Raw genomic sequence first — 56,813 nt, 5'->3', positions numbered from 1 at the left:
CAGCAGCCCGCGCTCGGGGTGCTCCCAGCGCAGCAGGGACTCGCAGGTGCGGATCGTGCCGTCGGCAGCCACCACCGGCTGGTAGTGCAGCGTCAGCGCGTCGTCGTCGATCGCGTCGCGGAGCTCGATCTCCAGCTGCTGGTGAACCGTGGTGTCGTCGCGGGTCAGCCTCGCGTAGCCGCGCAGGTCGCCCTCCGGCGACCACAGCGCGGTGGTCACCACGTTCGCCCAGAACCAGCGGCCGTCCTCGCGCACGCGCCAGCCCTCGTCGACGTGGGAGCCCTGCTCGCGCGCCTGTTCGAGCAGCTTCTCGGGATGGCCGTCGGCGATCTGCTCGGGCGTGTAGAACTCCGCCACGCCGCCGATCCGCTCGGCCGCGGCGGCGCCCAGGATCCGCTCGGCGCCGTGGTTCCAGCTGGTGACGGTTCCCGACGCGTCCAGCGTGCACACGGCGTAGTCGTCCAGCGACTGTCCGAATGGGCCGACGAATGCGCTCACGTCGGCCACGCGGTGACCTTCGGTCATGTGCGTGCATCTCCACTCGGCAAGGGGGCTGGGGTGTGCGCCCCTCGTGGGTCTCGGCGGCGGGGTTCCCGCCCCTGAGCGTTCGGTGGTGCGATGCCCCGCCGCGCCGCTGCGTCACGGCCCTGTGCCCGGGCTCTCAGATCAGTGTTCGAAGCGCGTCTCGAACACTCGGTCCTCACCGCTCGGGCGCCGAGTTGAACCGCGGTGCTTCCTTGCCGAGGAAGGCGCGCACGCCTTCTGCCGCGTCGGGCGAGGCGAACGCCTGCTCGGACAGCGGCAAGGTCGACCGGATCGCCTCCCGGTCGCCGTCCCGGCCGTTGTGCACCGCCTGCTTGACCAGCGCGAGCGCCGTGGCGGGGAGCTCGGTCAGTCGCGAGGCCAGCTCGCGGGCGGTGGTGAGCGCCTCGCCGCGGGGGACGACGCGATTGACCAGGCCCCAGGACAGCGCCGTCTCCACCGGCAGCGGGTCGCCGAAGAACATCATCTCGACGGCGCGCGCCTCACCCAGCCGGCGCGTGACGCGAACGGGTCCGCCGGAAGCGGGGATCACGCCGAGCTTGATCTCGGGCAGCGCGACGTCGGTCCCGGCCTCGGCGATGATCAGGTCGCAGCACACCGCCAGTTCCAACCCGCCGCCGTAGGCCAGCCCGTTGAGCGCGGCGATGGTGGGCTTCGGGAACTCGTCGACGAGGCCGAACGTCTCGTTCTCGAACGACAGCTTCCGGTCCACCACGTCACCCTCGGCGATCAGCGATGGGAACTCCTTGATGTCCGAGCCCGCGCAGAAGGCCCTGTCGCCCGCACCGGTCAGCACCAGCACGCGCGTCCCCGGGTCGTCGGCGAGCCGGCGCAGCACGGCGTTGAGCTGCCGGGTGAGTTCGAGCGCGGTGACGTTCATCGGCGGATCGTTCAACGTCACCACGGCGACGTGGTCCTCGACGGAGCAGGTCACGAGGTCGGTGCTCATCGGAGCGGAATCCTTCCCACGGGAGGTGGCGGAGCGGGCCCGCCCACTCTAGGGAAGCGAACGCCTCGGCTCGCATCATCGCGGTGCCGCGGAGCGGTGTGCGGGTCCCCGGTGGTCGTCGCAGTTCGGGGACATGCATCCTGGTGTTCGAGAAGAGCAGGCGCGGCAGTGGCGCCTGGTTACCGCAGGAGGACCGAGTGAGCACCGACGACGAGCGCCCGGAGATCGACCTCTCGCGCGACCCCAACCCAGGCGTTCCCGACCACGCCGCTCCCGAAGGGTCGGGACTCGACCCGCTCATCGACCTCTCCCGCGACCCGAACCCGGGCAAGGCGGACCACGCCAAGCCCGACGACGAGTGACCGTTCGCTGAGGACGTGGTTCCGGGAGGGCCGGGAGCCTCCCGGAACCACGATGACGGCCGCGCCGCGATCGTGGTCGAGAGCCCGCCAGTGACGTGAAGGGTTTTACGACGTCGTTGCGCCCCGAAGCGATGTCCGTGACACGGCCGCGTGAATATCGCACCGCACGAGCACGGACGGGTGATCTCCGGTGGCTGTGCGCGACAGGTGTCGTTAGAACGTTCGGCAGCCGATCATTTCACTCTTCAGGAGACCTAGGAGTGTTTCGTGCCGAAGTCAAGACACCGGGCGCCCACCGCCTCCTTGCGCCAATGGGTCGTCTGGGCAGTGGCAGCCTTGCTGGTCGCCGCCGCGTTCGCGTTCATATCACCGCTCGGCGGCGGAGCTCTGCCGTTCGTGTGGACCTTCCTGCTCGTCCTGCTGTGCTTCGCGACCGGTTCGCTGGCCAACGCGATGTTCCTGTCCCGGCCTCTCCGGCAGGGAGCGCACATGGTCTTCCCCGCGGTCCGCGAGCCCGAGGCGATCGAACAGGCTCCGGCCGAGCCCATGAAATCCCTGCCCGCCTCGGTCGGCCCCCGCGCCCCGAGGTCCGAGGACGGCGAGGCTCCCGCTTTCGCGGCCTTCAGCGAGACCGACGGCACTCTTGAGGTCACGGTGCTGATCTCCGGCAACGACGGGTCCGAGCAGACGGGCGGCGACCTCGCCGGTGCCGGTCTCGCCGACCTCAGCGAGGAGTACGTCGTCGAAGGCATCCCGGTCCAGAAGACCGGCGAGGACATCGTCGAGCCGGAAACCCCTGCCGAGGAGGAAGGTTCGGACCCGTACCCGGGCGCGGTGAAGGCGAAGCCGAACGGCAAGTCCCCGCGCAGCGGCTACCGGATCAAGGGCAACACCCGGTCCAAGCGCTACCACACGATGCAGTCCCCCTACTACGAGCGCACCAAGGCAAGCGTCTGGTTCCGCTCCGCAGCGGACGCCGAACGAGCCGGCTTCTCGGCCTGGAACGCGAGAACGAAGAACTCCCTCTGAAACACCGAGCGAACAACGGGAACTGAACCCCCGGTGGACGGCTTGCACCCGCATCGGGCGCAGATCAGTCCCGTGGAGGACTCTCAGTGCTGGATCAGGCCGCCGACCGGGACGGGAGCGACATGACCGGTTGCCGGAACGGTCTGCGCGAGGGCGAGTCCGACGTCGACCAGCGATGATCGGCGCAGGTGGGCGACGTCGGGGATCGGTGTCCAGACCGACTCGGCGGTCTCGCCGTTCGGCTCGGGCCGGAGTTCGCCGCCGGTGATGCGGACCCGGTAGAAGACGCCGACGTTCTGGTGCGGGATCGGGCCGGGCGAGCGGCGTTCGGCCACGGGGATGAGCCTCGAGTCCACGCCCAGCAGGCGCTCGACCACCGCGTCGCAGCCGGTTTCCTCGGCGACCTCCCGGATCACCGCGTCGAACGGATCCTCCCCGTGCTCGACCCGACCGCCCGGAAGAGTCCAGCCGGCCTCGTGATCCGGTGACGCGCAGCGGGTGAGCAGCACCCGTGGACCCTCGATGCACACCGCGTACGCCGCCAGCCGAAGACTCATCCCGGCACCGTATTCTCACGCCGCCAGGAGGCCGACTCCCAGGGTGACCACGCCTGCGCCGAGGGAGAGCGCGCCCAGCCAGACCAACCAGATCAGCCTGTTCGGTTGCGTCACCTCGCCGCGTCCCATCGACGAGAAGAAGAACCCGGCGGAGATGAGCGCGGCCGACGCGGGAACTCCGATCCGGGCAACCCACCCCCACACGCCCTGCAAACCGGCCAGATCGGTGAGCACCAGCGTCACCAGGCTCAACGTGACGAGTGCGCCGGCGTGGGCGTGACCGGCGCGCGCGAAACTCTTCTGGAACGCGGTCATCGGTACCTTGCCGCGCACCACCTGGGTCATGAACCACCCGCCGAACTCGATCCCCACGATTGTCAGCAGCACGGATCCGGCGATGTATCGCGACGCATCAGTGAGTTCCAGACCTTGCACAACCGCTCCTCAGTGTTGGTGACAGCGTTGTGCGGCTGGAGGCCGCCCTCGCGCCGTCGTCTGGATGCCAGAGTTGTGTAACAGCTTTATGTAACAACGTTTCGTTTGTCTGGTCAACAGGTGCAGCGTCTTCGGAACGCGGGTAGTTCGAATGGGGACACTGTTTCGGAACGGCGTTTTGGTAAGGTTCTGCCGATGGGACGGAAGAAGGTGCACGACGAGACGCTTCGCCTGCGGTTGCTCGATCGCGCAGGTGAGCTCTTGGCCGAAGGCGGGAGCGACGCCCTCGGCCTGCGTGATCTCGCCAGGTCCGCTGGCACCTCGACCAGTGCGGTGTATTCGCTGTTCGGTGGGAAGCCCGATCTGCTGCGCGCGCTGTACATCGAGGGGTTCCACCGCTTGAGCCGACGGCTCCGATCGGTCGATCCGGACCCCGACCCGGTCGAGGATCTGGTGCGGCTGGCTCACGCGTACCGCTCCAGCGCGCTAGCGGACCCGAACTACTACCGGGCCATCTTCGGTCGTTGCCACGATGACCAGGACGAGGAGCTCGCCAGCGCGGGCGCCGGCGCCTTCGAGCCGTTGCTGGAGGCTGTGCAACGCGGCATCAGGGCGGGCGAGCTCGTGGACGAAGATCCGACGGCGATCGCCTCGGCGTTGTGGGCGCTGGTGCACGGTCTCGTCACCCTGGAGCTGAGCGACCTGCTCCGGCACGAGGCGGAGGGCTTCGATTACGCCGCACGAGCGGCACTGCGCGGATGGCGGACGGAAACCGTCACGCGGTGAGCACTGGTTCGTGGCGGGTCCGCCGAGCGCCAATTCGGTGCGGCACCTGCGGGAGCAGCACCGGTGGCTACCGCGCAGGATCTGACGGCTTCCTGGACGGCCTGGTTGTCTTGGGCCTCTCCCATGGGCTGGGCGCTCTTTGATCGTGTTTCGCAGGTCGGTAGCGTGCGGTTGGTATCAATGGCGCAAGTGCGGCGGTTGGACGCAGGGATGCAGCTGGTCGGGGCCGCGCGCTGTCGGGCGCGGTGGGTGAGCGGGCGGTGCTGACGCACGTGCGCGCTGCTGCGGGGCCTCGCGTTCGAGGGCGGACGGTCACTCGCGGTCTGCGGGGGCCGCGGGCGCTCATGCTCGCGCTGTGCTCCGGGGCGCTCGGTGTCGGGTCCCATGCTGCGGCCGGTGGCGGTCTTCCCCACTTCAGCGTGTTGTTGCCGCTGGTCATCGGCGTTTCGGTCGTGGGTCTCCCGCTCGCGGAGAAGCGGGAGAGCGGCCGGGTGATGCTCGCCATGATCGGCGGATCGCAGGCGTTGATGCACGTGTTCCTCACGATCACCGGCCATCACGCGCACGCCGCACCGCAGGACGACGCGGGTGGCCCGGCCATGGTCGCCGGGCACGTGGTGGCGACGTTGGCCACCGGTCTGCTGCTGGCTCGGGCGGACCGCCTGCTGATCGCCGCGTGGAACGCGCTGAACGCGGTGCTATTCGTCCTGATGCCGCTGCGCAGCGCTCCGGCGCGCGCGGTTCGACTGTGGACGGCGTGCACCGAACCGGCCGCCCTGCAGGGCGTGGAGCTGCTGCGCGTATCGCCGAAGCGCGGGCCACCGCTGTCGCTGATGAACGGATGATCACCTGCCGACCGGTCCCATGACCGGAGCGGCCAGGCAGCCACGCCTGATCACAGGAGTGTTCACCGTCCTCACCTCGTCGCTGCCGGACATCGCCAGACGATCTGGTCATCCCGGCTGCGCGGACCTGCGAGAAAGACCATTTCGCCAACGGGGAACAGCCCGGCGCAGCAGCACGACACCAGGGCACCCCGCCGGCAGCTGACGTCGTGGGTCACCAACAGCGAACTTGGTCACGCCCCGCTCTGCGAAGCGGGCCGTGGCCGCACGTGCAACCAGGAGTCGAAACGATGTGGAATGCAGGAAGAATCGCGTTGACGGTGGGGCGCACCTCAGTTGCGCTGGCTTTGGCGGGTGCCTTCGCCGTCTCCGCCGCTGGACCGGCGGTCGCTGACGCGACGTTGCTCAGCACCGATCCGGCCGAGGGCACCCAGCTCGCAGAGCTTCCGGCGGCCGCGAGGTTGCAGTTCAACCAGCCGGTCCACGCGGAGGTCATCACCGTCACGGTCACCGGCCCCAACGGTGAGAACGTCGCAGCCGCACCGGCGGCCGTCGCCGATACGACGGTGACCCAGCCCCTGGCCCGGTCGACGGTCCCCGGGGCCTACACCGTGGCTTTCCGGGTGGTCTCCGAGGACGGGCACCCCGTCGCGGGCAAGAGCACCTTCACCCTGCTCCCCGCGCCAGGGGCGCCGCCGGCTCCGCAGCAGCAGGCCCAACCGCCGCAGGCGGCTCCGGAACCGACCACGAACTACGCGGTCGTGCTGGGCTTGATCGGCGTCGCCGTGCTCCTCGCCATCGGGGTCGGTGCGGTCATCATCCGCCGATTCCGGGACTGAGGTCGATGGTCGGGCGGCGAGAACCGCTCACCGCCCGACCATCCACAATGGACCTTCAGGTCCGGTGGCACGACAGGCGGTGCGTCCGGGCGGGTGTTGTCGGGGTTCAGTCGTGGTCTGCGGTGCCTGTGAGGTGGTGGTCGGCGGCTTCCACGGCTTCGGCGAGCAGGCGGCGCACGTGCCCGCCCCTTGCTGCGTAGACGGCTCGGCGTCCGTCTCGCCTGAGGGAGACGAGGCCGGCGAGGCGCAGCTTCGCCAGGTGCTGCGAGACGGCGGGGCGGGCGGCGCCGATCTTGCTCGCCAGGCTGGTCACGTCGTGTTCGGCTCCGCACAGCAGCCACAGCACCCGCACGCGGGTCGGGTCGGACAACATCCGGAACGCCGTCGCGGCGGCCTCGACGTGGTCCGGGTCGGGAAGTTCCCGCCACATCTCCGCAGCGGATCCCTCGCGTGCATACATGAGCACGCATGCTGCCGCATGTCGGACGGGCGGGGCAATTCGCGTGCCCCCGCACCTGCGATCGCCGCGGCGCTCCTCCTACCCCAGGGTGGCGGTTGTTCGGTGGTGGCGGAGGGCGTCGTGCTCGGCGTCGCCGTGCTGTCCGTGCGGGTGGGCGTGGATGAGCGCCCGGGACAGGCGGGGCAACGCGTGGAGCAGGCGGTGCTCGGCGTCGTGGGCGATGGTGTGGGCCTGGGACAGCGTGAGGTCGTGATCCACGTCGAGCTCGGCTTCGGCGGTGAGGGAGTGACCGACCCATCGCATGCGGACCCCGGTGACCGCCCGCACGCCGTCGGTGGCGGCGAGAGTCGACTCGGCCCGGTCGATGAGCTGCGGATCGATCGCGTCGAGGAGCCGGGCGAAGACCTCCTTGGCCGCGCCCCACAGGACGGACGTGATCGCCACCGTGATCGCCAGGCCGACCAGCGGATCGGCCCACTGCCAGCCCAGCCACGCGCCACCGGCGGACAGGAGGACGGCCAGGCTCGTGAACCCGTCGGTGCGCGCGTGCAGGCCGTCGGCGACCAGGGCGGCGGAGCCGATCCTGCGACCCACGGTGATCCGGTAGCGGGCCACGATCTCGTTGCCGGCGAATCCGATCAGACCGGCCGCCGCGACCCAGCCGATGTTGCTCATCTCCCGGGGCTCGATCAAGCGGTGGACCGCCTCCCAGCCCGCGTACGCCGCCGAAGCCGCCATGATCACCAGGATGATGAGGCCTGCGACGTCCTCGGCGCGCCCGAGCCCGTAGGTGAACCGACGAGTCGCCGCCCGGCGGCCCAGCACGAACGCGACCGCCAGCGGGACCGCGGTCAGCGCATCCGCGAAGTTGTGCAGGGTGTCGCCCAGCAGCGCGACCGATCCGGTGAAGCCGAGGACGACCACCTGGAAGACGGCGGTGATCATCAAACCCGCGAAGGAGATCCACAGCGCCCGCATGCCCTGCCTGCTGGCTTCGAGGGTGTTGTCGACGATCTCGGTGCTGTCGTGGCTGTGCGGCGTGATCGCGTGCTTGAGCTGCGCCCACAGCCGCGACCCGCGCGTTCCCCCGTGGCCGTGCCCGTGGTCGTGCCCGTGGTCGTGCGTGGGGGAGGGCTGACTCATCGCGACTCCTGCCTCGTGGTCGGTCGCTCCCACGATATGTGCTCACTTGCGCACGCGACAACGTTGCAGCTGCGCATCCGAGGCAACTGGGGGCCGGAGATGGCCGAATCGGGCTTGCAGCCCATGCGGGCGCGCGGCGCACGAAAGTATCAGTGCGGGGCTGTTTATCCGACTAGTTCGCCTCGTCGTGCCGACGTAGTTTGTGGACATCAGGCACCTCTGACGTGTGATTCTCCCTCGTCAGGTGCTGCCCAATCGGTGTCCACAAAGGAGTGACTCCCGCATGTTCGGCATGCCGCGGCGCCTGCTGTTCGGCTACCTCGCCCTCGCCGTGTTCATGACCGGTGATGGTTTCGAGCTCACGTTCTTGTCCCGCTTCCTCGTCGAGAGCGGTTTCTCGCCCACCCAGGCCGGGCTCGTCTTCACCGTGTACGGGCTGGTGGTCGCCTTCTCGGCGTGGACCACCGGCGTGCTGGCCGAGGTCGTCGGCGCCCGGCGCCTGATGGTGCTCGGCGGCGTCCTGTGGATGGTCCTGCACGTCCTGTTCCTGACGGTGGGACTGCGCAGCGTGGTCGGCACGATCCTGATCTACAGCCTGCGCGGGGTGGCCTACCCGCTGTTCATGTACTCGTTCGTGGTGCTCATCGCGCAGTCGGTCCACCCCAGCCGCCTGGCCTCGGCGATGGGCTGGTTCTGGGCCTCGTTCTCGCTGGGCCTCGGCGTCATGGGCGCCTACGTGCCCAGCCTGCTGGTCCCCGTGATCGGCGAGTACGCCACGCTGTGGGCCTCGCTGATCTTCGTCGCGGCCGGAACGGCCCTGTGCGCCTTCCTCGTTCCGGGTGCCCCGCCTGAGGCCGACCGCTCGCGGGAGCTCGCCCGCGAGGGCAGGGCTCGGGAGCTGCTGCGCGGGGTGACGATCCTGGTCGAGAACCGGCAGATCGCGCTGTCCGTGGTCATCCGGGTGCTGTGCAACCTGACGCTCTACGCGTTCCCGATGATGATGCCGCTCTACCTGACCACCGACGACGTCGGCGGCGATGCGTGGTTCTCCCTGCCCGAGTGGATGACCCTGTGGGCGATCACGAACGCCATCACCATCGGATCCAACATCATGTGGGGCCGGCTCGGGGACCGCTACGGCCGGATGCGCCAGATGCGCTGGTACGGCTTCGGCGGCATGGCGATCGCGACGCTGGCCTTCGCCTACTTCCCGGTGTGGTTCGGAGCGAGCTTCCCGCTGATGATCGTCCCCGCCGTGCTCTTCGCGCTGTCGGTCACCGCCTTCGTGCCGATGGGCGCGATCTTCCCGGCGCTCGCACCGGAGCACCGCGGGGCGGCGATCTCCGCCCACAACCTCGCCTCCGGGCTGACCACCTTCGCGGGTCCTGGCATCGCCACCGCGCTGCTGCCGGTGATCGGACCGATCGGCGTGTGCTGGGCCTTCGCGGGCCTGATGGTGCTGGGCACCATCACCACCTTCTTCATCCACCCACCCCAGCCGGGCATCACCACCGAGGCCGGTCGGGTGCTCCCGCGCCGCGAGCGCCTGACCAACGCCGCCTGAGAGGACCTGCGACGATGAATCCCACGACCGCTCCCAGCCCGCAGGAGAAGACGATGGACGCCGTCGTCCTCGAACGCCCGCACGAGATCCAGATCCGCCCGGTCCCCGGCCCGGGCCGGGTCGGCCCCGGCGAAGTGCGCATCGGTGTCCACACCGTCGGCATCTGCGGCAGCGACGTCCACTACTACACCCACGGGCGGATCGGGCCCTACGTCGTCGAGGCGCCCATGGTGCTCGGCCACGAAGCCTCCGGCACCGTCCTGGAGGTCGGCGAGGGCGTCGCCCACCTGGCCGTCGGCGACCGGGTGTGCATGGAACCGGGCATCCCCGACCCGCGTTCCCGCGCTTCGCGCCTGGGCATGTACAACGTCGACCCCGACGTGCGGTTCTGGGCCACCCCGCCGGTGCACGGCTGCCTGCGACCGGAGGTCGTCCATCCGGCCGACTTCACCTACAAGCTGCCCGACCGGCTGTCCCTGGAGGAAGGCGCGCTCATCGAGCCCTTCGCGGTGGCCGTCCACGCGGTGACCAAGGCGGGGATCTCACCCGGTGACGTGGTCGCCGTCGCGGGAGCCGGGACGATCGGGGTGCTCACCGCCATCGCGCGTGCACATCTCCGACGTCGCGCCGGAGAAGTTCGCCAAGATCGAGCCGTACCCGACCATCCACCCCGTGGACGCCACCCGGCAGGAGCTGGCCGACGTGGTGCGGGAGGCCACCGGCGGCTGGGGCGCGGACGTGGTGTTCGAGGCCAGCGGCAACCCGAGGGCCTTCGGCTCGCTGTGGGAGACTCCCGCACCGGGCGGGACGATCGTGCTGGTGGGCATCCCCGTGGATCCGGTGCCCCTGGACGTCGCCGCCGCGCAAGCCCGGGAACTGCGCATCGAGACGGTGTTCCGCTACGCCAACGCCTACGCGCGAGCCATCGAACTGGCGGCTTCCCCGTCGGTGGACCTGGGCGATCTGATCAGCGCCACCTACCCGGTGGAGGAGGCCGTGGCCGCCTTCGAGCGCGGCGCCGAGGCGCGACCGGGCGACACCAAGATCCAGATCCGAGTGGCGGGAGCCTGACGGTGGGTGCCGCCGCGCGGAGCAGCGCGGGCGAAACCGCTTCGCCCGTGCGGGAACTCGTGGTCCCGGACCCGTCGAGCTCCGTGCGGTGGCACCAGCACGACTGGCCGCACCCGCTGGCCCGCTGGCACCACCACCCCGAGGTGGAGGTCCACCTCGTCCGCGAGTCCTCCGGGACGATGATGATCGGTGACCACGTGGGTCCGTTCGGGCCCGGCAACCTGTGCCTCATCGGCTCCTTCCTGCCGCACAACTGGATCTCCCACCTCGAGGACGACGAACCGGTGCGCAACCGCGACGTGGTCCTGCAGCTCGACCAGGACCGGTTCTTCGCCGCCGCCGAGAAGCTGCCGGAACTGGAGTCCCTGCGCCCGTTGCTGGACGATGCGGCTCGCGGCATCGAGTTCGGCGGCCGCTCGGCGGCGGACGGCGCGGCGGCCTTGGAGGCCGTGCAGGGCACCTTCGGCCTGCGGCGCCTGGCCGCGGTCACCGAGCTGCTGAGCGTGCTCGCAGAGTCGCCCGAGTCCGACCGCCACTACCTCGACAGCCACGGCGGCTCCTACCGCCTGGACGTCGAGGAGACCGAGCTGTTCAACCGAGCGCTGAACTACATCACCGACCACCTCGCGGACCGGATGCTGCTGCGGGACGTGGCCGACGAGGTGGCCTTGAGCCGGGACGCCTTCTCCCGGCTGTTCTCCAAGGCCACCGGCGTGGGCTTCAGCCGCACCGTGAGCCGCATGCGCGTCACGGAGGCGTCTCGCCTGCTGCGCACCACCCGGCTGCCCGTCGCGGAGATCTGCTACCGGGTGGGGTTCACCAACCTGTCGAACTTCAACCGCCAGTTCCGCGTCGCCACCGGCACGACCCCGTCCCGCTACCGCAGGCTCAACCAGCACTGACCGAGCGGACTTCGGGTGCCGGGGTCAGCTCTGGTCGGTGGAGAAGCAGCCTCCCCAGCCGTCCCGGTAGAAACCGCGGATGTGCCTCTCGACGTGCTCCTGCGCCGCGGCGCTGTCGCCGGCTTCCAGCGCTTCGCAGATCGAGCGGTGGTCGTTCTTGAGGCCCTCGGCGATCGGGGCCCACGCGTCGCCCAGCTCCTGGAAGGCGTTCAGCAGCGGCCGGCGCATGGATTCGCGGATCGCGATCGTCATGTCGGCGACTAGGCGGTTGCCGCCCGCTTCGGCGATCGCGACGTGGAAGTCGGCGTCCAGCTCGTTGAAGCGCTCGCGGTCGCAGTCCGGGTCGTCCATGGCCGCGAGCAGCTCGCGCATCTCCTCCAGATCGGCCGGAGTGGCTTTCTCCGCGGCGTGCCGGGCGCTCTCGCGTTCCAACATGACCCGCGCGTCCACGACGTGCTGGATGGGGAAGTTGGCCAGCGCCACGTGCAGGCGCAGCAGCCGGTTCAAGGCGCTGCTGGGCGTGGCGGCGACGGTCGTTCCCGCGTCGGGGCCGGTGCCGACCGCCATGCGCAGCACGCCCTGCGCCTCCAGCGCGCGGAACGCTTCGCGGACCGCGCCCCGACTCACCCCGAGCATCTGAGCCAGGTCGCGTTCGGCGGGCAGCCGATCGCCCACCTTCAGCTGGCCGGTCACGATCTGCTCTTCGACCCGCTCGATCACGAGCTCGTAGGTTCGTGCGCGCGCCACCGGGCGCCACGATCCGCCCGCGTTCGGATCGTCGTCGCTCTCGATCCCGGCCATCGGTGCCCCCGAAACCTTTACATCCCCTTCTGAGGCTCTTAGGGTACAGCCACCTTATGGTCCGACCACATAAAGGTCGACATTGGCGGTCTTGACTCAGAGAGGTGTCGCGCCTGTGTACCAACCGGATCCAGCGCCGATCGGCGGAAACCTGGTGCTCTCGGCCGTGCTCGCGGCCCTGCCCCTCGTCACCGTGTTCGTGCTGCTCGGCGCATTCCGCGTGAAGGCCCACTGGGCGGCCCTGTCCGGGCTCGCGGCGGCTCTGGCGGTGGCCGTGGCCGCCTACGGGATGCCGATCGGCATGGCGTTGTCCTCGGCCGGGCAAGGCATCGCGTTCGGCCTGCTGCCGATCATGTGGATCGTCTTCACCGCGATCTGGCTCTACCAGCTCACGGTGACCAGCGGGCGCTTCGAGGACCTGCGGACGTGCTTCGGCATGATCTCCCCCGATCCGCGGATCCAAGCCGTGGTCATCGCGTTCTGCTTCGGCGGCCTGCTCGAAGCGCTCGCCGGATTCGGCGCGCCCGTGGCGATCACCGGCATGATGCTGGTCGCGATCGGCTTCCCACCGCTGCGCGCCGCGGTCACGGTCCTGCTCGCCAACACCGCGCCGGTCGCCTTCGGCGCCCTGGCCACCCCGATCATCACCGCCGGTGAGCTGACCGGGATCCCCTACGAGCACATCGGTGCCGTGGTCGGACGGCAGACCCCGGTGCTGGCGCTGGCCGTCCCGTTCCTGCTCGTCCTCATCGTCGACGGACGTCGCGGACTGCGGGAGACCTGGCAGGCAGCGGCCGCGACCGGCGTCGGTTTCGCGGTCGCCCAGTTCGTCTGCGCGAACTACATGTCGGTGCAGCTGACCGATATCGTGTCCTCCCTCGTGGGCGCGGTGGCGCTGGTGGTCCTCCTCCGCTTCTGGCAGCCGCGCGGCGGCGAAGCGGCGCACCAGCGCCTCGGCCGCCTAGCACCGGCCGACGTCCCCAGCGATGGAGCCGCCGCCACGCGGACGATCGTGGGGGAGCGGCAGCGGCTCAGCGCCGGCCGAACCGCGATGGCCCTGCTGCCCTACGTCCTCGTCGTGGTCGTGTTCTCGGTGGTCAAGCTGTGGGAGCCGTTGGGCGACGCCCTGGACGCCACGACCGTGAAGGTCCCGTGGCCCGGGTTGCACGGCCAGCTGCTGACGGCGTCCGGAGAACCCTCCAGCACAACCGTTTTCAGCCTGAGCTGGCTGTCCTCTCCCGGAAGCCTGCTCCTGCTCTGCGGATTCGGCGTCGTGGTCGCCTACCGGATCCCGCTGCGCGCCGCGTTCTCCGACCTGGTCAGCACCGCGAAGTCGCTGCGGTGGTCGGCGCTCGCGGTCGTCTGCGTGCTCGCCCTGGCCTACGTCATGAACCAGTCCGGGCAGACCACGACGATCGGCACCGCCATCGCCGCCGCGGGCGCGGCGTTCGTCTTCCTGTCCCCGGTGCTGGGTTGGATCGGCGTCGCGGTGACGGGATCGGACACCAGCGCGAACGCCCTGTTCGCCGGGTTGCAGCAGGTGGCCGCGCAGAAGGTGGGCGTCGACCCGGCCCTGCTGGTGGCCGCCAACACCTCCGGCGGCGTGATGGGCAAGATGGTCAGCCCGCAGAACCTGAGCATCGCGGCGAGCGCGGTCGGTCTGGTCAACCAGGAGGCGACGCTGCTGCGGGTGACGCTCAAGTGGAGCCTGGGACTGCTGCTGGCGCTCTGCGTCCTCGTCTTCCTGCAGGCCACCGTCCTCGCCTGGATGTTGCCGCAGTAGCGGACCCGGGCACCCACCGAACGAACGAGAGAGGAAACCCGTGAGCGAGCGGCAGATCCCCCGCTGGTCAGAGCTGAAACCCCTCCTGCGGCCACGGCCCGTCGAGCTCGACGGCACCCGGCGCAGGCTCTCCCGGGCGCACACCATCGCCGACCTCCGGCAGCTGGCGCGTCGCCGCACGCCGAAGGCGCCGTTCGACTACACCGACGGCGCCGCGGAGGAGGAGATCAGCCTGCGGCGGGCGCGCCAGGCGTTCCGCCAGGTCGAGTTCCACCCCGCTGTGCTCCGCGACGTCTCGGCGGTGGACCCGTCCGCGGAGATCCTCGGCGCGCGCTCGGCGTTGCCGTTCGCGTTCGCCCCGACCGGGTTCACGCGGATGATGCAGCACGAGGGCGAGCGGGCGGTGGCCCGCGTCGCCGAACGGGCCGGCATCCCGTTCTCGCTGTCGACCATGGGCACGACGTCGATCGAGGACGTGGCCCGCTCCGCGCCGAACGCGCGCAAGTGGTTCCAGCTCTACCTCTGGAAGGACCGCGAAGCCAGCGAGGACCTCGTCAACCGCGCGCTGGAGAGCGGTTACGACACGCTGATCCTCACGGTCGACACCCCGGTCGCGGGCGCCCGGCACCGGGACGCGCGGAACGGGTTGACGATCCCGCCGGCGCTGTCCGCGCGCACCTTCGTCGACGGCGTGCTGCACCCGGCCTGGAGCTTCAACCTGCTCACGACCGAACCGCTGTCGTTCGCCTCGCTGTCCTCCTGGGACGGCACCGTCGCCGAGCTGATCAACACCATGTTCGACCCCACGGTGACCTTCGCCGACCTGGAGTGGCTGCGGGAGCTCTGGCCGCACAAGCTCGTGGTCAAGGGCGTGCAGAGCACGACCGACGCCCGCGACGTCGTCGCCGCCGGTGCGGACGCGGTGGTGCTGTCCAACCACGGCGGTCGCCAGCTGGACCGCGCGCCCACCCCGTTGAAGCTGCTGCCGCGGGTGGTCGACGAACTCCAGGGCCGAGCCGAAGTCCTGCTGGACACCGGCATCCTCAGCGGTGCCGACATCATCGCGGCCGTCGCCAACGGCGCGAACGGATGCCTGATCGGCAGGGCCTTCCTGTACGGCTTGATGGCCGGCGGCGAACGCGGGGTCGATCGGGCGGTGGAGATCCTGAGCGCCGAGATCACCCGAACCCTGCAGCTGCTCGGCGTCAGCCGCCTCGCCGACCTGACACCGGAGCACGTGACCCTGCCCGGATGACACCGGCGGCCTGAGCGCTGAGCACACCCCTCGGTGCTCAGGCCCCGGAGCCGGCGCTAGGAGCTTAAGAAGGCGGCGGAGCCGCTGTTTCAAGTGTGGGACTCAGCCGGCACCGCCGCAGGTTCTGAGCGGTTTCGTGGCGAGTACGCCGGGACGCCGATGTCCACCCCCTGGGTAAGCGGAATACATAAGGAGCGGCGCACGGAGTCCACGGAACCACCGCTCAGGTTCTGCCACCCGCACCGCCAAGCAACGCGATTCCTCAACAGCTCCTAGTGCCGGACGATCTCGCGCTCGACGTGGTCGTGCAGCACCTTCCGCATCCGCTCCACGGAACGGCCGGGCCTGGCGGTGAGGACCTGGATGCCCAAGCCGTCGATCAGCGCGGTCAGCGGCACGGTGAGGTCCTCGGGATCGGTGTCGGCGACGAACACGCCCTGCTGCTGGCCTTCCCGGATGGTGCGGGCGATCGTGTCGTGCCAGCGGGTGTAGGAATCCGAGTGCAGCACGCCCATCTCCGGGTTGCGCGCGCTCTCGTTCCACACCTGCAACCAGATCGACCACTCCAGCCGCAGCAGGCCGGGTTTGGGCAGCTGGAGCTCGACGAGCCGCAGCAGGCGTTCGTGCGCGTCGTCGATGCTGTGCAGTTCGGCGACCTGCCGGTCGAACGCCTGCCGCACCGAATGCCGCAGCGCTTCGGTGAGGAGGTCGTCCCTGCCGGGGAAGTGGTAGTGGATGGTCGCCGCGCTGACCCCGCACGCCTTCGCGACGTCGGAGATCCGCACCGCGTGGTAGCCGTGCTCGGCGATCAGGTGCCAGGCGGCGTCGAGGATCTGCTGATGACGCCCGGCCTCCCGCGCGTCGGCGGTGCGGGCCAGGACGGCCGAGCGCTGCGGCGCGGCGGCAACCGTGTCGGCCTCGTCGCTGCCGTTGATCAGCCAGTTCACCGTGACGTTGCCGACCTCGGCGATGCGGGTGAGCTCGGCGGGGGTGAAGCGCCTGGTACCGGCCAGCGACTTCGACAGCTTGGTGGCGTCCAGCCCGATCCGCTCGGCGAACGCGCGCTGGCTGCCCGGGTGCGCGCGCAGCACGTCCTTCACCCGGCCGCGCAGCGACGACTCCTTCTCCTCCACGATCCCGAACACTAACAGGCATTGCGACAATCGCAACGCGCGAGCTCATCGCAACGCTGCGAGCGGCTGGTCGCAGCGTTGCACACCTCCAAAAAATGCCTGTTGCGCTGTGGTTAAGGTGACCGGCACTTGACGGGACGAACAAAAGGGCTCAATGTTTACGCCGTTGCGCAACTGACTCATCAGTCGAATCGCAACGCCGATCCGCTCGGCGAGCGCCAGCTGCCCGGCGTGGAACACACGCATCGGCCACGGCTCGCTCCCGGCGGGCGTCCCGCGAGACACGGCACGACGAGGCGCGGTACGGCAAGCCCGGCCGGCAGGCGTCGGCCACGAAATGTGGAGGTGCTTCCGTCATCCCTGCGACAGGCGGAAAAGTTCGGATCGACAGACGGATCTTCTGGTTCTCGGTGCTGCTGGTGGCCGCGATCTGCGTCCCGGTCATGATCGCCCCGGAACGTGGTCAACAGGCTCTCGACAGCGCGCTCGGTGTGCTGACCGGGAAGTTCGGGTGGCTCTATCTCTGGTTCGCCGCCGCGGTCGCGGGCTTCCTCGGATGGCTGGCGTTCAGCCGCTACGGCCGGGTGAAGTTCGGCGGTCGCGACGACAGGCCAGAGTTCTCCACCTACAGCTGGCTGGCCATGATCTTCACCTCGGGCATCGGCGGTGGGATCATCTACTGGGGCGTCATCGAGTGGTCGTACTACTACGTCGAGCCACCGATGGGCATCCAGCCCCGCAGCACCGAGGCGGCCGACTGGGCCGCCACCTACCCGCTGTTCCACTGGGGATTCACCGCGTGGGGCCTGTTCTGCTTACCCGCCCTGGCGCTGGCCTACGTCTACCACGTGCGCAAGCAGCGGACCCTGCGGCTCAGCGACGCGTGCCGCGGTGTGATCGGGGACCGGGCCGACGGCTGGCTCGGCCGGATCATCGACGTGCTGTTCATCTTCGGCCTGATCGGAGCCGCGGGCACCTCGCTGGGGCTGGAGGTCCCGCTGGTGTCCGAGGGCATCGCCTCGATGACCCCGCTGGAGAAGGGCACACCGCTGGACATCGGGATCGTCGTGGTCTGGACGGCGCTGTTCGGCGTGAGCGTGTTCCTGGGAATGCAGAAGGGGCTCAAGCGCCTCGCCGACATCAACGTGTGGCTGGCGCTCGGACTCGGGCTGTTCATCCTGGTGCTGGGCCCGACGGTGTTCCTGATCGACACCTTCACCCAGAGCTTCGGCATCCTGCTGCAGAACTTCGTGGAGATGAGCTTCTACACCGACCCGGTGGGCGGCTCCGGGTTCGAGGAGACCTGGACCATCTTCTACTGGGGCTGGTGGATCGCCTACGCGCCGTTCGTCGGCCTGTTCACCGCCAAGATCTCCAAGGGCCGCACGGTCCGCGGGCTGATCGGGGCGATGTGCCTCGCAGGCAGCGCCGGGTGCTGGCTGGCGTTCATGCTGCTGGGCAACACCTCGCTGTACTTCGAGCTCAACAAGATCGTCCCCGTCGCTGACATCGTGCAGGCGCAGGGCGACACGGCGGGCATCATCGCCACCCTGGCGCACCTGCCGTTCGGTTCGTTCGCGGTGGTGGCGTTCCTGCTGCTGATGGTGGTCTTCCTGGCCACCACGCTGGACTCCTCGGCCTACACCATGGCCGCGGTGGCGTCCGAGGACCTGCCGCAGGACGTGGAACCGGCGAGGTGGCACCGCGTCTTCTGGGCGATCGTGCTGGCGGGGGTGTCGATCGTGCTGATGTACACCGGAGGTCTCGAAGCCCTGCAGACCTTGTCCATCATCACCGCGTTCCCGCTGATCTTCGTCCTGGTGCTCGTCGCGGTGTCGCTGATCAGATGGCTGCGAGCCGACTTCGGCGAGCACGGGGCCGCTCCTTCGCTCGTGGCCGCGCCCGCCGAGCGCGGAGATCCGGAGAAGGACCCGGTGGCGGCGGCGAACTGACGCCCGGATCGGGACCGTCCTGATGAGCGACGGTCCCGATCCGCAGCAGTCGGATCTGCGCTGGACTCACCGGCTCCCGTCCTGGGCGAGGGCGGTCCCGGGCTCGCCGTCAGGGGCAGGGCTCGCCTCCCGGATCGGCTCTGGCGCTTCCGCTGAGCGCTCGGAGGAGGTGGGGTCGGCGAGAACCTGCCTGGCGCGGTTGATGTCTAGGTTCCGGTCCCACTTGGCGATCACCAGGGTGGCGACGGCGTTGCCGTAGAAGTTGACCAGGGCGCGGCATTCGGACATGAACTTGTCGATGCCGAAGATCAGCATGATGCCCGCTGCGGGCACGGTCCCGACGGTCGACAGCGTCGCGGTCAGGGCGATGAACCCGCCGCCCGCAACGCCCGCGGCGCCCTTGGAGGTGAGCAGCATGACCGCGAGGAGCCCGAGTTGCTGGGTGATGCTCAACGGGGTGTTGGTGGCCTGCGCGATGTAGAGGGTCGCCAGCGACAGGTAGATCGCGGCGCCGTCGAGGTTGAAGCTGTAGCCGGTCGGGACGACGAGGCCGACGGTGGTGCGGTCGGCGCCCATGAACGTCATCTTGCGCATCAGACCGGGCAGGGCGGGTTCGGCGGTGGAGGTGCCCAGCACCAGGAAGAACTCGTCCTTGAGGTAGCGGAAGAGCTGGAAGATGTTGAGCCGGACGTAGGCGGCGAGGAACCCGCCGAGGACGACCACCACGAACAGGATCGAGGTCGTGTAGAACAGGGCGATCAGCGATCCGAGACTGGTCAGCGTGGACAGTCCGAACTTTCCGATGGCGTAGGCCATCGCGCCGAAGGCGCCGAGCGGGGCGGCCTTCATCACGAAGCTCAGGACCTTGAACACGATGTCGGTGAGCCGCTTGACGCCGGCGATGACCGGTTCGCCGATCGGGCCGACCGCCTTGATCGCGATGCCGAAGAGCACCGCCAGGAAGATGATCTGCAGGATGTCGCCTTCGACGAAGGCGCCGAAGAAGCTGTCCGGGACGATGTGGGTGAGGAACTCCCACCAGTGCTGCGACTCGCCGGATTCGATGTACTCCTGGGCTTTGCCGCTGGTCTGGATCGTCGACGGGTCGGCGTTGACGCCTTCGCCGAGGCGGACGACGTTGATCGCGACCAACCCGAAGACCATCGCGATGATCGTGCCGACCTGGAAGTACGTCAGGGCTTTGAGCCCGGTCAGACCGACCTTCTTCAGGTCGGCGACGCTCGCGATGCCGCCGATGATCGTGAGGAAGACGATCGGGCCGATCAGCATCTTCATGGCGTCGATGAAGGTCGTCCCGATGGGCTCCATCGCCTCACCGAGGTCGGGCCACCGCCAGCCGACGACGATGCCGATGACGATGGCGAGCAGGACCTGGACGTAGAGCTGCCGGTACCAGGGCTTGGCCCTCGGCTTCCCGTCGTCCGGAACCGGGTGCTGTGCGGTCTGCGTCATTGCGTCTCCTGCACGTCGATCGTCGAGGTCGGGGCCCTGCGGGTCGGACCGGGCCGGTGGGGCGGAGATTCGGCTCGGAGCCTCCTCGCCCAGGAAGGTGGCCATGACATTGACCGGGTTCGCGGTGCGCCGTCCAACAGGGACTCGCTACCCGACGGATAGGTTTGACGAATGAATGCCCGTTAAGCTGGGGCGATCGAAGGTCGCCGGCCCCGAGGAAGTTGCGGATGGACGCACGTCAGCTGGAGTACTTCATGGCCATCGTCGACAACGACGGCTTCGGCCGTGCGGCGCAGAAGCTGCACATCGCGCAGCCGTCGCTGTCGCAAGCGGTCGCGGGCCTGGAACGCGAGCTCGGGGTGCGGCTGTTCCACCGGATCGGACGCGGCGCGGTGCTCAGCGATGCGGGCAAGGAGCTGATCGGTCCGGCGCGCCAGGTCCTGCGCGACCTGCGCACGGCCAGAGCGACGATGGACTCGTTGAAGGGCGTGCAGCGCGGCCGCGTCGAGCTGGTGACGATGCCGTCACCCGGCATCGAGCCGCTCAGCACGCTGACCCGCCTGTTCACCCAGCAGCACCCGGGCGTGATCGTCGCCGCGGACGCCGCCTTCACACCGGAGGAAGTCGTGCAGAAGGTCCGGGACGGAGCCTGCGAACTCGGCCTGGTCGGAGCTCCCGGCAGCGTGCTGGCCCCGGGCGTCGACGTGCTGCCGCTGGAATCCCAGAACTTCGTCGTGGTCGGCGCGGACGACGCGGGTTTCCCGGACGAGGATCCCGTACCGCGAGCAGCGCTGGCGGGCGCGCGGCTGATCGCCTCGCCGCCCGGCAGCCAGATGCGTCGCATCGTGGACGAGATGCTCGCCTCCGGCGAGGACCTGGAGATCGTGGCCGAGGTCGCGCACCGCACCTCCATCCTGCCGCTGGTGCTGCAGGGCGTCGGGCTCGCCGTGCTGCCCTCGGCCTGGGCACCCCTGGCCAGCCGGGCCGGGGCCCGGGTCGCGCGCATCGACCCACCGTCCCAGCTGCACGTCTCGCTGATCAGCCGGTCCGCACCGCTGACACCGGCCGCTCAGGCGTTCCTGACCGTGGCCCGCTCCCACACGCCGGTCGGCTACCTGGAGCAGACGACATAGCCGGCACCTATCAACCGGATCGGCAGCGCGTGTTGGACGTCCGGCGCCCGCCGGTCTTCACTCGGGGGCAAGACGAGTCGAACGCAGCAGGGAGTCACCCGATGTCAGCACAGCGCACGTTCACCATCGCCGCCATCCCCGCAGACGGTGTGGGTACCGAGGTGGTCGCCGCCGGCCGGGCCGTGCTGGACGCGCTGGCCGCGGGGTCCGGTGGCCGTTTCGCCTTCGACTGGACCGAGTTCCCCTGGGGCTGCGGGTATTACGAGAAGACCGGTCGCATGATGGACGAGGACGGCCTGGAAGCGCTGCAGGACTTCGACGCGTTGTACTTCGGTGCGGTCGGCTGGCCGTCGGTGCCCGATCACATCAGCCTGTGGGGCCTGCGGCTGCGGATCTGCCAGAGCTTCGACCAGTGGGCGAACGTCCGGCCGGTGCACTTCCACCCCGGCATCACCTCGCCGCTGCGCAAGGCCGACGACACCCCGCTGGACTGGGTGGTGGTCCGGGAGAACAGCGAAGGCGAGTACGCCGGTCTCGGTGGCCGCAACCTCGCGGGTCGCGGACCCGGCAACGAGGTGGCGTTGCAGACCGCGCTGTTCACCGAGAAGGGCTGCGAGCGCATCATGCGGTTCGCCTTCGACCTCGCGCGCGGGCGCGAGCGCAAGAAGGTGTCGTCGGTGACCAAGAGCAACGCCCAGCAGTACGGCATGGTGCTCTGGGACGAGGTGTTCGAGCGCGTGGCCGCCGACTACCCGGACGTGGAGACCGAGAGCGTGCTGGTCGACGCGATGTCGGCGAAGTTCGTCCTGCACCCCGAGGACCTGTCGGTGGTGGTGGCCTCCAATCTCAACGCCGACATCCTCTCCGACCTCGGCTCCGCCCTGGCCGGCAGTCTCGGGCTCGCCGCCAGCGCGAACCTCAACCCCGACCGCCGGTTCCCGTCGATGTTCGAGCCCGTCCACGGCTCCGCTCCTGACATCGCCGGTCAGGGACTGGCCAACCCGATCGGCGCGATCGGCAGCGCCGCGCTCATGCTGGAGCACTTCGGCCTGACCGACGAGGCCACCCGCGTCCGCGAGGCCATCGAGGCCACCACCGCCTCGGGCTTGCTCACCCCCGACGTCGGCGGAACCGCCAAGACCGACGAGATCGTCGAAGCGATCCTCACCCACCTCACCTGATCCGATACCGCCCGCGCCCACCCCGAGATCGCGGAACGGGGTGGGCGCTCACGCGGCCAGCGCCGCGAGCGCGCGCTCGATGTCAGCGGGTGTGTTGTGAACGTGCGGTGAGAGCCGGAGCTTGCCCGCGCGCTCGGCCGCGTCGACACCTGCCACGTCCAGGCGCCGCAGCGCTCGCGCGACGGTGTCCGGTGGTTCCGGTTCGAGGAGGACCAGGGTGGAACGTCGCGCACCGGCCGCCGGGCTGCGCAGAACCCACCCCTCGGGCAGCCCGGTGATGAGCTGGTCGATCAGCGCCTGGTCGTGCCGTTGGACCTCGTGGATCCCGCGCTCCAGCAGCAGGGACACCGCGCGGTGCCAGGAGGGGAAGACCGAGAGGTTCGCGGTGCAGAAGACGTCGTAGGCGGCGGCGCCCAGGTCTTGGCGCAGTGCGTAGTGGCCCGGTGGGTTCGCGATCTCGCCGACCTGGGCGAGCCAATAACCCTGCTCGTACTCCATCCTCCGCATGAGCGCGGGGCGCAGCCAGGCGAATCCCGTCGCGTAAGGGCCGCACAGCCACTTGAAGCCGCAGCTCACCAGCGCATCGACTCCCAGGTCGTAGACGTCCGCGGGACGGGCGCCGACCGCTTGAGAACCGTTGAGCACGAAGGTGATGTTCTCCCGTTGACGGCACACGTCGACCAGGTCGGCCACCTCCGCGGCATGACCGGTGAACGAGAACACCCAACTCGTGCACACGACGCGGGTGCGGTCGGTCAGCGCTGAGTCCAGGTCCTCCGGTTCGAGGGCGCCGGACGGGGCGGGAACGGTCCGCAGGCGCACTCCTCGGCGCTGCAAGGGCAGCCACGGGTAGATCGTGGCCGGGAAATCGCCGTCGACCAGGAGCACTTCGTCGCCGTCGCGCAGCGGCAAGCCGTGCGCGAGCAGGTTCAGGCCGTAGCTGGTGCTGTTGCCGAGCACGATCTCGTCGCCACCGGCGCCCACCAGCTCGCCGAGCGAGCTGCGCAGCGCGGCCGGGACCTGGAAGAACGCCTCGTCCGACATGCGGCGCGGATCGAGCTTGGCCTCGATCGCTTCGCGCCCCGCCGCTGCCGCGGTCAGCGGCATGGGTCCTTGGTGAGCCGTGTTGAGCCACGCGCGGTCGAAAGGCGCGAACTCGTCGGACATCGGGGCGGACACCAGCTCGACCTACCCGTGCGGCTGCGGGCGCGAAACATGCGCTGGGGCGGCATCGCGCCGACCGGGTGCCGGTCCGCGGCGAGTGACTTATGGCCCTGGAGGTTCGGTCGGTTCGTGCGGAGCATCGGGCGGTGTTGAGCCCTGGACACGTGGCGAAGGTGTGCCGCGTCGTTCCACACCGAGGAAGGAACTGCATGGGCACCATCACCACCAACGACGGCACCGAGATCTTCTTCAAGGACTGGGGTTCGGGCACGCCGATCGTGTTCAGCCACGGCTGGCCGCTCTCGGCCGACGACTGGGACGCCCAGATGCTGTACTTCCTGGAGCGCGGATATCGGGTGATCGCCCACGACCGGCGCGGGCACGGACGCTCCAGCCAGACCGGCGACGGCCACGACATGGACCACTACGCCGATGATCTCGCCGCGGTGACAGCCCATCTCGACCTGACCGGCGCGGTTCACGTGGGCCATTCGACCGGCGGCGGTGAAGTGATCCGGTACCTGGCCAGGCACGGCGAGGCGCGGGTGTCCAAGGCCGCCATCATCAACGCCGTTCCGCCGTTGATGGTCGCCACCGAAGCCAACCCCGGCGGGCTGCCCCGGCGAGTGTTCGACGACCTGCAGGCGCAGCTGGCGGCCAACCGCTCGCAGTTCTACCGCGACCTCCCGTCGGGCCCCTTCTACGGATTCAACCGGCCGGGCGTGGAACCAGCGGAAGCCCTCATCCAGAACTGGTGGCGGCAAGGCATGATGGGCGGCGCGAAGGCGCACTACGACGGCATCGTCGCCTTCTCCCAGACCGACTTCACCGATGATCTGACGAAGGTCACCGTTCCGGTGCTGGTGATGCACACCGATGCCGATCAGATCGTGCCGTACGAGAACTCCGGGCCCCTGTCGGCGAAGCTGCTGAAGAACGCGACGCTGAAGACCTACCGAGGTCTGCCGCACGGCATGCCCACCACGCACGCGGAGACGATCAACGCCGACCTGCTGGCGTTCCTGACCGAGCGATCCTGAAACAGCTCGTCACCAGACGGTGTAGCCGCCGTCCACGACGAGATCGGTTCCGGTGCAGTAGCTGCTGGCGTCGGAGGCGAGGAAGACCACGGCCGGGGCTATCTCGCGGGGTTCGGCGACGCGGTTCATCGGGGTGCCGTCGATCCAGGCCCGGCGCCACTCCTCGTTGCTCAGACCGCGTTCGGTCAGCTCGGTGCCCACGTAGCCGGGGGAGACGGAGTTGACCCGCACCCCGCGAGCGGCCCATTCCCCGGCCAAGGACTTGGTGAGGTGGATGACGCCCGCCTTCGCGGCGTTGTAGGCGGACTGGGGCTGCGGGCGGTTGGAGATGTGGCCGCTCATGCTGCCGGTGTTGATGATGCTCCCGGAGCCCTGCGCGAGCATCCGCTTGCCCGCGGCCCGGCAGCTGTAGAACACGCCGTCGAGGTTCACCGACATCACTCGGCGCCAGTCCGCGGGGTCGAGGTCTTCGCTGGGGTGGTTGTGCACGATGCCGGCGTTGTTCACCGCGACGTCGACGGAACCGCCCGCGGTCACCACGTGCTCGAACGCCGCCTCGACGCTGTCGGGATCGGTGACGTCCGCGGCCACGAACTCGACGCCGTGGCGCTCGGCCGATGCTCGACCGCTGTCGGGGTTGACGTCGCAGATGAACACCCGGGCACCGGCGTCGCGGAGGCCGAGCACGATGGCCTCGCCGATGCCCTGCGCGCCGCCGGTGACGATCGCGTTCCTGCCGTTGAGCGCGAACAGGTCGGTCATGTTCCCTCCCGGGAGTGGGTGGACGTTGACATCGCGGATCTCGTGCGGACCAGTGGGAAGCCGGTGATCACGGAACCTCGGCGTTCGCCTGGTAGACGGGCTTGAGCCCGTCGTAGAGCCGGCGGTGCGCGGGGAAGATCCGGTCGTACTCCTGCGCAGGTCCCGGTTGGGGGACGAAGGTGCGCTCCACGCTCACCCCGGCCAGCGCCTCGTCGAAATCGCTCCACAGACCGGCACCGACTCCCGCGGCCAGCGCGGCACCGTAGGCGCCTCCTTCGGAGGACCCGGTCACCACGGCGATGTCCCGGTCGAGCACGTCGGCGAGCATCTGCAGCCACAACGACTCGCTGGTCGCACCGCCGGAGGCGATGACGCGCTCGCAGTCGAGCCCGGCGTCGCGGCACACCTCCAGGATCTCCCGGAGGTTGAGCAGCACCCCTTCCATCACGCTGCGCGCCAGGTGGCCGACGTGGTGGATCGGCGTCAGCCCCACCCAGCTGCCGGTCGCCTCCGGGGCGACGTGCGGGGACCGCTCACCGAGCAGGTAGGGCAGGAAGCGGAGGCCGTCGGAACCGGGATCGACGGCCTTGGCGAGGCCGATGAGCCGGTCGAAGGAGATCGGATCGGTGGTGGTGGCGGGCGCGAGCGCGTCGCGCAACCACTGGAAGGCCCCACCGGCGCTGAGCGAAACACCCATGCAATGCCAACGTCCCGGCGCGTTGCCGCAGGACACCTGGACCCGGCCCCCGGGGTTGTCGGGGCAGGAGGACGCGCCACCGGCGACGATTCCGGCGGTACCGATGGTGAACCCCACCGGGCCGGCGTCGACGAGGCCCATCGCGGTCGTCTGGATGACCGCGTCTCCGCCGCCGCCGAAGACCGGGGTGCCGGTGGGGACGTTCCACCGCTCGGCCAGTTCGGGTTGGACCTGCCCGGTCTGGTCGGTGGACTCGACGACGTCGGGCAGCAGCGAGCGGTCGATGTCGAGCAGCTGGAGCAGTTCGCCGGACCAGGCGCGGCGCGCCACGTCGAACAGGCCGGTGCCCGAGGCGTCGGAGACGTCGGTGGCGCACGTCCCGGTCATGCGCAGCCGGAGGTAGTCCTTGGGGTTGAGGACGCGTGCCGTGCGCGCGAAGAGCTCCGGCTCGTTCTCCCGGAACCAGACGATCTTGCCTCCGGTGAAACCGGGCAGCATCCGGTTCCTTGTCATCCGCAGGAGCTCGTCGAGCCCGCCTGCCCGTTCGGTGATCCAGTCGCACTGCGGAGCGGCCCGCTGGTCGTTCCACAGGATCGCGTGCCGCAGCGGTTCGCCCGCGGCGTCGAGGGCGGTGAGCCCGTGCATCTGGCCGCACAGGCCGATTCCCGACACCTCCCGCCCGCCCTCGGGCAGCAACGCGGTCAGCGCCGTGATCGCCTCATCGGTGGCGCGCCACCACTCCGCCGGGTCCTGCTCGGCCCATCCCTGCCGGAGGTTGATCATGGCGTAGTCGCGGCTCTGCTTGGCGACCACTTCGCCGTCGCCGTTGACGGCGATGACCTTGCAGGTGGAGGTGCCGAGATCGATGCCGATGAGCATTGTGCTACGTCCTTCCGCGCCTCATCGCGCGCCGTGGCGAAGCCGAATGTGCTTGAGCTGCAAGTAGGATTCGAGGCCCTCGTGGCCGTGCTCGGAACCGAAACCGCTTTCCCGCCGTCCGCCGTAGGGCGCGTTCATGATTCCGGCGTCGACGTTGTTGACCGCCACGTTCCCGAAGTCGAGTTCGTGGGCGAGCGCGAACGTTTCGCGGGTGTCGTCGGTGTAGGCGTAGGCGGCCAGCCCGCCGGGAGCGGCATTGGCCCGGTCGATGACGTCGTCGAGATCGGAGAACCTCGAGACTCCGACGAGCGGGCCGAAGGTCTCCTCGTGCATCACCAACGCCTCGTCCGGTGCGTCGGCGACGACCGTGGGGCGCAGGAACAGGCCGGGCTTGAGCTCCGCGACGGGTCCGCCGCCGGCGACCACCGAGGCGCCGCGCTCGCGAGCGTCCTCGATGTGGTCGAGGGTGCGGCGGTAGGTCTCCTCCATCGTCATCGAACCGACGTCCGCGGACGGAACCTCCATCCCGTCGGCCACTTCCAGCGCGTCGGCGGCGGCCGCCAGACCGGCCAGGAACTCGTCGTGGACGCCGTCCTGCACGTAGATCCGGTTGATCGCGATGCAGATCTGCCCGGCGTTGCGGAACGAACGGCGGGCGGCGCCGGTGATCGCGGCGCCGATGTCCGCCCGCTCGGTGACGATCATCGGGCAGCTGCCGCCGAGTTCGAGGGACAGGCCGGTGATCCCGTTGACCGAGCGGAAGATCGACTGGCCGGTGCGCATCGACCCGGTGAAGGCGATCTTGCGGATCGCCGGGTGCTCGACCAGGGCTCGCCCGGTTCCGCCGTCGCCGTAGACGAAATTGACCACGCCGCTGGGGAAAGCGGCCGAGATGCACTCGGAGAGGACCTGCGCGCAGCCCGGGGTGTGCTCGGAGGGCTTGATGACGATGGTGCAGCCGGCCGCGGTCGCCCCCGCGAGCTTCCAACCGATCAGCTCGATCGGGTAGTTCCACGGGACGATGCCGGCGACCGGGCCGATGGGCTCCTTCTCGACGATGCTGGTGAAACCGGCGGCGTCGTTGGGGATGGTCCGCCCGAAAACCCGTTGCGCCTCTTCGGCGTAGTAGTGCAGCGCGGTGATGAACTTCCGCACTTCGCCACGTGCCTCGTCCAGCGGCTTTCCCTGTTCCCGCGTGATGGCCGCAGCCATGTCGTCCACGCGGTGCGCGCATTCCGCGGCGAGCTCGTGCAGGTACCGGGCGCGGTCGACCGGGAGGGTCCTGCGCCAGGTCCGGAAGGCGGTCGCGGCCGAGGTGGCCGCTGCGTCGACGTCCGCAGGTGAGGAACGAGGGGCGATCGCGGCGAGTTCGCCCGTCGCGGGGTTGTTCCGCTCGATCAGGCCCTCGGAGGTGTCGTGCCAGGTGCCGGCGTGGAAGTTCCGGCAGGTGATCACTTTCTGAGACATCCGGTTCTGCTTTCGTGGCGCTGACGCGAGATCCGGCGATCAGTGCCGTTGATGTTCAGCGGACGGGTTGCATCTCGGAGACGAAGAACGCGGCGTGGCCGACCTGCGGGCTCGATACCGGTGAACAGGTGTTGTCCGTTGACTTCGTATGATGATCGGACGATAGTTCTCGCATGGCTTCGTCGCAACCCCCGATCCCAGCAGCGTTCAGCGCTGAGACCCGAGGAGCGCCGCCGGAAAGGCCACCGCGCCTGCCCGACGTGGTGGCCGAACGCCTGCAGAACGACCTGCTGGCGCAGGGATTGCGCCCGGGGGACCGGTTGCCCACCGAACCTCAGCTCGTCGAGCGCTACGGAGTCAGCCGGACGGTGATCCGGGAAGCCGGCCGCATCCTCGAACAACGCGGGCTGGTCGACATCCGTCCCGGCCGCGGGATGACGGTGTCCAAACCGGACGGTTCCGCCATCGTCCGGCACTACTCGCTGATGCTGGGGATGAACGCGACGACCTTCCAGCAGCTGATGGAGACCCGGCTGATCATCGAGGTCGAGGTGACCGCGCTGGCGGCGGCGCGCCGCACGGAGGAGGACCTGGACGAGCTGCGCGCGTCGGTGGGACGCGTGGAACGACACATGAGCGATTACCAGGTCTGCCTCGAGGAGGACGTGCGGTTCCACGAGATCGTCACCCGGGCCGGTGGGAACCCGTTCTTCTCCTGGTTCATGGACCCGGTGAACACCTGCCTGCGCGAGTCGTACGAGGACGCCGGGTCCTACCTCGCGAGCCTGCCGCAGACCCTGGCCGAGCACGGCGCGATCCTGGAGGCGATCGCAGCCGCCGATTCGGACGCGGCGCGCGAGGCCGCGCGTGCGCACCTGAACCGGGTCGTCTCGCAGCAGGACGAACTGGTTCCCGGGCGAGAACCGCGCTGACGACTCGCGGTCGGTCTTGACCTCCAGCGCGCTCGAAGTTCGACACTCGACCGGTCCCGGCACCGCCCGATCGTCCAGCTCCGACCGATCGGCGATGCCGGGGTCTTCGCCGCGACCTGCCCCGGGGCACCGACGTCCCGGGGCAGGTCAACGCTGGAGATGCCGTCGGAGGGAAGGCGGCGCGGCCTCAGCTCCGTCTGAGGTCCCGCTCGGAGGTCAGCACGTTGACGACGTGCTGTCGTCGCTCCTCGAGCTCGTGGCGCTCGCCGATGACCGAGACGACGCTGACCAGCCGTCCGTCCTCGCGGATCCCCATGGCGATCCCGGCCGCGCTCTTCGAGATGCGCGGTGCGACGCTCAGGTCCGTTCCGAGGATCTTCGGCATCTGGGCCAGGAACGCCGAGACGAGTTCGGCCTGATCGGAGTGCTTGGCGAGGTATTCCCAGAGCTGCGCGCGTTCCATCGAGGCCAGGTGGACCCACCCCGCTGAGTTCTCGAGCAGCGGGCGTTCCAGCAGGTCCTCGGCGAGATGGCCGAACTTGGGGTCCTCGGAGATGTGATCGATGTAGTAGCCGACCTCGCCGATCCGGACCGACAGCACGACGCTGAGCCGCACCTGCTCGTGAACCCGCGCCAGCAGCGAACGCGAGATGCCGGGCAGCAGCTCCCGTCCAGCGCGCCGGTTGAGCAGGTACGTCGTTCGGCCGAGGAAGTACCGCCGCTTGTTCTGATCCGCGTAACCGTTGTGGACGAGTCCGCGCACGATGCCCTGGGTCGTCGTGAGAGGCGCTCGGGCCGCCTGGGCCAGCTCGGACAGCGTGCAGCCGCTGGGCGTCCTGGCCAGGTGATCGAGGATCGCCGCCATGCGGTCGATGGTGCGGTGCGACTGCCGCGTGTCCTCTCCCTGACTCATCTCGCGATCCTAGCTACGCATATCCGCAGTTTCCAATGTTCGTCGCTGCGTCTGGAGTTGGAGGCGGATGTGGCGGCTCTCTACCGTCGCTGCGACCACCTCACTGGCACAGCGAAGGACCGGAGCCAATGACAACAGGACCTCTTGCGGGCCTGCGGATCGTCGACCTCACGACCGTGATCATGGGACCGATGGCGACCTCCCTCCTCGGTGACCTGGGAGCGGAGGTCGTCAAGGTCGAGGCACCTTCCGGCGACATCAACCGCAGGATGGGCCGGGCGCTGAGCCCTGACCAGAGCGAGCTCTCGCTCAACCTGAACAGGAACAAGCGCAGCGTCGTGCTCGACCTCAAGGCGGACGCGGGCCGAGAGGCGTTGTTCGACCTCGTCCGCGGTGCCGACGCGTTCGTCACCAACCTGCGCCCGGGAAGCCTCGCCCGCGTCGGGATCACCTCCCGCCGCCTGCTCGACCTCAACCCGGAGCTGGTCTTCGTCACCGCGCAGGGCTACGCCTCCGACTCGGACCAGGCCGACGCGCCCGCCTACGACGACATCGTGCAGGCGGCTTCCGGTTTCGCCGGGCTCTCGCTGCACGTCGACGGAGCCGAGGGCGGTGAACCGGCCTTCGCCCCCTACGTCGCGGGCGACAAGATCATCGCGCTGTACATCGTGATCGGGTTGCTCGCCGGGATCCGGCAGCGCGGTGCCACCGGGCGCGGCGGCGAGGTCGAGGTGCCGATGGTCGACACCCTCATGAGCTTCAACCTCGTCGAGAACCTCGCCGGGCTGACCGCGCTCGACCAGCCCGGCGAGTTCGGTTGGGCCCGGACCACTGCCGGTCGCCGCGCCCTCTACCGCACGGCGGACGCCTGGATCACCGTGCTTCCCTACACCGACCGGAACTGGAAGGACTTCTTCGGGCTCATCGGCCGGGAAGACCTCGCCGACGACGCGCGGTTCGCGACGCTGTCCTCGCGCACGACCCACATGGTCGAGCTGATCGACATCATCGCCCCGAGCATCGCCCGGCGAACGGCCGCGGCCTGGTTGGCCGACTGCGCCGAACACGACGTCCCGGCGGCCCTGATCAAGGACCCGGCCGAGGTCGTCTCCGACGAATACGCCTGGAACAGCGGTGTTCTCAAGATGGCGGACCACCCGGCGGTCGGTGCCTACCGGCGCATGACCACGCCCATCCGCTTCGACGGCACCGTTCCCGACCCCGGCCACCCCGCACCGCCGTTGCGCTGATGCGCGCGCCCGATCACTCCAGCCTCCCGCACTGAGCAGACAGGGTTGTCATGACCAGTACCAGAGAGATCCCGCAGAGCCCACGATCACACCGCCGGGCCGTCGCGACTTCGGTCGTCGTCGGCACAGCGCTGGAGTGGTTCGACATGTTCCTCTACGCGTCGATGGCCTCGGTCGTCTTCGCGCCCGTCTTCTTCCCGGACGTTGATCCACGGGTCGGCGCGGTGTCCTCCCTCGCGACCTTCGCCGTCGGTTACCTGGCCCGCCCGGTCGGCGCGATCCTCCTCGGCCCGGTCGCCGACCGCCACGGCCGTCGTACCGCGCTGGCGATCACCTTCATCCTCATGGGAGTCGGAACGTTCCTGATCGGGACCATCCCCGGTTACGACGTCATCGGCATCTGGGCGCCGATCCTCCTCGTCCTCCTGCGACTGCTCCAGGGGCTGGGGGCCGGCGCCGAGCAGGGCACCGCGTTCATCACCGCCTACGAGCACGCGGCCCGGGGCAAGCGCGGCATCTTCGGCTCGCTGCCCGCCCTCGGCGTCAACATCGGGCTGTTCGCCTCGTCAGTCGTCGTCGCCGCGATCACCGCCATGCCCCGGGAAGACCTGCTCTCCTGGGGCTGGCGGATCCCGTTCATCGCCAGCGGCGTCCTCGTGGTCATCGGCTGGTGGGTCCGCTCGCACATGCCAGAGAGCCCGGTGTACGAGCGGGAGGTCGATCAGAAGCAGCCCCGTTCCTTCGGCCGCTGGATCGCCGAGATGGCACGGCTGTGCACCGAGCACTGGCGCGGACTGCTCACGGTGACCCTCGTGACCGTCGGCTACAACGCCATCACCTACATGTACAAGACCTTCGGCCAGTCCTACCTGGCGGAGTTCCGGCAGGAACCGGCGTGGATCGGAGCGGTCGGCGTCGCGCTCGCCGCCGTGGTCGGGATCGTCATGGTTCCCGCGAGCGGCTGGCTGGCCGACCGGTACTCGGTCCGGCTCACCCTCTCGCTCGGCGCGGGACTGACGGTCCTGATGGCCTTCCCCTACTTCTGGTTCCTCGACAGCGGCCGCACGGGGCTCGTCTGGGCCGGGTTGATCATCGGCACCGGATTCGCCGCACCCCTGATCTTCGCGTCGTTCGGCGAGTTCCTCTCCCGGCAGTTCCCGCCCGAGGTGCGCAGCACCGGAGTGAGCATCCGGGAGATCGCGGGCGCGGTCTCCGGCGGCTTCGTGCCGGTCTGGGCGCTGGCCATCGTGACCGCCTCGAACGGCACGACGACGTGGGGAGTGTCGCTGCTGTTCATCGCCGCCGCCCTGTGCGTGTTCGCCGCCCTCGCGACCGACCACCTGCGCGCCGAGAAAACCCCGAACACCAGCACGAGCACGACGAAGGAGATCGTCCGATGACCATCGACATCAGCGACACCGGCCAGGTCCGCACCATTTCCATCAACCGCCCGGCCAAGGCCAACGCCTTGCTGGCGACCGACGTCCCGGAGCTGGAGCGAGCGGTCGTCGGGGCTTCCGAGGACTGCCGCGTGCTCGTCTTCACGGGCACCGGCGGGCGGAACTTCTCGGCTGGGATGGATCTGGGTACCTTCCAGGGCGTTTCCGAGACCGAGGCGCGCGGCATCATCGCCGGCATCGGCTCTATGATGCGCGCCGTCCGCCACGCACCGCAGATCTCCATCGTGGCGCTCGAAGGGGCGTGCATCGGAGCCGCCTTCGAACTGGCCCTCGCCGCCGACCTGAGGGTCGCCCACGCGGAGGCGCTGGTCGGACTCCCGGAGGTCAAGCTCGGCATCCCCTCCGTCGTCGACGCCGCGCTGCTGCACCACTACGTCGGGCTCTCCACCGCCAAGGAGATGCTGCTGACGGGAGAGCCGCGGGCGGTGGGGGAGCTGGCGCACACCGGTTTGATCAACAAGACCGCCCCGCAGGAGAGCGTGGTGGCGGTGGCCGGGGAATGGGCGCACGAGCTGGCGGCCCTTCCGGCTCTGGCCATCCGCGAGCAGCGAGCGCTCATCGACGAGTGGCTCAACGTCTCCCTGCAGAGCGCGGTGGACCAGTCGATCAACACCTTCGGCCGGATGTTCCGCTCCAGCGAGACCTCCGAGAACGTCATGCGCTACGCGGCGGGCAGGAACTGAACGCGCACGTCTGGTGCCATTCGCCCGGCACCAGGCGTGCGGAACCGCAACACCGGTAACTCCGGTGCTCAGCAGCCCTGACCGGACGTGTGTTCGGTGATGTGGAACACAGTGAATCCGGGACGAAATGCCTGGTCGCCAAGTCCTGGCTGGTCTGCATGCTCGTAGTGGTTCCCGCGGAGGGACCGCTACGAGAGCCGTTTCCACTGGTTGCGGGAGGGAAAGCTGATGGGTCAGATCGCAGAGGTCGCCGGACTGTTCGACCAGCGCACGGTGAACGATGTGCCGAAGCAGGAGCTTCCCGTCACCGGGCGGTTGGCCGAGCTGATCCCATCGCCGCGCGAGTCGGAGCAGAACATGCGGTTGGTGGTCGACCGAGGAGTCGACGAGGGAGCGGAGTTCGTGATCTCCGCACCGCTGACCGTGATCGGGCGGCACCGCGACTGCGACATCGTGATCGAGGACGTGACGGTGTCCCGGTACCACGCGGAGCTGGAGATCGAGGACGGCCGGTGCTTCCTCTTCGACGGCGGCTCCCTCAACGGGACCTACGTCAACAGGCGGCCCGTGGAGCGCATCGAGCTGGCTGATTCCGACGAGATCTGGATCGGCAAGGCGCGGTTCACCTTCCGCGTCGGCGCAGCGGCCGACGGCCGCAGGCCCGCCCAGCGGTGAGAACGGGCGCGCGTCCAGGCGGCGAGACCGCCGGGCGCGCGCCTCGCCGCATCCCCTGCGGCGCTTCGACTTCCCGCGCCGACGACTCGATTACCGCAGTTTTCCGGTACCTGATTACTGCGGTTTTCCGTCTTCCGCCCACGGTGGTGATCGGTGGCCCGTGGGTGTGGGTGCTTGGTGCGGGGTCTGGTTTGTTTTCGGGGGAGTGGTTTTTTGTGATTGCGTCGTGCTTTTCGCCTGTTTGGCTTCTCAGAGTCGTGCTGCGTTGAGTGAGGTGCTCAGCCGCTGGGCGGCTGCGCGCACCGCTTCGGCTCGGACGTCGCCGTCGGTGCCGGTGAAGTCCTCGCTGTGCCCGCCGAGGCTGATCGTGCCGACCAGGGAATCGCGCGAGCCGAGGATCGGGGCGGCGACGGCCGAGACCCCGTGCAGGTAGTCGTTGCGGCTGCGCGAAACCCCCTCGGCGCGCACCTGATCCAGATGGGCGGCGAACTCTCCCGGGTCGGAGTGGGTCATCTCGGTGAACGCGGGCAGCGGGTCTCGCAGGATCCGGCGTCGAAGCTCGGAGTCGAACGCGACCATCGCCACGGGCGCGGCCGCGGCGTGGTACGGGAGGACCGACCCGATCGAGACGGCGGCCAGGACCATCGGTTTGCCGCCCTCGACCCTGTCGATGCACACGGCTCCGGCGGCGGAGGGGACCATCAGGAACGCCGTGTCGCCGAAGTCGGAAGCCAGTGCTTCGAGCTCTGGCCGGGCTTCGGTCCGCAGGTCGAACCCGGCGAGCGCGGCCGCGCCGATGGTGAACATCGGCATCCGGACCCGGTAGGCGCCGCTGTGATCCCTGTGCACCCAGCCGGCCTCGACGAGGGTGCTCATCAGCCGGTGGACGGTCGGTTTGTTGAACCCGCTGGTCGCCGTGAGTTCGGCGAGCGTGATCACGGGCCGTTCCGCGCTGAACTGCCCGAGCAGCTGACAGGCGCGCAGCACCGATCCGACGGTTTCCCGCCCGGAGCTGTCTTCGACAGCTTCTCGTGCCACCGCCACCTCCCCTTTCGTGTTTCGGGACAGCGCCAGGCTAACGGCCCGCTGACCGGAGCCGCTTGACATGGTCGTGTCCCTCGCGCACAGTTTCGGAACGCGTATCGCATCACGATACACAAGGGAGCTGTCAGTGGATCTGCGCGAGATGATCAGCGAAAGACTCGTCTACGCACCCGGGGTGTGGGATGGGCTGACCGCACGGCTGGCCGAGCAGGCGGGCTTCCCCGCGCTGTGCGCGTCCGGGTTCGCGGTTTCGGCGGCGCTGGGCTACCCGGATGCCGAGCTCTACACGATGTCGGAGAACCTGCAGGCGGTCCGGACGATCCGCGAGGCGAGCCGCCTGCCCGTCATCGCCGACATCGACACGGGCTACGGCAACGCCGTCAACGCCGCGCGGACAGCCCGCCGGTTCGCCGACGCCGGCGTCGCCGCGGTGTTCATGGAGGACCAGCGCTCGCCCAAGCGCTGCCCGCTGATCCCCGGGGCCGAGCTCGAACTGCTCGACCTGGCGGAGGCCACGGGCAAGATCCGCGCCGTCCGCGACGCCGCGCAGGAGACCGGGATGCTCGTGATCGCCCGGACCGATGCCAAGGGAGACGACGCGCTTCGCCGAGCCGATGCCTACGTCGAGGCCGGAGCGGACCTGATCATGCCGGTCACCAAGACCTTCACGACCGTCGAGGAGTGGCGGCGCTGCCACGAGATCACCGGAGCCCCGCTCATGGCGACCCTGACGGCCTCGGCCTGGACCGAGCGGGAGTTCACCCCCGAGGTGATGGAGCAGATCGGCGTTCGCATCGCGCTGCTGCCCACTCAGGTGCTGATGGCGGTGACCGGCGCCGCGCAGGAGTGCTTGAACCGGCTCGCCGCGGGGGAACCACCGGCTCAGGTCGGCGCGGGAGCCACGCCGCACCACGAATTCGTCGAGCTCATCGGCATGCCCGAGATCGAGCGGCAGCAGCACGCGTACCTGCCCGCCACCGAGACGGTCTGAGGGAGGCGCTGTGGCGAGCACGATCACCGAGAAGATCCTGGCCAGGGCCGCGGGCGTTGACGTGGTCAAGGCGGGCGACAACCTGCCCGTGCGCCCGGACTACATGATCGCCTACGACTTCCCCGGCTACACCGATGTGATGTTCCGGCAGATGCACGACGACTTCGGCATCCGCACTCTGGCGGAGTCGGAGCGCTACGTGGTCTTCATCGACCACATGCTGACCAAGGGCACCGAGAAGGAGCAGGAGGTTCACCAGGTCACCCGCGACTGGTGCGCGTTCTACGGCATCGAGCTGCACGAGGCCCGCGGCATCGGCCACCAGGTGATGGCCGAGCTCGGCTACGCCGTGCCCGGCAACTTCCTGATCCACTTCGACGGCCACATCTCCGGAGCGGGCGCCTTCGGCGCGCTGGGCTGGGGCGTGCGCCGGGACCTGCTGGAGGCCTGGGTCTCCGGGCAGATCTACCTCGACGTCCCCCGGACCACGAGGTTCGAGCTGACCGGTGAGTTCGCCCCGGGCGTCGACAGCCGGGACCTGGTGCACCACATCATCGGCGAGTTCGGGGCCGACGGGTGCGCGCATCAGGTGATGGAGTTCGCCGGCCCAGGCGCGCGGGCGATGTCGATCGACCGCAGGCAGGGCCTGTGCGGAATGGCGATGTTCACCGGCGCGGTCTCGGCGGTGTTCGAGCCCGACGATGCCGCGCTCGCCTACGCGCGGCGGGTCGCCGCGACGGATTTCACGCCCCAGATGCCGGATCCGGGTGCCGACTACGCCGCGGTGCACACCATCGACCTGTCCGCGCTGAGCCCGCAGGTCGTGCTGCCCGGATCAGCTCGCTCGGCCAACACCCGTGAGGTCGTCGAGTTGAACGGAACGCCGGTCACCAAGGCGTTCATCGGTTCCTGCGCCAGCGGGCGGATCGAGGACATCCGGGCCGCCGCTCTCATCCTCGACGGGAGGAAGGTCGCCCCGGGGGTCGAGCTCAACGTGGTCCCGACCTCGGACGCGGTGCACCGGCAGGCGGAGGACGAAGGGCTGCTCGACGTGCTGCGCGCGGCCGGCGCGCACATCGCCCGCTCCAGCTGCGACTTCTGCTTCGGCTACCAGAAACCGCTGCAACCGGACGAGAACTGCATCTCCACCGGCGTCCTCAACATCTCCGGCCGCATGGGCAGCACCGACGCGAACATCTACATGGGATCGGCGTACACGGTGGCGGCCAGCGCGGTGACCGGCACGATCGCGTCGGCCGGGGAGGTGACGCGATCATGAGCGCCGCCCGCGACTACCCGCCGCCGCCGGACCTCATCCGCGGGCACGTGGCCTGGGTGTTCGGCGACGACTTCGACATCGACCTGGTGATCGGAGTCGAGAACATCAAGTCCTACGACGCGGATTTCCTGCGCGGCAAGGTCATGCAGGCCTACGACCCCGCCTTCGCCGACCGCGTCCGGCCCGGCGACGTCATCGTCGGCGGCCGCAACTTCGGCTACGGCCACCCGCACTACCCGCCGATGGTGGCCCTTCGCGATCTGGGCATCGCCGCGGTGCTGGCCGAGTCCTTCTCCCCGGGGTTCTGGAGGGGAGAGACCCACAACGGCATGCCGCTGCTGACGGTGCCCGGCATCAGCGCCGCGGTCACCACCGGTGACGCCGTGCAGGTCGACTGGCGAGCGGCCGTGGTCGGCCTCGGCGACGGCACCGAGTTGCGCGGCGATCCGCCCAGCACCCGCGTGCGCCGCGTGATCGAAGCCGGCGGCTCGCTCAAGCTCCTGCTGGCCGAGCACGCCCGCAATCCCAGCCACCAGCACTGATTCGCCCCACGTCCCCCGACCCGGTCAACGACGATCAGGAGTCAGCACCATGTCTGAGACGGCCCCACCAGCCGCCGCCGTGCCCGCCACCACCGGAGCCTCGCCGGCGATGGCCCGACGCGCCGCTGCGGCGGGAGGTGTCGGCACGCTGATCGAGTACTACGACTTCAGCGTCTACGCCTTCCTCGCGGTCACCATCGGTCCCCTGTTCTTCCCCAGCGGCCAGCCGGCCGTATCACTGCTGCTCACGCTGGCGGTCTTCGGATCGGCCTACGTCATGAGACCCGTCGGAGGCTGGTTCTTCGGCCGGCTCGGCGACCGCCGCGGTCGTCGGCAGGCGCTCGTCGTGACGGTCGTGGCGATGGGAATCTGCTGCGGCTTGCTCGGCCTCCTGCCGACCTATTCCGCGGTCGGCGTCCTCGCCCCGGTGCTGCTGGTGCTGATCCGCCTGGCGCAGGGCTTCTCGGCCGGCGGCGAGATCGGTGGCGCCGCGACCTACGTCGCCGAGTCGGCACCGGTCAAGCGCCGCGGGCTCTACGGCTCGGTCACGGCGCTCGGCTCGACCCTCGGGTTCGCGGTGTCCGCGGCCGTCGTCGGCCTGGTCAGCACCTTGACCACGGCTGAGCAGATGACGGCGTGGGGTTGGCGGATTCCGTTCCTGGTCTCCATCCCGCTGGCGATCCTCTGCCTGTGGGTGCGGGTTCGGCTGGAGGACACCGCCGAGTTCGCGGAGATGGCCGACAAGCGAGAGGTGGTGCGCAGTCCGCTGCTGCAGGTCGTCAAGCAGCACCCGGCCTCCATCCTGCGGGTCATCGGCATCGCGATCGCCATGAACGGCAGCGGCTACATCGGGCTGACCTACTTCAACGTGTACCTGATCAACGACCTCGGCTTCGACAAGCAATCCGTGTACTGGACCTCGGCCATCGGGATCGGGCTCGCCTGCGTCACCTACCCGATCGCGGGTGCGCTCTCGGACCGGTTCGGGCGGCGGCCCGTGCTGATCACCGCCTACGTCGGGTACCTGGTCATCGCGTGGCCGTCCTTCGCGATCCTCGGCGCGACGTCGAGCATCCTCGTCGTCGGGCTCGTCTACGTCGTCTACATGTCGTTCAACGGGTTCGCGCAGGTCCCGGCCTTCCCCCAGTTCACCGAGCTGTTCCCGCGGCAGGTGCGGTACACCGGCGTGGCCCTCGGCTTCAACCTCGGCACGATCATCGCCGGCGGCACCGCTCCCTACATCGCCGCACAGCTGGTGCAGAGCACGGGAAACCCGATGGCACCCGCCTTCTGGGTCATGGGGGTGGCGGTCGTCGGTCTGATCACCGTGCTGACCCTGCGCGAGACCGGCAGGGATCGCTTGCCCGTCTGACCGTCCCCGTCCGAACGCACCGCAGGAGGTCGACCATGCCCGATTCGCGCTGCTCCGCACCGGTCGGCGACAGCTCCGAGTCGCCGAGATGACCGGAACCAGGGAGGTCGACTTCCTCTGCGTCGGCGGCGGGCTCGGTGGTCTCGCCGCCGCGCTGCGGGCCGCCGACCTCGGCGGCGAGGTCCTCGTGGCCGAGCGATCCGACGTGGTCGGCGGCGTCGCGGCGTACAGCGGCGGGTTCGTCTGGGTGGGCGGGGACCCGCTGGCGTCGGACCCGCGCGACACCCTGGACACCGTCGAGTCCTATTTGGACCACGTCCAGGGTGAACGACCGGTGGAGCGGGCCGCCCGGCGCGCGTACCTGCACGACGCGCGGGAGGCGACGGCGTGGTTCGCCGCGGCCGGTGTTCCGCTCCGGGTGATTCCGGGCGCAGCGGACCTCTACCACCCGGCGCCCGGCTCGACGGCCGAAGGGCGGCTGCTCGAATGCGTCGTCGACGGCCGCGACCTGGGCGCGTGGCGCCCGCACCTGCGGCAGGGGCCCTACTACGAGATCGGTGTGAGCCGGACCGAGACGTATTCGGCTGCGCGCGAGGAGTCGAACGGCGACCGACTGACGCACGGCATGGGCCTGGTCGGCGCCTTCGCGAGGGAGGCGCTCGTGCGTCGCGGGGTGGAGTGCCTGCTCGAGTCCAGGGTGCGGGAGCTCCTGGTCGAGGGCTCAGACGTCGTCGGCGCGGTGCTGGACGGGCCGTCCGGCCGAACCCGGGTCAGGACCCGCCGCGGGGTGTTGATCGCCGCAGGCGGCTACGGCGGTTCACCGCACGCGGCGGCACTGGAGGACGTGCCGGCACTCGTCGAGAGCGCCCCACCCGTCGTCGACGGCGACTCGATCGCGCTCGCGGAGCAAGCAGGTGCGGGCCTGGTTCGCGGCGCCGACCCGTTCTTCAGCGTCGGGTACGGATTCCCGGGGGAGGTCCACCCCGGTACGGACGTTCCCCTCGTGCGGCCGCTGCTGGCACATCTCGGACTTCCGCATTCCATGATCGTCAACCGCGACGGGCGCAGGTTCGGCGACGAGAGCTACTACGGCGCGTTGATCAGCGCCCTGCGCCGCTTCGACCCCCGTCTGCGCCGGTGGTCGAACGTGCCGTGCTGGTTCGTCGTCGACGACGAGTTCCGCGCGCGCTACCGCCTGGGGCCGCATTCGGCGGGGGAGCGCTGGCCCGACTCGATCCTCCGAGCGGACAGCTTGGCCGAGTTGGCCGCGGCGGCGGGCATCGACCCCGAAGGCCTGCGCCGCACCGTCGCCGAGTTCAACGGCGCGGCGGACCGCGGCGAGGACCCCGAGTTCGGGCGGGGGACCCGGCCGTTCGTGCGACGGACATACGGCGACGCCGAGCACGGGCCGAACCCGTGCCTCGGCGCGCTGCGAACCCCGCCGTTCTACGCCCTCGACCTGTCCTTGGTCGGGTTCGGCATGGGCACGCTCGGACTGTGGATCGACCGGGACGCCCGCGTGCTCCGGCGTGACGGATCCCCGGTCGGTGGCCTCTACGCGACGGGCAACGCCGCCGCGACCCGCGAGCTGCGCGGGTACGTGACGGGTCTCGCCAACGCCCGCAACTACACCTACGCCTACCGAGCGGCCGGACACGCCTGCGGCCGAAACCGAAGAACCCACCTCTGAACAGCTCCGATGCCGGACGTGTCGCTGATTCCCCCTCTCGCCGTCGAGCTCTTGTTTCGAACATCCGCGGGCGCGGGGTGAGATGTCGTCACTGGTGTCGCCAGACCTTGACCGAGGACAGCAGCAGCAAGCCGACCAGCAGCGGGATCAGCACGATTTCGGGTACGGCGCCGAGCAGCAATCCGCCGAGCACGGTGCCGGTGATCGATCCGGCTGACATGGCGGCCAGGAACCTCCCGTTGCCGCGGAGCACGCGGAAGCTCTCGTCGCGGCTGTATCGGGCGAAGGCGACCAGCATCGTGGGGAGGGAGACCGCCAGCGAGAGGCTTCCTGCGGTCTTGATGTCGACCGCGAACAGCAGGACGATCGCCGGGATCAGCAGCTCGCCGCCCGCTACTCCCATCAGTGCGGCGACGACCCCGATCGCCAGACCGGCGACGATTCCCGTGACCGTACGGGTCGCAGGCGACAGCTCGAGTGACCCTGTCCCGCCGAAGTGGCTCCATGCCAGGGCCACTGCGATCAGGACGAGCAGTGCTGCCAGCACGCGGTAGAGCGTGGCCGATCGCATTTTCGTCGCCCAGGTGGCCCCTGCCCATGCACCGATGAGCGTGCCGCCGAGGAGGTTCACGATCACTGACCACTGGGCTGCGATATCCGAGTAGGGCACCGACAGCAAGCGGGCGGGCAGCGCGGTGAGGACCACGATCAGGCTCATCGCCTTGTTGAGGATCACTGCCTGCAGAGCGAGGAATCCGAATACGCCGATCAACAGCGGCAGGCGGAATTCCGCACCGCCCAGCCCGATCATCCCGCCAAGCACGCCGATCCCCGCGCCGGTCGTGAACGCCCATGTCAGCGATTTCTTGACTCGTGCGTCCTCGGTGCCGGCCGCGGTCCGCGCCTGGCTGTGGTCGCCTTCGCCGGCCGCAGTCACGGCGCAACACTATGCCCTGCCGATATCGCTGTGGAGGGCCGGGACGGCTGGTACGTGCGGTCGTCGCGGAAGCGCGCAGTACCGGTGTGCACGGCCTGCCGGGTCTGAAGTCGCCGCGTGCTGGGGAGTTCCGAGCCTCAGGCGGGGCTGACGCGTAGCGAGGTGGCGCGGGAGATGAGCTGGTGGAGGAGTTCGTCGATGATCGCGGGGTGTTCGAGCGGGACCATGTGGCCCGCGTTCGGGATCATCGCGAGCCGGGCGCCCGGTATCTCGCTGGCGATCGCGGCGCTGTGCTCCGGCGGGATGGTCACGTCGTGCTCGGCCCCGACCACGAGCGTGGCCACGTTGCCCAGCACGGGCAGTGCCGCGCGCTTGTCGAGCGTCAGGAAATGGGGGATGAGCGCCACCAACGCGTGGACGGGATTCGACCGGGTCAGCTGGAGGACGAAGTCGACCACCGAGGGCGGTACCCGGGAAGCGAACGAGAAGGCTCGCGCCACCGCGAGGGCAGCGCTTCTGAGGGCCCGGCAGGAGACCGAGGTGAGCCGCAGCCGGTCGATGACGGCCAGCACGATGTTGGCCGCCTCGGGTGGCAGCACCGCCCGCCCGTTGACCGGCGCTGCCGCTGTCGTCACCAACCCGACCCCGACCACGCGGTCGCCGAAGAGCTCGGGTCGTTGCTCGGCGAGCGCCAGGACCGCCATGCCGCCCATCGAGTGCCCGACCAGCACGACCGGACCCTGCGGAACGGCCTGGTCGAGCACCGCGGCCAAGTCGCTGCCGAGTTGGTCGAGGTTGAGCCCGTCGATCCCGCCCACCTCGGACCGGCCGTGACCCCGGTGGTCGTAGGAGACCACTCGGGCGTCGCGGCCGAGCGACGTGCGCTGGAAGTGCCAGAAGTTGTTGTCCGCCAGGTATCCGTGGCAGAGCACCACCGTCACCGCCGCGCCCGGATCGCCGTCGACCTCGACGTGGAGCGGGATACCGTCGGCGGCCGTCACTGGGACCGCCGCACCGGCGGGCGAAGCCGCCACGTCGACGTCGGTGATGGCCTCTCGCGCGTCCGCGGCCGGGGCCGGCGCGGAAGCGCCTCCGGTGGTCCGGAGGGCGAGGCCGGACAGCGAACCGCGCACGCGTCGCAGCGTCATCCGGATCCGCGCGCCGACCGGCGCCTGCGCGGTCCAGGGCGGGCTGATCACCACTGGCGCACGCTCGCCGAGTCGGGGGTGGCGGCGTGCGGCTCGTCCGATCCGCGGGTGGTGCTGCCAACGCGGCAGGTCAGGCTGGTGTCGAATGCGGGCCCGGGGGAGGGGCGGCCCGCGTTGTGTAGTTCGCTCACGTGCGCCTTCCGTGTCGGGGGCAGATCCGGCCACAACCGCCGCGCAGGGCGACTGCCGACTGGACGATGCGCCGTGACCAAACCGTGATTCTCTTCCTTCGAATGTAACCAACAGTGATGGCGAGTTCAAACTTCTCGCTCGTTCGAATTAACACCCTCTTCAGGTTTGGAGCCGATTGACTCCGATGAGTGACGAACGCCCTTCTGTTGGTACACGCGATGAGGTCAGTGCGGAGTGAAAACCAACTTCAGCCACGACTTCACGGCGTGTCCGCGCTCGCCGACGAAGTGCACCTGCTGCACGCCCGGCGCCTCGTCGAATCGGCGACACCACGCGAGCACCTCGACACCCCGCGATCCGAGGAGGCAACGTCCCTGGTGGCCGCCGCGCGCGATCACCACCGACCCCCGACGGCGGTTCCGTCCCACCGCGGAGAGCGAACAGCGGGAGAATGATCTCCGGCCCCGTCATGCGAAGAGGTCGGGGCTTTGGTCCCTGTCACCTTGCACCATGGTGGTGCAAACGTGGGTGTTGCCGTTCCGGGTCGGCGCGGCGACCGGCTAGCGGCGAATTCACGAAGGCGAAGGGCTGTAGGGACACGTCCAGGTCGATTCAGTCCCCTTCTGGGCCGACGTGCCTGGGGCACGGCGTTCGTGGACCGATGCAAGACCGGGCTGATCGGGACTTTTCGGGGGATTGCCATGCCTGCTCGTTTCGCGGCTGCCATGTTGGGAGCACTGGTGCTCATGCTCAGCGGGTGTTCGGCCATTCCGTCAGTGCTGCCCGGTCCGCCATCGCCACCGCCACCGGTCACTGTCACGGTTCCAGTGCCACCTGCACCGCTGCCGATTCAACAAGATCCCAGCAGTGGCACGGAGTCCGAATCGGACAGCGGTAGCTTCGGCGCCGAATCCACGTCTTCGAACTCCTACGACAATTGCCGCTGGATGGACGAATCCACGGGTTGGCACTGTCGAAACAGCGTGGGTGAAGGGTATTTCGACGTTTCCGATGACGATCCGGGAATCGGCTCGTGTGCGGGGCAGACCTACGACGAGTGCAGTGGTGTCGAGTCGGGCAGCGCGCCGACATCGACTGAAGTGCCCGACTCGGGATCGGGAAGTGAGAGCGACGAAGGGTCGCTGGAATCCCAGTGCAGCGACGTGGCGTGGCGCCAATCCAGCGGGACGGAAGGCGACATCGCTTGTGGCAGCACTGAACACCCCTGATCAATCGATGGAGCAGTGGCGTATCGCGCTGACACCGATACGACGACGCAAGGGTCTCCCAGAGACGGAGATCGAGAAGACTGGTTCTGCGATGTCGTTCAGCGTTCCCGGCCTGGACGACTTGTCCGAGGCCGGGAACTCCGTGAACCGGGATCAGCCGAGCGCGATGATCGCGGGCACGGTCAGCACGGCCGCGTAGTAGCCCATGAACTGCACGCCCGAGTGCACCCCGAACATCCGGTTCATCAGGCCGCCGATGAGGCCGACCGTCAGCGTCACCAGCACGGCGAGCAGTCCGCCCTCGTAGAGGCAGATCACCAGGATCAGACCTGCGAACGCCCCGATGATCGCCTCGTGCGAGACGTTCTTCAGCACCCACGAGGCCGCCCGGTGGGCGTTGGTCATCGCGAACGGGTACGCGATCAGGCAGGCGATCGTCACCGCCAGCAGGCCGAAGACCAGGAACTCCCAGGTTGAGAGCAGGTCGTGCAGGTTGTGGGTCTGCCCCGTCCCGGTGTCGACGGTGTAGACGGGCGGTGCGTTGAACAGCGGGGCCGCCGGGCCCGCTGCCATCGGGGACAGCGGCAGGCCGAGCGCGATCAGCGGGATCATCGTCTCGGCGATGTAGGTCGACTCCGTGGTGCCGTTCCGCACCGCCATCTTCGTGGTGAGCTTGTGGTAGCCGTTCTTGATCCGGGCACCGACCACCTCACCCATGAGCACCGTCATCGCCACCGGTGAGAAGACGAAGGTGGCGCTCGAGATGACCGCGGCCCCGGAGGTGTAGGCCGTTTGCCTGCGGTCGAGCACCTTCAACGGGTTCGGCATCCGACCGCTCCACGTCCGCACGTCCGGTGCCAGCGCGAACTCGGTCGGCCCGTCCCGGTGCAGGGCCTTGCGGCCGGTGGGGGAGAGCGCCAGGAACAGGTCCGCCACCAGCGGACCGGTCGCGATGCCGAGGAAGAAGCTGATGCTGAGCGAGTGACCGAGCTGGGTGGTCACGAACTGGTTGATCCCGACGATCAGCAGCACGAACGGGAACAGCGCACCCACCGCTGCCCAGCGCCCCTTCGAGGTGAGCGCGATCAGGATCGCGGCACCGGCGAAGATCCAGGGCGCGAGCTCGCCGATCTCGTCGGCGACCGGGGAGAGGATCCAGGCGAAGAGCACCGCCAGCGGCACGGAGATGAACGCAGCGATCACGCCGCCCGAGATGGCCTTGCGCAGCGCGATGTGCGGCACCCCGAGCTCGCGGAGCTGCTGCGCGTCGCCCAGCAGCGGCACGGTCATCGTGTCGCCGGGGATGCCGAGCAGCGTCGTGGGGATGGCGTGGGTGATGTGCTTGGCGACCACCGCGGCCAGGAAGAAGCTGAACACCCCGGCCGGCGGGACCCCGAGCAGCACCACCAACAGCGTCAGCGGTGCCACCACCGCGGTTTCGTCCGTGCCCGACACCAGGCCGATCGCGGCGAAGACGATCGCACCGACGAGGCCCATGCTCAGGGCCCACAGGAACGCTTCGATCACGGGTGGACCTCCTGTCTCCGCTGGGCTTCCTCGTGGGCCTCGACGAGCACGTCGTACAGACCGAGCAGGCGAAGCTCCTCCCGCACCTCGGCGGAGAGCTCGGCGGGGTCGGTCCACTCGCCTCCGTCGGCGGCGATGACCTCGAGCGCCTCGCGCCTGCTCTCGGTGATCGCCGAGTTCTCCCGGACGATCCGCTTCGGCTTGAACAACCGGGCTGCGATCACCGCGGCGACGAGGCAGGCCACGAGGCCGAGCAGCAGCGCGTAGGACTCGGCCAGGGTCGTGTCGGCCACGGTCGAGGTGAAGAAGGCCCTGCCGAGCAGGAAGGTCGGGGCCGCGATCCCGGCGCCCAGCGCGATGGACATGCCCATGTGCCTGGTGTCGACGGTGTCACCCCAGACCTCGATGAGTCGTGACATCAGTGTTGCTCCGTTCGATCAAAGTGGCTGAGCGCGTTGGCGACTCGCGAGGCGGCGGGCTTGCCTAGGTGCCCGGCGAGCCACGTGCTGGTCGCGGTCAGCGCCTCCAGGTCGACACCGGTCTCCACGCCCAGCCCGGTGAGCATCCAGACGAGGTCCTCGGTGGCCAGGTTTCCCGTGGCGCTGAGCGCGAACGGGCAACCGCCGACCCCACCGGCCGACGCGTCGAACTCGGTGACGCCTTCGAGCAGCGCCGCGTACACGTTGGCCAGCGCCTGCCCGTACGTGTCGTGGGCGTGCAACGCGATCCGCTCCAGCTCGATGCCGGCGTCGACGAGCGCCCGGATGACGGACCGCACGTGCCCGGGGGTGGCCACGCCGATGGTGTCGCCGAGCGAGATCGACGACACGCCGGTCTCCATCAGCGCGACGGAGGCCGACACGACCTCGGCGACCGGGACCGGCCCCTCCCACGGGTCGCCGAAGACCATCGAGAGGTAGCCGCGCACAGCGACTCCGGCGGCGAGGGCTTCACGGGTCACCGCCGCTTGGGCGGCGGCCACCTCGTCCCGCGCGGCGCCCATGTTGGCGCGGGAGAACGACTCGGTGACGCTGGCGAAGACCGCGATCTCCCGGACCCCGGCGGCCAGCGCGTCGTCGAGACCGCGGGCGTTGGGCACCAGAACCGGGTGCCGGACGCCGGAGTCGAGGTCCACGCGCTCCACCAGCTCTCGGGCGTCGGCGAGCTGCGGGATCCTCCTGGGCGAGACGAAGCTGGTGAGTTCGACGCTCGTCAGCCCGGCGGCCACGAGCCTGCGCACGAGCTCGGCCTTCACCTCCACGGGCACGACCGCCTTCTCGGCCTGCAGCCCGTCCCTCGGACCGACCTCGTAGATCCGGACCTGCGAGGGGAGCGCGGGATCGGCGACGGCGGTCGGCAGTCCCAGTGCGCGGGGCGACGTCATCGTCCGCTCCGCAGCTCGGCGAGCACGGCCTCGGCCTGGGCGTGCCCGAAGTTCCGCTTCTCGATCAGCTGGGCGACCACCGGGGCGATCTCGTCGGGACCTGCACCGGCCGCGATGGCGATGTTCTTGGCGTGCAGGGACATGTGGCCGCGCTGGACGCCTTCGCTGGCGAGCACCCGCAGCGCCGCGATGTTCTGGGCCAGTCCGACGGCGGTGATCAGCTCGGCGAGCTCGGCGGCCGAGGACACCCCGGTGAGAGCGATCGCGGCGCGGGCGCCGGGATGGGTCTTCGTGGCGCCGCCGACGAGACCGACGGGCATCGGCAGTTCCAGCGCGGCGACGAGGTTGCCGTCGGCGTTCTTCTCGAAGGTCGACAGCGAGGTGTAGCGGCCCTCGGCTCCGACCGCGTGGGAGTGGGCGCCGGCCTCGACGGCGCGGGTGTCGTTGCCGGTGGCCAGCACGACCGCGGAGATGCCGTTCATGATGCCCTTGTTGTGGGTCGCGGCGCGGTACGGATCGCCCGCGGCGAGCTTGTAGGCGTGCACCACGTCGTCGACGACCAGCGGACCGCCGAGCGTCTCGGCGTCGAGGACGGCGCGCGCTCGGGCCAGCCGCATGTCGGCCTTGTTGGTGAGGATCCGGAGGACGACCCGCCCGCGGGCGACCTCGGCGACCCGGTCGGCGACCGCCTCGGCCATGGTGTTGACCGCGTTGGCCCCCATCGCGTCGCGGACGTCGACGACCAGGTGGGCGACGACGTACGTCTCGTCCTCGAAGGTCACCGTGCGCACCACGAGGTCGCGCACTCCACCGCCCACCTCGGCGAGCTTGGGATCCTGGGCGGCGGCGAGCTCCATCAGCTCGGTGCGGGCCTCGAGCAGGCGCAGCCGGGCGGCGTGCGGGTCGACGAGGTCGACGAGCTGGATCTGGGCCTGCATGATCGAACCCGTGCTGGAGGTGTGGAAACCCCCGAGGGTGCGCGCGATCCGGGCGCCGTTGCTGGCGGCCGCGATCACGGAGGCCTCCTCGGTGACCATGGGCACGAGCACGTCCTCGCCGTTCACGGTGAAGTTGGTGGCCACGCCGATGGGCAGCGCGAAGGTGCCGAGCACGTTCTCGCTCAGGTGGCTCGCGGCCTCGACGTCGAAGCCGTCCGCGTCGAACGCCGCGAGATCGGCGATGTCGATTCCCGCCGACTCGACGACGCTCTTGCGCCGCTCGCCGATGCTCAGGTTGCGGAAGCCCGGAATTCTGCTGACCACGAGTAGTTCCTCCTTGAACCGGTGACGAAACAAGGGAACCCCAGTGGTGACCGGGCGCACATGTCCGAACCGGCCAGGATGATCCGGTTCACATGTCGGTTTCGGACATGCGATGCAGCTGCACGGCGATGCCGAGCCGGAACTGCTGCTCCGGCCGTCGCCACTCCGGGCCGAGCAGCTCGGTGATCCGCTCCAGTCGCTGCTTGACCGTGTTGGCGTGCACGAAGAGGACTTCCGCGGACCGGGTGATGCTCGCGTTCTGCGCCAAGTAGGCGTCCAGGGTCGCGACCAGGTCGCTCCGGTGGTCGGCGTCCCATTCGAGCAGCGGCGCGAGCAGCCCTCGGGCGAAGGAGCGGGCACGGTGCCCGTTGGCGCCGAAAAGAGCGAGGTACGGCGCGTAATCGCGCGCCACGACGCCCGCATCGGCCACCCCGACGCCGGGCAGCATCCTGGACAGCGCCGTGACGTCGACGACCTCGCCGGGGATCTGCTCCGCGGGATGGGTTCCGCCGACGATCACGAGACCCCGGTCCCCGGCTTCGGCGAGCCTGCCGTGCACGCGACCCGCGAGGTCGTGCGGATCCAGCTCCCCCGGCACCAGGGCGATGACGCCGGCGTCGTGCTGGGCGACCAACCAGCGCGGGTCCCGCCCGGTCAGGGCGCGAGCGAGGCTCCACCGCTGTTGTTCCCAACCGACCGCGAGCACCGGCGTCCAGAGCCCGGCCAGGTCGACTCCGCGCTGCTGGGCACGTCGCCGCAGCGAGGTCCAGTCGTCGCGTCCCGAGACCAGGTCGGCGACGAGTTCGCCGCGGACCCGTTCCTCGGCATCGGCGACGGCGTCGTTCTGCATGGTGACCAGTGCGTGGCTCTGGGCACCGCGTTCGATGGTCCGGCGCTGCACCTCGTCGAGAGGGTCACCGCCGACGAGCAGCACGCCGAGCATCGTGCGACCGGCCATCGCCGCGACCAGTCCCAGGACCTCGCCGTCACCGACGTCGACCCAGCGGGCGGTGCCCCGACCGACCTCCACGGCCGCCAGCACCTCGGGTGAGAGCCGACCACCGGTCCACCAGGCGGCGGCTTCCTCGTCGCTGGTGGCCAGGGCACCCAGATCCCGGTCGGCGACCGCCACCGGTCGCTCCAACGCGTCGGCCAGAACGCGCGCGATCGCATCCGACCCCTCGCCCGCGAGCACCAGGCGCGTCAACTGCTCGTGCAAGCTGGCCGAGGCTTCCATCGCCGCGGCCCGGCGCTCGGCCTCGGCGCTGGCCGCTTCCGCCCGGGAAGCGGCTTCGCGCTCGGCCGCCAGCAGCCGTGCGGTCTGCAGGATCACCGCTCCCTGGTTGGCGAACGCGGTGAGCAACGCGATCTGCTCGGTGCCGAAGCCGTGCGTGGAGCGATCAGCCGCGAAGAGCACCCCGAGCACCCGCTCGGAGGCGATCAGCGGTACCCCGAGGATCGAACGCATCCGCTCGGCCTGGACCGCCGCGGTCACCTCGCTGTCGTGCGGGAATGAGCCGACGTCGTACGCCGCGGTCCACTGCGCCGCGCGAGTCCGCACCACCTGGCTGGCGAGGCCGACCCCGGCCGGCACGCGCAGTTCCCGCATGTTGGCCGACAACGCCCCCCTGTTCGCCCGGACGAACAGCTCGTCGGTCTCCTCGTCGTACTCCGAGAGGTAGGTGAGGTCGGTGCCCATCAACTCGTGAGCGCGGTCCACGAGCTTCTGCAGCAGGGGTTGCAGGTCGCGCACCTCGGCGAGTTCCCGCAGGCTCGACATCAACACCGACAGCTCCCGGTCCCTCGCCCTGAGGCGATCCAGCCGAGCTCGGGCGTCCACCAGAATGCTGGTGGTCTCCGCGTCGAGGCCCCGAGCCGCGCTCCGGAGCTCGCCCTCGGTCACCGGGTGGTCGGCGATGATCATCTCGGTCAACGCCCGCAGGTCGGTGCTCACACGACCACCCGGGCCCAGGCGAAACCACAGCCGAATTGCATGTGGAAAGGCTAGCCCTGCGAGCCAGGAGACCGTGAACGCCGACATGGACCGGACGCGCATCGCTTCGCGCGGCGGGGCTCGGGCGACGCCGAACCTGCTCTGCCGAACCGCCACTTCGCTAACCGGCACGTCGAAGATCGCCGCATGACGGACTGGTTCGTAGCCGGGGGCCGCGAGGATTGCTCGGCGCTCAGCGGCGGCACCGGTTCGAGCCGGAAGGGCGTGGTTCTCATCAGGAGTCGTCGGTGAGGCCGCGGCGGAGGTGGATCAATGCGTCGCGCAGCCGCGTTTTCACCGTCGCCCACGGCACGCCCAGCAGCTTCGCCGCCTCGCTGGAGGTGTGGCCGCGGTAGTAGACGAGTTCGATGGCCTGTTGCTGCAGGTCGCTCAGGGCGTCGAGGTGCAGGCGGACTTGCTGGTGTTCCCAGGCGGCGTGGAACTCCTCCACCACGTTGTCGTAGGGCCTGCCGAACACCTCGGTGAGGTAGCGGGCTTCGCGCCGTCTGGCGGCGTCGGTGGAACGCACCCGGTCGATGGCACGGCGCCTGGCCAGCGTCAGCACCCACGTCAGGACGCTGCCCCGCTCAGGCCGGTACCGGGTGGCAGTGCGCCAGACCTCGATGAACACCTCCTGCGCGACCTCTTCGGCCTGCGCCGGATCCTGGACCGTCCACTCGATCACCCCGACCACGTGGTCCCACAGCAGTCGGTGCAGCTGGGCCATCGCGTCGTCGTCACCGGCAGCGATCTCGTCGAAGAGGACGGCGCTGTCGGTTCTGGACGCCCACGAGGGCGTCGCCCGTCGATCGCCACGCCGGTTCGGCCGGTCCGCTGGTGGTGTTACCGCCGACATCGCAGCCAGCCCCCGAAGAGAGCTGACCGCGTGGAGACGCAACTGCCCGTTCTGTGGCTCATGAACGGATTTCGTAACCGAGTCCCTGGTGGACTGGTCGCCGCCACATCCATTTTCGTCCGTAGTGGACTGTCAGCATCTGGCTGAACGGGTTTTCTTCGAAGAAGCAGAAACCGGTGGGAGGTTCTGCTGTCGGGTGCAGAACCTCCCGCCGGCGAACTCCTCAACCGAGGAGGGAGGGGTGGATCAGAAGTCCAGGCCTCCGGCCAGGTCGCCGGCCGTGCCCTCGACCGGGCTCTCGGCGCCGGTCACCGGCGCCATCAGCGAGCCCGCGGGGGCCAGGTCGGTCATGCCCTCGACCGGCAACGCGTTGGTGACGTCGCCGACCTCCGGCATCACGCCGCCGACCTCGGGCATCACGCCGCCGAGGTCCTGCAGGCCACCGGTGATGTCGCCGGCTCCGGCGATGTCACCGAGACCGCCCATGACGTCGCCGCCTTCGACGCCGCCCACGGTGTCGGTCACGCCACCGACGACGTCGGTCACGCCGTTGCCGACCACGTTGCCCGCGTTGACGTCACCGTTGTTGGTGATGCCCGAGATGTCGCCGGCGTTGATGTCGCCGACCAGGCCGTCGAGCTGGAACTCGTTGCCCGCACCGACCGGGTTGTTCGAGCCGGTGGTGTCCTCGGAGGTCTCGGTGGTGTTGGTGGTTTCCTCCGTGCTGCCGTCCTCGGACGAGCGCATCATCTGGTCGACGTCGCCCAGGGAGGAGAAGATGTCGGGGGTAGGCATGCTTTCGTGCTCCATCTCGTTGTCACCGTCCACGAAGGACGGCAGGGGGTAGGTCAGCGCCACGTGCTGGTTGCCGCCGAGACGTGCCAGGCCCGACTGCGCGGCCCGGACGAACCGCTCGACGATCTCGACCGGTGCGTGGTCGAGCACCAGTGACGCGGCCTGCACCACTTCGGTGTTGCTCATCTCCCCGAGGTCGGCCTGCTCCAACGAGCCGCGCGGATCGGCCTCGAAGGCCGATCGCGCTCCCGAGTCGGTGACGAGGCGGGACAAGAACTCATACATCGTGAGCATGGGTGTTCCCTTCCCGGCCGGCAGGCGCGGATTCCCGGAGAGACGGAGGGGAGACATCTCGACGCTGCTCGACGAATCCCCGCTGAAAACTCACGCACCGAGCTTCAGCGGCGTGCATCCCGCACATCCGAACCCGCGCTGCGATGTCGTCGTGATGTCCCCTCCGCCTCGAAAACACTAGATCGAAGTGCTCCGCGCTCAAAGGTAAAACAGCCCCCCAATCTGTGAACTTCTATTAGGGGAACCGTGGGGGGTTGCCTTTTGCGGCGTGGTAGTCGCAGGTCAAGCGGATGGAGCCACGTTTTTTGCGCGCTGGGAGAGCTGAGATCGGTGATTCACGCCACCACCACGAGTGGAAGCTCGAATTGAGCTTGATAACAACCTGAAGAAAAATGCTGAACCGACCAATCCGCATTCGGTTCCGCTACGAAAGAAAGGGTCCCGAGTCGGGATGGCAGGCAATTGAGGACGCGCATGAAACGAGAAATCGCCCGGGTGGTGATCCTCCCCGTCGATCACCTGTCCTGTCTACCGGCTGGTAACAATGTCCGGCCTCTTCGCCGAACGAGACTCCTGCCGGAGAGGCCGCCGGGGGTCTGCCCGCGCACAGCTCGTCGAAGCCGATTCAGCGAGACCTCGCCCGACTGAGGAGGCGTCGGCTGGTTTTCCTCGGGGCGTGGCCGCTGTCTCGGCCCCTCGTCGAGGCAGCGGCCACGCCCACACCCCCGATTTCTGAGAAGCACAGCGCCATGCTTCAGTTCCCTGATCCTGGCATATACCGCCCATCGGGTGACGCTCGTCACACCGGCGTGGTCAGAAGGGGAAGATCGGGTTCAGGGTGTCGCCGGGCGAGGAGGTCGAAAAGCCCCGAGCGCGAGGGCTGATCACCTCGGCGTCGCCGCGTTCAGCGCGGACAGCGGAGCCTCCCGATGTCAGGACGGCTGGCAGTGGGGGCACCAGACAGTGCTGCGTCCTCCGACCTTGCTCCGCTGCAGATGTGCCGAACACCGCGGGCACCGGCCGTCGGACTCATCCCGGTGTCCGGTCAGCCAGGACGGCCGGTCGGGGACGTGCCCGACGCGGGACGAGCTGCGCAGCACCGAGCCCAGCCGTGCGTGCAGTCTCGCCCACTGCGCGGTGTCCAACTCGGCGGTGCTCACCGTCGGAGCCAGCCGCGCGCGCCACAGGATCTCGTCCACGCAGAGGTTGCCCAGACCCGCCACGACCGTCTGGTCCATCAGCGCCGGCTTGATCCGGCGTGCGGTGCGCGTCAGCTTCGCGCGAAGGTCGCGGCGGCTCACGCCGGCGGCGTCGGGACCCAGGTCGCCGAGCAGTTCCGCCACCTCGGACCGCTCGGTCGCCAGCCACAGCCCGGTGAGCTTGCGCATGTCCCGGTACCGCAACGAACCTTCGCGGAACTCGAAGACGACGCGGTCGTGCCGGTGATCGGCTTCCTCCCCCGGGGACCAGACGAAAGCGCCCGTCATGCCGAAATGCGCCAGCAGCTGCGGGTAACCGGAACGGTTGCGGGTCGGAACGCGAAGCCATTTGCCGCACCTGCTCGGCTCCGCGAACACCTGCCCTTCCAGGGCACGTGCGAAGTCGGCCGGTGAGGTGTGCACGACGCCCGTGTCGAGCACGCGCACCGATCGCGCTCTCGAGCCCGTGACGTGGTCGGCGACCACGCGGCGAAATCCTTCGACGTCTGGGAGTTCTGGCATGCCGCGTCACCTACGGATGGTCGTCGCCTGGCGTGTGCGGAGTCGTTCCAACGCCCCCGAGCCATCCGCTCGGCCGGTCGCGCCCGCGAACGTCCAAGCCTGACTCATCGCCGCACTCCAGCCATGCGTCTGCCCCCGGCGTTCCCGCCACCCGAAGTGCGCAAACTCGATCGAAGGCTTCGGAGGTCGACGAATCAGTGGCGGACGGGGCCCGCGCGCCGGCATCGCGCGCCACGACTTCGCTCCGGATCCGCGGCGGGTCTTCCCAGGTGCGCGACCATGACGAGTACACTCGAGTGTGTACTGGCATGGTCGGATGCGTTGACCCAGACATCCGTTTCCGTACCCGGCTTCGGGCCGTGTTCAGACGGCTCAGGAGGGGCGGAAACCAAAATGGCCGTGGACCGGGGCCGTCTTGCGGACGGTCTTTTCGCCATCGTCGAGGACACCCCCGACCTCGACGTGCTGCCGGAGCGGTTGTGCGCTGCGTGTCTGGACGCACTGCCGGTGGATGGAGTTGGGTTGTCACTGATGGGTGGTAACTACCTCGGGGAGCGTGCCTTGCTGGGGGCGAGCGACTCGACCGGGGCCCGCCTCGAAGAGCTGCAGTTCGACCTCGGCGAGGGTCCCTGCGCGTCCGCGTTCGCCGACGGACAACCGGTGCTGGTTCCCGACTTGGGTGACGGCGACGCGAAGGTGCGGTGGCCGATGTTCATCCACGAGGCGGAGACGACCCGGGCACGAGCCCTGTTCGCCTTCCCGCTGCAGCTCGGCGCGATCAGCATCGGCGCGATGGACTGCTACCGGACTGAGCCCGGCCCGTTGCACGAGGTGACCGAGGCGCTCGTCGTTGCCGAGGCGGTGACGCTGGCGCTGTTGCAGGCTCAGGCGCAGGGGGACGGGCATGGGTTGACCGACATTGCTGTCGGGCACCACGCCGCCGTGCACCAGGCCACAGGCATGGTCTCGGCGCAACTGGAGATCAGCATTGAGGAGGCGTTCGTGAGGCTGCGCGCGTACGCCTATCGGCACGATCGGTCGTTGGACGAGGTCGGCGCGGATGTCGTCGCGCGCAGGCTGCGCTTCACCGACGTGCCTCAGTAGAAGTCGATTCGTGTTCACCACGTTCGCATCGCATCTAGGAGAGTCGCCATGAATACCCGCCCCCCGCGGCGCGAGCAGGCGTTGACCGAGGCGCTCGTGGAGATGGCTGACACGTTGGTGGCCGACTACGACGTCATCGATCTCACCCACAGGCTGGCCGCGCACTGCGTGGACCTGCTCCACGTGTCAGCGGCAGGACTGCTGCTCATCGATGAGCACGGCGACCTGCGCCTGCTGGCTTCGTCGAACGAACAGGCCCGCCTGCTCGAGCTGTTCCAACTCGAAACCGATCAACGAGGGCCGTGTCTGGAAGCGTTCCACACGAGCCAGCCCGTTCTCGTCGATGACCTGGAGAGCAACGGCCGGCGTTGGCCGGCGTTCGCCTTCGAGGCGCGGCGACAAGGAATCCGGGCGGTCCACGCGCTGCCATTGCGGCTGAGGGCCAAGACCGTCGGAGCGCTGGGCCTGTTCAGCACCGAAGTCACCTCGCTGTCCGAGGACGACCAGAGGCTGGGCCAGGCGCTGGCCGATGTGGCCACCATCGGCATCCTGCAGCAGCGCGCGCTGGCGCGCAGCGAGACGGTGATCGAACAGCTTCAAGGCGCCCTCAACAGCCGAGTGACGATCGAGCAGGCCAAGGGCGTATTGGCGGAGCGAGGTGGCATCGACGTCGATGCGGCGTTCGCCCTGCTGCGTGACTACGCCCGGGAGCGCCGGATGAGGCTCAGCGATCTCGCCCGCAGCGTCGGGGTCGACCGGACCGTGGCGGCCGATGTCCTGCGACGCAGGTCCGGCTGAACGGGCAACCGCTCGCCGACGATCTCTGGCTGACGAGAATCAGCCCCCGCATCACCGCAACCGCGTGAACCAGCGGGTCGTGCTCAGCGGCGGCACTGCCGTCAGGGGTGCACCGCAGCGGGAATTCCGCAGCGGTGGTTTCACGGGGCAGACCCGAGGCTCTGGGCCCCCTCGACCCGGTCGTCTCGGGTCTGCCCCCGCCCCCAGTGGCAGCGGTGCACGGCCCCGGCCAGTGGGGGCGTGCACCGCGCATGCGAGTGCGCGTCAACGACGCGCGATCATGACGGCATTCCGGAAGTGGTCCGGAATTCCGGCGTAGTGGCCCAAGGCCCTGGCAAGCGCAACAAACCCCCGCCTTCGAGAGAACGAAGAGCGGGGGCTGGGCTCTGCTGTGCCGACGTTATGTCCAGGCGGAGAAGTGCGCAAGGTATCAAAAGGGGTACGAGTGACGCGCGTGCTCTCCGGGAGTCGCGTTGCAGGACGTTCGTGCGGTCCGGATGCTGCGGATGGGATCGATCATCGACACCTGCATTCCCC

General features: G+C 69.3%; 54 protein-coding genes and 1 pseudogene (1 of these 55 only partly in view). 28 read left to right on the top strand and 27 right to left on the bottom strand.

Annotation, left to right across the window (positions count from 1 at the left end):
- Both AB0J91_RS09795 and AB0J91_RS09790 read right to left on the bottom strand, forming a co-directional pair.
- Positions 1-525 carry the start of an EAL domain-containing protein gene (locus tag AB0J91_RS09795; protein WP_363866049.1) on the bottom strand. 633 nt of this gene lie to the left of the window's left edge, so 525 of the gene's 1,158 nt are visible here — the first part of the coding sequence; it begins with the start codon at positions 523-525; its stop codon lies beyond the left edge, outside the window.
- A gap of 175 nt (positions 526-700) precedes the next feature.
- Positions 701-1,492: an enoyl-CoA hydratase-related protein gene (locus AB0J91_RS09790; RefSeq protein WP_363866046.1), complete on the bottom strand. Its 792-nt coding sequence runs from the start codon at positions 1,490-1,492 to the stop codon at positions 701-703.
- Between the two features lie 197 nt (positions 1,493-1,689).
- Between AB0J91_RS09790 and AB0J91_RS09785 the strand changes: the two genes are divergently transcribed.
- Complete coding sequence (locus AB0J91_RS09785) at positions 1,690-1,854, top strand: hypothetical protein (protein WP_363866135.1); 165 nt, start codon at positions 1,690-1,692, stop codon at positions 1,852-1,854.
- A 267-nt stretch (positions 1,855-2,121) separates the two neighbouring features.
- Positions 2,122-2,883: a hypothetical protein gene (locus AB0J91_RS09780; protein WP_363866043.1), complete on the top strand. Its 762-nt coding sequence runs from the start codon at positions 2,122-2,124 to the stop codon at positions 2,881-2,883.
- Positions 2,884-2,966: 83 nt separating this feature from the next.
- On the opposite strand, the gene AB0J91_RS09775 is transcribed toward AB0J91_RS09780, so the two are convergent.
- Both AB0J91_RS09775 and AB0J91_RS09770 read right to left on the bottom strand, forming a co-directional pair.
- Positions 2,967-3,440, bottom strand: coding sequence for an NUDIX hydrolase (locus tag AB0J91_RS09775; protein ID WP_363866040.1), 474 nt, complete (start codon positions 3,438-3,440; stop codon positions 2,967-2,969).
- Positions 3,441-3,455: 15 nt separating this feature from the next.
- Positions 3,456-3,875, bottom strand: coding sequence for a hypothetical protein (locus AB0J91_RS09770; RefSeq protein ID WP_363866038.1), 420 nt, complete (start codon positions 3,873-3,875; stop codon positions 3,456-3,458).
- A gap of 195 nt (positions 3,876-4,070) precedes the next feature.
- On the opposite strand from AB0J91_RS09770, the gene AB0J91_RS09765 reads away from it, so the two are divergent.
- The 3 genes from AB0J91_RS09765 to AB0J91_RS09755 all read left to right on the top strand — a co-directional run bounded on the left by AB0J91_RS09765 (position 4,071) and on the right by AB0J91_RS09755 (position 6,345).
- Complete coding sequence (locus AB0J91_RS09765) at positions 4,071-4,661, top strand: TetR/AcrR family transcriptional regulator (protein ID WP_363866035.1); 591 nt, start codon at positions 4,071-4,073, stop codon at positions 4,659-4,661.
- 245 nt (positions 4,662-4,906) lie between these two features.
- Complete coding sequence (locus tag AB0J91_RS09760; RefSeq protein ID WP_363866033.1) at positions 4,907-5,506, top strand: hypothetical protein; 600 nt, start codon at positions 4,907-4,909, stop codon at positions 5,504-5,506.
- A 290-nt stretch (positions 5,507-5,796) separates the two neighbouring features.
- Entirely contained in the window at positions 5,797-6,345 is a 549-nt protein-coding gene (locus AB0J91_RS09755; protein ID WP_363866030.1) for a copper resistance protein CopC, read from the top strand.
- Between the two features lie 106 nt (positions 6,346-6,451).
- Here AB0J91_RS09755 and AB0J91_RS09750 read toward each other — a convergent pair whose 3' ends face one another.
- Both AB0J91_RS09750 and AB0J91_RS09745 read right to left on the bottom strand, forming a co-directional pair.
- Positions 6,452-6,805, bottom strand: coding sequence for a metalloregulator ArsR/SmtB family transcription factor (locus AB0J91_RS09750; RefSeq protein ID WP_363866027.1), 354 nt, complete (start codon positions 6,803-6,805; stop codon positions 6,452-6,454).
- A gap of 78 nt (positions 6,806-6,883) precedes the next feature.
- Positions 6,884-7,948 carry a cation diffusion facilitator family transporter gene (locus tag AB0J91_RS09745; RefSeq protein WP_363866024.1) on the bottom strand — a complete coding sequence of 355 codons (1,065 nt, stop codon included), beginning with the start codon at positions 7,946-7,948 and terminating at the stop codon, positions 6,884-6,886.
- A 283-nt stretch (positions 7,949-8,231) separates the two neighbouring features.
- Here AB0J91_RS09745 and AB0J91_RS09740 point away from each other — a divergent pair, with 283 nt between their 5' ends.
- The 4 genes and pseudogenes from AB0J91_RS09740 (at position 8,232) to AB0J91_RS09725 (ending at position 11,485) form a co-directional block, all read left to right on the top strand.
- Positions 8,232-9,512, top strand: coding sequence for an MFS transporter (locus tag AB0J91_RS09740; RefSeq protein ID WP_363866021.1), 1,281 nt, complete (start codon positions 8,232-8,234; stop codon positions 9,510-9,512).
- Between the two features lie 14 nt (positions 9,513-9,526).
- Positions 9,527-9,961 (top strand): annotated as a pseudogene (locus tag AB0J91_RS09735) (alcohol dehydrogenase catalytic domain-containing protein); the annotation flags it as partial.
- Positions 9,962-10,118: 157 nt separating this feature from the next.
- Complete coding sequence (locus AB0J91_RS09730; protein ID WP_363866132.1) at positions 10,119-10,583, top strand: zinc-binding dehydrogenase; 465 nt, start codon at positions 10,119-10,121, stop codon at positions 10,581-10,583.
- A 2-nt stretch (positions 10,584-10,585) separates the two neighbouring features.
- On the top strand, positions 10,586-11,485 hold the full coding sequence (locus AB0J91_RS09725; RefSeq protein ID WP_363866129.1) for an AraC family transcriptional regulator: 900 nt from the start codon (positions 10,586-10,588) through the stop codon (positions 11,483-11,485).
- 24 nt (positions 11,486-11,509) lie between these two features.
- On the opposite strand, the gene AB0J91_RS09720 is transcribed toward AB0J91_RS09725, so the two are convergent.
- Entirely contained in the window at positions 11,510-12,286 is a 777-nt protein-coding gene (locus AB0J91_RS09720) for a FadR/GntR family transcriptional regulator (RefSeq protein ID WP_363866018.1), read from the bottom strand.
- Positions 12,287-12,401: 115 nt separating this feature from the next.
- Between AB0J91_RS09720 and AB0J91_RS09715 the strand changes: the two genes are divergently transcribed.
- On the top strand, positions 12,402-14,069 hold the full coding sequence (locus tag AB0J91_RS09715) for an L-lactate permease (protein WP_363866015.1): 1,668 nt from the start codon (positions 12,402-12,404) through the stop codon (positions 14,067-14,069).
- Positions 14,070-14,109: 40 nt separating this feature from the next.
- A complete protein-coding gene (locus AB0J91_RS09710; RefSeq protein WP_363866013.1) occupies positions 14,110-15,324 on the top strand; it encodes an alpha-hydroxy acid oxidase in 1,215 nt (404 codons plus the stop codon).
- 272 nt (positions 15,325-15,596) lie between these two features.
- Here AB0J91_RS09710 and AB0J91_RS09705 read toward each other — a convergent pair whose 3' ends face one another.
- Together AB0J91_RS09705 and AB0J91_RS09700 are read right to left on the bottom strand one after the other, a co-directional pair.
- Positions 15,597-16,457 carry a TetR/AcrR family transcriptional regulator gene (locus AB0J91_RS09705; RefSeq protein ID WP_363866010.1) on the bottom strand — a complete coding sequence of 287 codons (861 nt, stop codon included), beginning with the start codon at positions 16,455-16,457 and terminating at the stop codon, positions 15,597-15,599.
- A 45-nt stretch (positions 16,458-16,502) separates the two neighbouring features.
- Positions 16,503-16,703, bottom strand: coding sequence for a hypothetical protein (locus AB0J91_RS09700; protein ID WP_363866007.1), 201 nt, complete (start codon positions 16,701-16,703; stop codon positions 16,503-16,505).
- A gap of 110 nt (positions 16,704-16,813) precedes the next feature.
- Between AB0J91_RS09700 and AB0J91_RS09695 the strand changes: the two genes are divergently transcribed.
- Entirely contained in the window at positions 16,814-18,409 is a 1,596-nt protein-coding gene (locus AB0J91_RS09695) for a BCCT family transporter (RefSeq protein WP_363866126.1), read from the top strand.
- Positions 18,410-18,475: 66 nt separating this feature from the next.
- On the opposite strand, the gene dctA is transcribed toward AB0J91_RS09695, so the two are convergent.
- Positions 18,476-19,882, bottom strand: a complete 1,407-nt coding sequence (gene dctA / locus AB0J91_RS09690) for a C4-dicarboxylate transporter DctA (RefSeq protein ID WP_363866004.1) — start codon at positions 19,880-19,882, stop codon at positions 18,476-18,478.
- A 227-nt stretch (positions 19,883-20,109) separates the two neighbouring features.
- Here dctA and AB0J91_RS09685 point away from each other — a divergent pair, with 227 nt between their 5' ends.
- Entirely contained in the window at positions 20,110-21,015 is a 906-nt protein-coding gene (locus tag AB0J91_RS09685; protein WP_363866001.1) for a LysR family transcriptional regulator, read from the top strand.
- A 101-nt stretch (positions 21,016-21,116) separates the two neighbouring features.
- Positions 21,117-22,196, top strand: a complete 1,080-nt coding sequence (locus AB0J91_RS09680) for a tartrate dehydrogenase (protein WP_363865998.1) — start codon at positions 21,117-21,119, stop codon at positions 22,194-22,196.
- A gap of 48 nt (positions 22,197-22,244) precedes the next feature.
- Here the strand turns inward: AB0J91_RS09680 and AB0J91_RS09675 are convergent, their stop codons facing one another.
- Complete coding sequence (locus AB0J91_RS09675) at positions 22,245-23,375, bottom strand: aminotransferase class V-fold PLP-dependent enzyme (RefSeq protein WP_363865995.1); 1,131 nt, start codon at positions 23,373-23,375, stop codon at positions 22,245-22,247.
- Positions 23,376-23,569: 194 nt separating this feature from the next.
- Between AB0J91_RS09675 and AB0J91_RS09670 the strand changes: the two genes are divergently transcribed.
- Positions 23,570-24,400, top strand: a complete 831-nt coding sequence (locus AB0J91_RS09670) for an alpha/beta hydrolase (protein ID WP_363865992.1) — start codon at positions 23,570-23,572, stop codon at positions 24,398-24,400.
- Positions 24,401-24,409: 9 nt separating this feature from the next.
- On the opposite strand, the gene AB0J91_RS09665 is transcribed toward AB0J91_RS09670, so the two are convergent.
- The 3 genes from AB0J91_RS09665 to AB0J91_RS09655 form a co-directional block, all read right to left on the bottom strand.
- Positions 24,410-25,162 carry an SDR family oxidoreductase gene (locus AB0J91_RS09665; protein WP_363865989.1) on the bottom strand — a complete coding sequence of 251 codons (753 nt, stop codon included), beginning with the start codon at positions 25,160-25,162 and terminating at the stop codon, positions 24,410-24,412.
- Between the two features lie 67 nt (positions 25,163-25,229).
- Positions 25,230-26,738: a xylulokinase gene (xylB, locus tag AB0J91_RS09660; protein ID WP_363865986.1), complete on the bottom strand. Its 1,509-nt coding sequence runs from the start codon at positions 26,736-26,738 to the stop codon at positions 25,230-25,232.
- Between the two features lie 21 nt (positions 26,739-26,759).
- Entirely contained in the window at positions 26,760-28,205 is a 1,446-nt protein-coding gene (locus AB0J91_RS09655; RefSeq protein ID WP_363865983.1) for an aldehyde dehydrogenase family protein, read from the bottom strand.
- A gap of 173 nt (positions 28,206-28,378) precedes the next feature.
- Between AB0J91_RS09655 and AB0J91_RS09650 the strand changes: the two genes are divergently transcribed.
- Entirely contained in the window at positions 28,379-29,137 is a 759-nt protein-coding gene (locus AB0J91_RS09650) for a FadR/GntR family transcriptional regulator (RefSeq protein WP_363865981.1), read from the top strand.
- A gap of 187 nt (positions 29,138-29,324) precedes the next feature.
- Here the strand turns inward: AB0J91_RS09650 and AB0J91_RS09645 are convergent, their stop codons facing one another.
- Positions 29,325-30,050 (bottom strand): helix-turn-helix domain-containing protein, encoded by a 726-nt coding sequence (locus AB0J91_RS09645; protein WP_363865978.1) that lies wholly within the window; start codon positions 30,048-30,050, stop codon positions 29,325-29,327.
- A gap of 128 nt (positions 30,051-30,178) precedes the next feature.
- On the opposite strand from AB0J91_RS09645, the gene AB0J91_RS09640 reads away from it, so the two are divergent.
- The 4 genes from AB0J91_RS09640 to AB0J91_RS09625 all read left to right on the top strand — a co-directional run bounded on the left by AB0J91_RS09640 (position 30,179) and on the right by AB0J91_RS09625 (position 34,118).
- On the top strand, positions 30,179-31,300 hold the full coding sequence (locus AB0J91_RS09640) for a CoA transferase (protein WP_363865975.1): 1,122 nt from the start codon (positions 30,179-30,181) through the stop codon (positions 31,298-31,300).
- Between the two features lie 50 nt (positions 31,301-31,350).
- Positions 31,351-32,700: an MFS transporter gene (locus AB0J91_RS09635; RefSeq protein ID WP_363865972.1), complete on the top strand. Its 1,350-nt coding sequence runs from the start codon at positions 31,351-31,353 to the stop codon at positions 32,698-32,700.
- Positions 32,697-33,443 carry an enoyl-CoA hydratase/isomerase family protein gene (locus tag AB0J91_RS09630; RefSeq protein ID WP_363865969.1) on the top strand — a complete coding sequence of 249 codons (747 nt, stop codon included), beginning with the start codon at positions 32,697-32,699 and terminating at the stop codon, positions 33,441-33,443. Before AB0J91_RS09635 ends, AB0J91_RS09630 begins: the two co-directional genes overlap by 4 nt.
- 228 nt (positions 33,444-33,671) lie before the next feature.
- Positions 33,672-34,118, top strand: a complete 447-nt coding sequence (locus AB0J91_RS09625) for an FHA domain-containing protein (protein ID WP_363865966.1) — start codon at positions 33,672-33,674, stop codon at positions 34,116-34,118.
- Positions 34,119-34,367: 249 nt separating this feature from the next.
- Here AB0J91_RS09625 and AB0J91_RS09620 read toward each other — a convergent pair whose 3' ends face one another.
- Positions 34,368-35,156: an IclR family transcriptional regulator gene (locus tag AB0J91_RS09620; protein WP_363865964.1), complete on the bottom strand. Its 789-nt coding sequence runs from the start codon at positions 35,154-35,156 to the stop codon at positions 34,368-34,370.
- Between the two features lie 133 nt (positions 35,157-35,289).
- Between AB0J91_RS09620 and AB0J91_RS09615 the strand changes: the two genes are divergently transcribed.
- The 5 genes from AB0J91_RS09615 (at position 35,290) to AB0J91_RS09595 (ending at position 41,036) form a co-directional block, all read left to right on the top strand.
- The gene (locus AB0J91_RS09615; RefSeq protein ID WP_363865961.1) at positions 35,290-36,153 is read left to right on the top strand and encodes an isocitrate lyase/PEP mutase family protein; all 864 of its coding nucleotides are present in this window, start codon (positions 35,290-35,292) and stop codon (positions 36,151-36,153) included.
- Between the two features lie 10 nt (positions 36,154-36,163).
- Entirely contained in the window at positions 36,164-37,432 is a 1,269-nt protein-coding gene (locus AB0J91_RS09610; RefSeq protein ID WP_363865958.1) for an aconitase family protein, read from the top strand.
- Positions 37,429-37,974, top strand: coding sequence for a 3-isopropylmalate dehydratase (locus AB0J91_RS09605; RefSeq protein ID WP_363865955.1), 546 nt, complete (start codon positions 37,429-37,431; stop codon positions 37,972-37,974). The genes AB0J91_RS09610 and AB0J91_RS09605 overlap by 4 nt, the downstream gene beginning before the upstream one ends.
- 49 nt (positions 37,975-38,023) lie before the next feature.
- Positions 38,024-39,346, top strand: coding sequence for an MFS transporter (locus tag AB0J91_RS09600; protein ID WP_363791581.1), 1,323 nt, complete (start codon positions 38,024-38,026; stop codon positions 39,344-39,346).
- Positions 39,347-39,434: 88 nt separating this feature from the next.
- Positions 39,435-41,036 carry an FAD-dependent oxidoreductase gene (locus AB0J91_RS09595; protein ID WP_363865952.1) on the top strand — a complete coding sequence of 534 codons (1,602 nt, stop codon included), beginning with the start codon at positions 39,435-39,437 and terminating at the stop codon, positions 41,034-41,036.
- 88 nt (positions 41,037-41,124) lie between these two features.
- Here the strand turns inward: AB0J91_RS09595 and AB0J91_RS09590 are convergent, their stop codons facing one another.
- The 3 genes from AB0J91_RS09590 to AB0J91_RS09580 all read right to left on the bottom strand — a co-directional run bounded on the left by AB0J91_RS09590 (position 41,125) and on the right by AB0J91_RS09580 (position 43,312).
- Entirely contained in the window at positions 41,125-41,973 is an 849-nt protein-coding gene (locus AB0J91_RS09590) for a sulfite exporter TauE/SafE family protein (protein WP_363865949.1), read from the bottom strand.
- 137 nt (positions 41,974-42,110) lie between these two features.
- On the bottom strand, positions 42,111-43,175 hold the full coding sequence (locus AB0J91_RS09585) for an alpha/beta hydrolase (protein WP_363865946.1): 1,065 nt from the start codon (positions 43,173-43,175) through the stop codon (positions 42,111-42,113).
- Complete coding sequence (locus tag AB0J91_RS09580) at positions 43,169-43,312, bottom strand: hypothetical protein (RefSeq protein WP_363865943.1); 144 nt, start codon at positions 43,310-43,312, stop codon at positions 43,169-43,171. The genes AB0J91_RS09585 and AB0J91_RS09580 overlap by 7 nt, the downstream gene beginning before the upstream one ends.
- Before the next feature lie 741 nt (positions 43,313-44,053).
- On the opposite strand from AB0J91_RS09580, the gene AB0J91_RS09575 reads away from it, so the two are divergent.
- Positions 44,054-44,542 carry a hypothetical protein gene (locus AB0J91_RS09575; protein ID WP_363865940.1) on the top strand — a complete coding sequence of 163 codons (489 nt, stop codon included), beginning with the start codon at positions 44,054-44,056 and terminating at the stop codon, positions 44,540-44,542.
- 153 nt (positions 44,543-44,695) lie between these two features.
- On the opposite strand, the gene AB0J91_RS09570 is transcribed toward AB0J91_RS09575, so the two are convergent.
- The 8 genes from AB0J91_RS09570 to AB0J91_RS09535 all read right to left on the bottom strand — a co-directional run bounded on the left by AB0J91_RS09570 (position 44,696) and on the right by AB0J91_RS09535 (position 54,374).
- Complete coding sequence (locus AB0J91_RS09570) at positions 44,696-46,069, bottom strand: tripartite tricarboxylate transporter permease (protein WP_363865937.1); 1,374 nt, start codon at positions 46,067-46,069, stop codon at positions 44,696-44,698.
- Positions 46,066-46,488 (bottom strand): hypothetical protein, encoded by a 423-nt coding sequence (locus tag AB0J91_RS09565; protein WP_363865933.1) that lies wholly within the window; start codon positions 46,486-46,488, stop codon positions 46,066-46,068. Before AB0J91_RS09565 ends, AB0J91_RS09570 begins: the two co-directional genes overlap by 4 nt.
- Entirely contained in the window at positions 46,488-47,453 is a 966-nt protein-coding gene (locus AB0J91_RS09560; protein ID WP_363865930.1) for a hydroxymethylglutaryl-CoA lyase, read from the bottom strand. The genes AB0J91_RS09565 and AB0J91_RS09560 overlap by 1 nt, the downstream gene beginning before the upstream one ends.
- Entirely contained in the window at positions 47,450-48,715 is a 1,266-nt protein-coding gene (locus tag AB0J91_RS09555) for a hydroxymethylglutaryl-CoA reductase, degradative (protein WP_363865927.1), read from the bottom strand. The genes AB0J91_RS09560 and AB0J91_RS09555 overlap by 4 nt, the downstream gene beginning before the upstream one ends.
- A gap of 88 nt (positions 48,716-48,803) precedes the next feature.
- Complete coding sequence (locus AB0J91_RS09550; RefSeq protein ID WP_363865924.1) at positions 48,804-50,669, bottom strand: helix-turn-helix domain-containing protein; 1,866 nt, start codon at positions 50,667-50,669, stop codon at positions 48,804-48,806.
- Positions 50,670-50,943: 274 nt separating this feature from the next.
- Positions 50,944-51,564, bottom strand: a complete 621-nt coding sequence (locus AB0J91_RS09545) for a sigma-70 family RNA polymerase sigma factor (protein WP_363865921.1) — start codon at positions 51,562-51,564, stop codon at positions 50,944-50,946.
- A gap of 246 nt (positions 51,565-51,810) precedes the next feature.
- Positions 51,811-52,653 (bottom strand): hypothetical protein, encoded by an 843-nt coding sequence (locus tag AB0J91_RS09540; RefSeq protein WP_363865918.1) that lies wholly within the window; start codon positions 52,651-52,653, stop codon positions 51,811-51,813.
- Between the two features lie 932 nt (positions 52,654-53,585).
- Positions 53,586-54,374, bottom strand: coding sequence for a DNA-formamidopyrimidine glycosylase family protein (locus tag AB0J91_RS09535; RefSeq protein WP_363865916.1), 789 nt, complete (start codon positions 54,372-54,374; stop codon positions 53,586-53,588).
- A gap of 393 nt (positions 54,375-54,767) precedes the next feature.
- Between AB0J91_RS09535 and AB0J91_RS09530 the strand changes: the two genes are divergently transcribed.
- Positions 54,768-55,478, top strand: coding sequence for a GAF and ANTAR domain-containing protein (locus AB0J91_RS09530; RefSeq protein ID WP_363865913.1), 711 nt, complete (start codon positions 54,768-54,770; stop codon positions 55,476-55,478).
- Between the two features lie 81 nt (positions 55,479-55,559).
- The gene (locus tag AB0J91_RS09525; protein ID WP_363865910.1) at positions 55,560-56,276 is read left to right on the top strand and encodes a GAF and ANTAR domain-containing protein; all 717 of its coding nucleotides are present in this window, start codon (positions 55,560-55,562) and stop codon (positions 56,274-56,276) included.
- Positions 56,277-56,813: the final 537 nt, after the last annotated feature.

Origin of the sequence: Saccharopolyspora sp. NPDC049357, assembly GCF_040677225.1 — a bacterium.
GTDB lineage: Bacteria > Actinomycetota > Actinomycetes > Mycobacteriales > Pseudonocardiaceae > Saccharopolyspora.
Note: the sequence above shows the minus strand (reverse complement) of the source record. Positions and strands in the feature narration are given on the sequence as shown.

Coding starts and splice junctions, on each gene's coding strand:
- AB0J91_RS09790 (WP_363866046.1), bottom strand. CDS start 1,492: ATGAGCACCGACCTCGTGACCTGCTCCGTCGAGGACCACGTCGCCGTG.
- AB0J91_RS09775 (WP_363866040.1), bottom strand. CDS start 3,440: ATGAGTCTTCGGCTGGCGGCGTACGCGGTGTGCATCGAGGGTCCACGG.
- AB0J91_RS09765 (WP_363866035.1), top strand. CDS start 4,071: ATGGGACGGAAGAAGGTGCACGACGAGACGCTTCGCCTGCGGTTGCTC.
- AB0J91_RS09755 (WP_363866030.1), top strand. CDS start 5,797: ATGTGGAATGCAGGAAGAATCGCGTTGACGGTGGGGCGCACCTCAGTT.
- AB0J91_RS09750 (WP_363866027.1), bottom strand. CDS start 6,805: ATGTATGCACGCGAGGGATCCGCTGCGGAGATGTGGCGGGAACTTCCC.
- AB0J91_RS09745 (WP_363866024.1), bottom strand. CDS start 7,948: ATGAGTCAGCCCTCCCCCACGCACGACCACGGGCACGACCACGGGCAC.
- AB0J91_RS09740 (WP_363866021.1), top strand. CDS start 8,232: ATGTTCGGCATGCCGCGGCGCCTGCTGTTCGGCTACCTCGCCCTCGCC.
- AB0J91_RS09720 (WP_363866018.1), bottom strand. CDS start 12,286: ATGGCCGGGATCGAGAGCGACGACGATCCGAACGCGGGCGGATCGTGG.
- AB0J91_RS09700 (WP_363866007.1), bottom strand. CDS start 16,703: ATGCGTGTGTTCCACGCCGGGCAGCTGGCGCTCGCCGAGCGGATCGGC.
- dctA (WP_363866004.1), bottom strand. CDS start 19,882: ATGACGCAGACCGCACAGCACCCGGTTCCGGACGACGGGAAGCCGAGG.
- AB0J91_RS09685 (WP_363866001.1), top strand. CDS start 20,110: ATGGACGCACGTCAGCTGGAGTACTTCATGGCCATCGTCGACAACGAC.
- AB0J91_RS09680 (WP_363865998.1), top strand. CDS start 21,117: ATGTCAGCACAGCGCACGTTCACCATCGCCGCCATCCCCGCAGACGGT.
- AB0J91_RS09670 (WP_363865992.1), top strand. CDS start 23,570: ATGGGCACCATCACCACCAACGACGGCACCGAGATCTTCTTCAAGGAC.
- AB0J91_RS09665 (WP_363865989.1), bottom strand. CDS start 25,162: ATGACCGACCTGTTCGCGCTCAACGGCAGGAACGCGATCGTCACCGGC.
- xylB (WP_363865986.1), bottom strand. CDS start 26,738: ATGCTCATCGGCATCGATCTCGGCACCTCCACCTGCAAGGTCATCGCC.
- AB0J91_RS09655 (WP_363865983.1), bottom strand. CDS start 28,205: ATGTCTCAGAAAGTGATCACCTGCCGGAACTTCCACGCCGGCACCTGG.
- AB0J91_RS09650 (WP_363865981.1), top strand. CDS start 28,379: ATGGCTTCGTCGCAACCCCCGATCCCAGCAGCGTTCAGCGCTGAGACC.
- AB0J91_RS09645 (WP_363865978.1), bottom strand. CDS start 30,050: ATGAGTCAGGGAGAGGACACGCGGCAGTCGCACCGCACCATCGACCGC.
- AB0J91_RS09640 (WP_363865975.1), top strand. CDS start 30,179: ATGACAACAGGACCTCTTGCGGGCCTGCGGATCGTCGACCTCACGACC.
- AB0J91_RS09635 (WP_363865972.1), top strand. CDS start 31,351: ATGACCAGTACCAGAGAGATCCCGCAGAGCCCACGATCACACCGCCGG.
- AB0J91_RS09630 (WP_363865969.1), top strand. CDS start 32,697: ATGACCATCGACATCAGCGACACCGGCCAGGTCCGCACCATTTCCATC.
- AB0J91_RS09625 (WP_363865966.1), top strand. CDS start 33,672: ATGGGTCAGATCGCAGAGGTCGCCGGACTGTTCGACCAGCGCACGGTG.
- AB0J91_RS09605 (WP_363865955.1), top strand. CDS start 37,429: ATGAGCGCCGCCCGCGACTACCCGCCGCCGCCGGACCTCATCCGCGGG.
- AB0J91_RS09600 (WP_363791581.1), top strand. CDS start 38,024: ATGTCTGAGACGGCCCCACCAGCCGCCGCCGTGCCCGCCACCACCGGA.
- AB0J91_RS09595 (WP_363865952.1), top strand. CDS start 39,435: ATGACCGGAACCAGGGAGGTCGACTTCCTCTGCGTCGGCGGCGGGCTC.
- AB0J91_RS09565 (WP_363865933.1), bottom strand. CDS start 46,488: ATGTCACGACTCATCGAGGTCTGGGGTGACACCGTCGACACCAGGCAC.
- AB0J91_RS09560 (WP_363865930.1), bottom strand. CDS start 47,453: ATGACGTCGCCCCGCGCACTGGGACTGCCGACCGCCGTCGCCGATCCC.
- AB0J91_RS09545 (WP_363865921.1), bottom strand. CDS start 51,564: ATGTCGGCGGTAACACCACCAGCGGACCGGCCGAACCGGCGTGGCGAT.
- AB0J91_RS09540 (WP_363865918.1), bottom strand. CDS start 52,653: ATGCTCACGATGTATGAGTTCTTGTCCCGCCTCGTCACCGACTCGGGA.
- AB0J91_RS09535 (WP_363865916.1), bottom strand. CDS start 54,374: ATGCCAGAACTCCCAGACGTCGAAGGATTTCGCCGCGTGGTCGCCGAC.
- AB0J91_RS09530 (WP_363865913.1), top strand. CDS start 54,768: ATGGCCGTGGACCGGGGCCGTCTTGCGGACGGTCTTTTCGCCATCGTC.